This is a genomic window from Methylobacterium soli (genome assembly GCF_008806385.1).
Taxonomy (GTDB): domain Bacteria; phylum Pseudomonadota; class Alphaproteobacteria; order Rhizobiales; family Beijerinckiaceae; genus Methylobacterium; species Methylobacterium soli.
On sequence record NZ_VZZK01000026.1, the window covers coordinates 1 to 55,143 of the forward strand.

52 protein-coding genes (1 of these 52 only partly in view) are annotated in these 55,143 nt (G+C 72.9%); 25 read left to right on the plus strand and 27 right to left on the minus strand.

The window, feature by feature from the left end; genetic code table 11:
• The 8 genes from F6X53_RS21285 to tolB all read left to right on the plus strand — a co-directional run.
• On the plus strand, positions 1-361 hold a 361-nt coding region (locus F6X53_RS21285; RefSeq protein ID WP_280526049.1), incomplete at its 5' end, for a Holliday junction DNA helicase RuvB C-terminal domain-containing protein.
• A 52-nt stretch (positions 362-413) separates the two neighbouring features.
• The gene (locus tag F6X53_RS21290) at positions 414-692 is read left to right on the plus strand and encodes a ribbon-helix-helix domain-containing protein (protein WP_151002365.1); all 279 of its coding nucleotides are present in this window, start codon (positions 414-416) and stop codon (positions 690-692) included.
• Positions 689-1,018 carry a type II toxin-antitoxin system RelE/ParE family toxin gene (locus tag F6X53_RS21295; RefSeq protein ID WP_151002366.1) on the plus strand — a complete coding sequence of 110 codons (330 nt, stop codon included), beginning with the start codon at positions 689-691 and terminating at the stop codon, positions 1,016-1,018. Before F6X53_RS21290 ends, F6X53_RS21295 begins: the two co-directional genes overlap by 4 nt.
• A gap of 63 nt (positions 1,019-1,081) precedes the next feature.
• Entirely contained in the window at positions 1,082-1,537 is a 456-nt protein-coding gene (gene ybgC, locus F6X53_RS21300) for a tol-pal system-associated acyl-CoA thioesterase (protein WP_151002367.1), read from the plus strand.
• A gap of 158 nt (positions 1,538-1,695) precedes the next feature.
• Positions 1,696-2,418 (plus strand): protein TolQ, encoded by a 723-nt coding sequence (gene tolQ / locus F6X53_RS21305; protein ID WP_151002368.1) that lies wholly within the window; start codon positions 1,696-1,698, stop codon positions 2,416-2,418.
• A 45-nt stretch (positions 2,419-2,463) separates the two neighbouring features.
• The gene (locus tag F6X53_RS21310) at positions 2,464-2,910 is read left to right on the plus strand and encodes an ExbD/TolR family protein (protein ID WP_151002369.1); all 447 of its coding nucleotides are present in this window, start codon (positions 2,464-2,466) and stop codon (positions 2,908-2,910) included.
• A gap of 13 nt (positions 2,911-2,923) precedes the next feature.
• Complete coding sequence (gene tolA, locus F6X53_RS21315) at positions 2,924-4,261, plus strand: cell envelope integrity protein TolA (RefSeq protein ID WP_191970931.1); 1,338 nt, start codon at positions 2,924-2,926, stop codon at positions 4,259-4,261.
• 65 nt (positions 4,262-4,326) lie between these two features.
• On the plus strand, positions 4,327-5,658 hold the full coding sequence (gene tolB, locus F6X53_RS21320; RefSeq protein WP_151002371.1) for a Tol-Pal system beta propeller repeat protein TolB: 1,332 nt from the start codon (positions 4,327-4,329) through the stop codon (positions 5,656-5,658).
• 216 nt (positions 5,659-5,874) lie between these two features.
• On the opposite strand, the gene F6X53_RS21325 is transcribed toward tolB, so the two are convergent.
• Positions 5,875-7,107 carry an MFS transporter gene (locus tag F6X53_RS21325; protein ID WP_151002372.1) on the minus strand — a complete coding sequence of 411 codons (1,233 nt, stop codon included), beginning with the start codon at positions 7,105-7,107 and terminating at the stop codon, positions 5,875-5,877.
• A gap of 365 nt (positions 7,108-7,472) precedes the next feature.
• Between F6X53_RS21325 and F6X53_RS21330 the strand changes: the two genes are divergently transcribed.
• On the plus strand, positions 7,473-7,772 hold the full coding sequence (locus tag F6X53_RS21330) for a helix-turn-helix domain-containing protein (RefSeq protein ID WP_151002373.1): 300 nt from the start codon (positions 7,473-7,475) through the stop codon (positions 7,770-7,772).
• A 3-nt stretch (positions 7,773-7,775) separates the two neighbouring features.
• Here F6X53_RS21330 and F6X53_RS21335 read toward each other — a convergent pair whose 3' ends face one another.
• The 3 genes from F6X53_RS21335 to F6X53_RS21345 form a co-directional block, all read right to left on the minus strand.
• Entirely contained in the window at positions 7,776-9,947 is a 2,172-nt protein-coding gene (locus F6X53_RS21335; protein ID WP_151002374.1) for a protein-disulfide reductase DsbD family protein, read from the minus strand.
• Between the two features lie 142 nt (positions 9,948-10,089).
• Positions 10,090-11,907 (minus strand): aminopeptidase P family protein, encoded by a 1,818-nt coding sequence (locus F6X53_RS21340; RefSeq protein ID WP_151002375.1) that lies wholly within the window; start codon positions 11,905-11,907, stop codon positions 10,090-10,092.
• A gap of 60 nt (positions 11,908-11,967) precedes the next feature.
• On the minus strand, positions 11,968-12,897 hold the full coding sequence (locus F6X53_RS21345) for a 50S ribosomal protein L11 methyltransferase (RefSeq protein WP_151002376.1): 930 nt from the start codon (positions 12,895-12,897) through the stop codon (positions 11,968-11,970).
• Between the two features lie 339 nt (positions 12,898-13,236).
• Between F6X53_RS21345 and F6X53_RS33265 the strand changes: the two genes are divergently transcribed.
• The 4 genes from F6X53_RS33265 (at position 13,237) to modC (ending at position 16,135) form a co-directional block, all read left to right on the plus strand.
• A complete protein-coding gene (locus F6X53_RS33265; RefSeq protein WP_238296789.1) occupies positions 13,237-13,374 on the plus strand; it encodes a hypothetical protein in 138 nt (45 codons plus the stop codon).
• Positions 13,375-13,539: 165 nt separating this feature from the next.
• Positions 13,540-14,328 (plus strand): molybdate ABC transporter substrate-binding protein, encoded by a 789-nt coding sequence (gene modA, locus F6X53_RS21355; RefSeq protein ID WP_151002378.1) that lies wholly within the window; start codon positions 13,540-13,542, stop codon positions 14,326-14,328.
• Between the two features lie 5 nt (positions 14,329-14,333).
• Positions 14,334-15,023, plus strand: coding sequence for a molybdate ABC transporter permease subunit (modB, locus tag F6X53_RS21360; protein WP_151002379.1), 690 nt, complete (start codon positions 14,334-14,336; stop codon positions 15,021-15,023).
• Positions 15,020-16,135, plus strand: a complete 1,116-nt coding sequence (modC, locus tag F6X53_RS21365; RefSeq protein ID WP_238296788.1) for a molybdenum ABC transporter ATP-binding protein — start codon at positions 15,020-15,022, stop codon at positions 16,133-16,135. The genes modB and modC overlap by 4 nt, the downstream gene beginning before the upstream one ends.
• A 522-nt stretch (positions 16,136-16,657) precedes the next feature.
• Here modC and nudC read toward each other — a convergent pair.
• From nudC to F6X53_RS21395, 6 genes are all read right to left on the minus strand, one after another.
• A complete protein-coding gene (gene nudC / locus F6X53_RS21370) occupies positions 16,658-17,572 on the minus strand; it encodes an NAD(+) diphosphatase (RefSeq protein ID WP_151002381.1) in 915 nt (304 codons plus the stop codon).
• A gap of 3 nt (positions 17,573-17,575) precedes the next feature.
• A complete protein-coding gene (locus F6X53_RS21375; RefSeq protein ID WP_151002382.1) occupies positions 17,576-17,992 on the minus strand; it encodes an HIT domain-containing protein in 417 nt (138 codons plus the stop codon).
• 138 nt (positions 17,993-18,130) lie between these two features.
• Positions 18,131-18,745 carry a hypothetical protein gene (locus F6X53_RS21380; protein ID WP_151002383.1) on the minus strand — a complete coding sequence of 205 codons (615 nt, stop codon included), beginning with the start codon at positions 18,743-18,745 and terminating at the stop codon, positions 18,131-18,133.
• Positions 18,746-18,885: 140 nt separating this feature from the next.
• Positions 18,886-20,346: a methyl-accepting chemotaxis protein gene (locus F6X53_RS21385; RefSeq protein WP_151002384.1), complete on the minus strand. Its 1,461-nt coding sequence runs from the start codon at positions 20,344-20,346 to the stop codon at positions 18,886-18,888.
• Positions 20,347-20,530: 184 nt separating this feature from the next.
• Positions 20,531-21,394, minus strand: a complete 864-nt coding sequence (locus tag F6X53_RS21390; RefSeq protein ID WP_151002385.1) for a universal stress protein — start codon at positions 21,392-21,394, stop codon at positions 20,531-20,533.
• 58 nt (positions 21,395-21,452) lie between these two features.
• Positions 21,453-22,640: an acyltransferase family protein gene (locus F6X53_RS21395; protein WP_151002386.1), complete on the minus strand. Its 1,188-nt coding sequence runs from the start codon at positions 22,638-22,640 to the stop codon at positions 21,453-21,455.
• A 244-nt stretch (positions 22,641-22,884) separates the two neighbouring features.
• On the opposite strand from F6X53_RS21395, the gene F6X53_RS21400 reads away from it, so the two are divergent.
• Positions 22,885-23,589, plus strand: coding sequence for a DUF4142 domain-containing protein (locus tag F6X53_RS21400; protein WP_151002387.1), 705 nt, complete (start codon positions 22,885-22,887; stop codon positions 23,587-23,589).
• 119 nt (positions 23,590-23,708) lie between these two features.
• On the opposite strand, the gene F6X53_RS21405 is transcribed toward F6X53_RS21400, so the two are convergent.
• The 3 genes from F6X53_RS21405 to F6X53_RS33275 form a co-directional block, all read right to left on the minus strand.
• Positions 23,709-24,374 (minus strand): carbonic anhydrase, encoded by a 666-nt coding sequence (locus F6X53_RS21405; RefSeq protein ID WP_151002388.1) that lies wholly within the window; start codon positions 24,372-24,374, stop codon positions 23,709-23,711.
• A 77-nt stretch (positions 24,375-24,451) separates the two neighbouring features.
• Complete coding sequence (locus F6X53_RS33270) at positions 24,452-24,991, minus strand: NUDIX hydrolase (RefSeq protein WP_238296494.1); 540 nt, start codon at positions 24,989-24,991, stop codon at positions 24,452-24,454.
• A gap of 12 nt (positions 24,992-25,003) precedes the next feature.
• A complete protein-coding gene (locus F6X53_RS33275; RefSeq protein ID WP_238296488.1) occupies positions 25,004-25,741 on the minus strand; it encodes a DUF429 domain-containing protein in 738 nt (245 codons plus the stop codon).
• A 209-nt stretch (positions 25,742-25,950) separates the two neighbouring features.
• Between F6X53_RS33275 and F6X53_RS21415 the strand changes: the two genes are divergently transcribed.
• The 4 genes from F6X53_RS21415 to F6X53_RS21430 all read left to right on the plus strand — a co-directional run bounded on the left by F6X53_RS21415 (position 25,951) and on the right by F6X53_RS21430 (position 29,381).
• Positions 25,951-26,838: an HpcH/HpaI aldolase/citrate lyase family protein gene (locus F6X53_RS21415; protein WP_151002389.1), complete on the plus strand. Its 888-nt coding sequence runs from the start codon at positions 25,951-25,953 to the stop codon at positions 26,836-26,838.
• The gene (dut, locus tag F6X53_RS21420) at positions 26,835-27,386 is read left to right on the plus strand and encodes a dUTP diphosphatase (RefSeq protein ID WP_151002390.1); all 552 of its coding nucleotides are present in this window, start codon (positions 26,835-26,837) and stop codon (positions 27,384-27,386) included. Before F6X53_RS21415 ends, dut begins: the two co-directional genes overlap by 4 nt.
• A gap of 66 nt (positions 27,387-27,452) precedes the next feature.
• Positions 27,453-27,926, plus strand: coding sequence for an RrF2 family transcriptional regulator (locus F6X53_RS21425; RefSeq protein WP_151002391.1), 474 nt, complete (start codon positions 27,453-27,455; stop codon positions 27,924-27,926).
• Positions 27,927-28,205: 279 nt separating this feature from the next.
• Positions 28,206-29,381, plus strand: coding sequence for an HD-GYP domain-containing protein (locus F6X53_RS21430; RefSeq protein WP_151002392.1), 1,176 nt, complete (start codon positions 28,206-28,208; stop codon positions 29,379-29,381).
• An 18-nt stretch (positions 29,382-29,399) separates the two neighbouring features.
• Here F6X53_RS21430 and F6X53_RS21435 read toward each other — a convergent pair whose 3' ends face one another.
• Complete coding sequence (locus tag F6X53_RS21435; RefSeq protein ID WP_151002393.1) at positions 29,400-31,301, minus strand: glycoside hydrolase family 15 protein; 1,902 nt, start codon at positions 31,299-31,301, stop codon at positions 29,400-29,402.
• A gap of 404 nt (positions 31,302-31,705) precedes the next feature.
• Here F6X53_RS21435 and F6X53_RS21440 point away from each other — a divergent pair, with 404 nt between their 5' ends.
• Positions 31,706-33,001 carry an ammonium transporter gene (locus tag F6X53_RS21440; RefSeq protein WP_151002394.1) on the plus strand — a complete coding sequence of 432 codons (1,296 nt, stop codon included), beginning with the start codon at positions 31,706-31,708 and terminating at the stop codon, positions 32,999-33,001.
• Positions 33,002-33,080: 79 nt separating this feature from the next.
• Here the strand turns inward: F6X53_RS21440 and fabI are convergent, their stop codons facing one another.
• From fabI to fabA, 4 genes are all read right to left on the minus strand, one after another.
• Positions 33,081-33,911, minus strand: coding sequence for an enoyl-ACP reductase FabI (gene fabI / locus F6X53_RS21445; protein WP_151002395.1), 831 nt, complete (start codon positions 33,909-33,911; stop codon positions 33,081-33,083).
• A gap of 451 nt (positions 33,912-34,362) precedes the next feature.
• Positions 34,363-34,902 (minus strand): NMCC_0638 family (lipo)protein, encoded by a 540-nt coding sequence (locus F6X53_RS21450; RefSeq protein WP_151002396.1) that lies wholly within the window; start codon positions 34,900-34,902, stop codon positions 34,363-34,365.
• A 351-nt stretch (positions 34,903-35,253) separates the two neighbouring features.
• Positions 35,254-36,480 (minus strand): beta-ketoacyl-ACP synthase I, encoded by a 1,227-nt coding sequence (fabB, locus tag F6X53_RS21455; RefSeq protein WP_151002397.1) that lies wholly within the window; start codon positions 36,478-36,480, stop codon positions 35,254-35,256.
• A 135-nt stretch (positions 36,481-36,615) separates the two neighbouring features.
• Positions 36,616-37,155 (minus strand): 3-hydroxyacyl-[acyl-carrier-protein] dehydratase FabA, encoded by a 540-nt coding sequence (gene fabA, locus F6X53_RS21460; RefSeq protein WP_151002398.1) that lies wholly within the window; start codon positions 37,153-37,155, stop codon positions 36,616-36,618.
• A gap of 326 nt (positions 37,156-37,481) precedes the next feature.
• On the opposite strand from fabA, the gene F6X53_RS21465 reads away from it, so the two are divergent.
• On the plus strand, positions 37,482-38,204 hold the full coding sequence (locus F6X53_RS21465; RefSeq protein WP_373875992.1) for a YoaK family protein: 723 nt from the start codon (positions 37,482-37,484) through the stop codon (positions 38,202-38,204).
• 140 nt (positions 38,205-38,344) lie between these two features.
• A complete protein-coding gene (gene irr / locus F6X53_RS21470; RefSeq protein ID WP_151002400.1) occupies positions 38,345-38,857 on the plus strand; it encodes a Fur family transcriptional regulator Irr in 513 nt (170 codons plus the stop codon).
• 71 nt (positions 38,858-38,928) lie between these two features.
• Here irr and F6X53_RS21475 read toward each other — a convergent pair whose 3' ends face one another.
• Positions 38,929-39,501, minus strand: coding sequence for an SH3 domain-containing protein (locus F6X53_RS21475; RefSeq protein WP_151002401.1), 573 nt, complete (start codon positions 39,499-39,501; stop codon positions 38,929-38,931).
• 324 nt (positions 39,502-39,825) lie between these two features.
• On the opposite strand from F6X53_RS21475, the gene F6X53_RS21480 reads away from it, so the two are divergent.
• Entirely contained in the window at positions 39,826-40,830 is a 1,005-nt protein-coding gene (locus F6X53_RS21480; protein WP_151002402.1) for a 2-hydroxyacid dehydrogenase, read from the plus strand.
• 29 nt (positions 40,831-40,859) lie between these two features.
• Positions 40,860-41,336, plus strand: a complete 477-nt coding sequence (locus F6X53_RS21485) for a cupin domain-containing protein (protein ID WP_151002403.1) — start codon at positions 40,860-40,862, stop codon at positions 41,334-41,336.
• A 6-nt stretch (positions 41,337-41,342) separates the two neighbouring features.
• On the opposite strand, the gene F6X53_RS21490 is transcribed toward F6X53_RS21485, so the two are convergent.
• From F6X53_RS21490 to F6X53_RS21500, 3 genes are all read right to left on the minus strand, one after another.
• Positions 41,343-41,972: a cyclic nucleotide-binding domain-containing protein gene (locus F6X53_RS21490; protein ID WP_151002404.1), complete on the minus strand. Its 630-nt coding sequence runs from the start codon at positions 41,970-41,972 to the stop codon at positions 41,343-41,345.
• Between the two features lie 174 nt (positions 41,973-42,146).
• Complete coding sequence (locus F6X53_RS21495; protein WP_191970934.1) at positions 42,147-43,451, minus strand: flavin monoamine oxidase family protein; 1,305 nt, start codon at positions 43,449-43,451, stop codon at positions 42,147-42,149.
• Positions 43,448-44,452: a Kelch repeat-containing protein gene (locus tag F6X53_RS21500; RefSeq protein ID WP_151002405.1), complete on the minus strand. Its 1,005-nt coding sequence runs from the start codon at positions 44,450-44,452 to the stop codon at positions 43,448-43,450. The genes F6X53_RS21495 and F6X53_RS21500 overlap by 4 nt, the downstream gene beginning before the upstream one ends.
• Before the next feature lie 160 nt (positions 44,453-44,612).
• On the opposite strand from F6X53_RS21500, the gene F6X53_RS21505 reads away from it, so the two are divergent.
• On the plus strand, positions 44,613-45,335 hold the full coding sequence (locus F6X53_RS21505) for a sulfate transporter family protein (RefSeq protein WP_151002406.1): 723 nt from the start codon (positions 44,613-44,615) through the stop codon (positions 45,333-45,335).
• A 47-nt stretch (positions 45,336-45,382) separates the two neighbouring features.
• On the opposite strand, the gene F6X53_RS21510 is transcribed toward F6X53_RS21505, so the two are convergent.
• From F6X53_RS21510 to ptsP, 5 genes are all read right to left on the minus strand, one after another.
• On the minus strand, positions 45,383-46,546 hold the full coding sequence (locus F6X53_RS21510) for a complex I NDUFA9 subunit family protein (RefSeq protein ID WP_151002407.1): 1,164 nt from the start codon (positions 46,544-46,546) through the stop codon (positions 45,383-45,385).
• 450 nt (positions 46,547-46,996) lie between these two features.
• Complete coding sequence (locus tag F6X53_RS21515; protein ID WP_151002442.1) at positions 46,997-48,466, minus strand: carbohydrate porin; 1,470 nt, start codon at positions 48,464-48,466, stop codon at positions 46,997-46,999.
• A gap of 224 nt (positions 48,467-48,690) precedes the next feature.
• Positions 48,691-50,427, minus strand: a complete 1,737-nt coding sequence (locus F6X53_RS21520) for a fructose-specific PTS transporter subunit EIIC (protein WP_151002408.1) — start codon at positions 50,425-50,427, stop codon at positions 48,691-48,693.
• Between the two features lie 134 nt (positions 50,428-50,561).
• Entirely contained in the window at positions 50,562-51,515 is a 954-nt protein-coding gene (gene pfkB, locus F6X53_RS21525) for a 1-phosphofructokinase (protein WP_151002409.1), read from the minus strand.
• Positions 51,512-54,064, minus strand: coding sequence for a phosphoenolpyruvate--protein phosphotransferase (gene ptsP / locus F6X53_RS21530; protein ID WP_151002410.1), 2,553 nt, complete (start codon positions 54,062-54,064; stop codon positions 51,512-51,514). The genes pfkB and ptsP overlap by 4 nt, the downstream gene beginning before the upstream one ends.
• Before the next feature lie 163 nt (positions 54,065-54,227).
• Here ptsP and F6X53_RS21535 point away from each other — a divergent pair, with 163 nt between their 5' ends.
• Positions 54,228-55,143: the 5' portion of a LacI family DNA-binding transcriptional regulator gene (locus tag F6X53_RS21535; protein WP_151002411.1), read on the plus strand. The gene runs 92 nt beyond the window's last position; 916 of the gene's 1,008 nt are visible here — the first part of the coding sequence; its start codon is at positions 54,228-54,230; the stop codon falls past the right edge of the window.

Below are 55,143 nucleotides of genomic sequence, written 5' to 3' on the forward strand. Positions count from 1 at the left end.
CGTGGACGACGCGCCGGTGGTGACGCGGGCGATCGCCGACCGGGCGCTGCAGCTTCTCGACGTCGATCCGGTGGGTCTCGACGTGATGGACCGCAAGTACCTGAGCCTGATCGTGGGCTCGTTCGGGGGCGGGCCGGTGGGGATCGAGACGATCGCGGCGGCGCTCTCGGAGCCGCGCGACGCCATCGAGGACATCATCGAGCCCTATCTGATCCAGAAGGGCTTCGTGCAGCGCACGCCCCGCGGCCGCGTCCTCACCCCCCACGCCTTCCGGCACATGGGCCTGCCCGTGCACATGGGCCAGTCCGAGCCGCGGCGCGACCAGGGTCGGTTGTTCGCGGGCGATGAGGATGAGGGATAAGTCCGAGAGCGTTATGGTAGGCTGTGCCCGCAGCCACGTGCCGGAGCCCAGGATGTCCGCCAGCCGATCCTTCAGCGTGACCCTCACGGACGACCTGGCCGACCTCGTCCGCGAGAAGGTCGCGGCCGGCGAGTATGCCAGCGCCAGCGAGGTGATCAGCGACGGGCTTGCCGCTTTGCGCGACCGGGATCAGGCCGTCGAGGATTGGCTGACCGCGCGGGTCGGCCCCGCCTACGACCGGATGATGCGGGACCCGTCGGGCGCCATCGCGGCGGATGATCTGCGCCGCCTGCTGAGCGAGGGGAGCGCGAGCACCGAAGCCGGCAGATGACGTATCGCGTGCTTTTCAGCCCCGAGGCACGGGATGATCTCTTCGCCCTTCGACACTATATCGCCGGCGAGGCGGGGGTCGCCGTGGCCGCCGCCTTCACGGAAGCGATCGTGGCCTATTGCGAGAGCTTCGCGACCTTTCCCGAGCGTGGCCGTCGACGGGACGACATCCGTCCGGGTTTGCGCATCATCGGGTTCCGCCGCCGTGCCACCATCGCTTTCGCGCTGCGCGGCACGGACGTCCTCGTCCTCGGCGTGCTGTACGCCGGGCGCGACATCGAACGAGCCCTGCGTGATGAACGAGCCCCGCGTGACCATGACCCGTGACGCCGAACACGCCCATGCCGAGACGGTCCGCGCGATGCGGTCGCGCCTGCTCATGAGCGCTGCGTGATCGCGTTCGACTGGACCGGCGCCCACGCGCTGCCCGTGCGGGTCTATTACGAGGACACCGACTTCTCGGGCTTCGTCTACCACGCGAGCTACCTGCGCTTCATGGAGCGTGGCCGCACCGAGCTGCTGCGGGGGCTGGCCGGCGACCAATCCGACCTGCACCGGGACGCGGACGGGCTCGTCTTCGTGGTCCGCCGGATGGAGATCGACTATCTCAGGCCCGCCCGCATGGACGACGCCCTCACGGTGCTCACCGGCACCCGCGAATTGCGCGGAGCGTCCATGCACCTGACGCAGGTGGTGCGGCGCGGCGCGGAGGCGCTCGTGCGCGCCGAGGTGGTGGTGGCCTGCGTGCGCGAGGGCCGGGCGATCCGCCTGCCCGAGTCCCTGCGGCGCGCGCTTGCGCGTCCCGGCGCCGATCGCAACCAATCCTTAACCCTGCCGACCCCTTAACTCCTTCGATCAAGTTGGGACGCGGAGCCGTAAAGCTCGGCCCTTACTTTCGACAGATTCAACCGCGATTCCCCTTGATATCGCTCGTTGATCTGACTGGAGCGCGTGGACCGGCCCGCCGACGCGGTGCGGCTGCCCGGGGACTTGAGGATCTCGCCATGAACCCAGCCGATGCCATGCAGGCGGCGCAGGCGCCCGTCGCCGACATGACGCTGCTCGGCCTGTTCCTGCAGGCCCATTTCGTGGTCAAGCTCGTGATGCTGGGGCTGCTCGGCGCCTCGATCTGGTGCTGGTCGATCATCGTCGACAAGACGCTGCTGTTCCGCCGCACCAAGGCCGAGATGGACGCGTTCGAGGATGCGTTCTGGTCCGGCCGCTCGCTGGAGGAGCTCTACCGCTCCTTCAACGACCGCCCGGCCACGGGCCTCGCCGCCCTGTTCGTCGCGGCGATGCGCGAGTGGAAGCGCTCCTTCGAGGGCTCGGGCCGGCAGATTCAGTCGCTCAGCCAGCGCATCGACAAGGTGCTCGACGTCACCATCCAGCGCGAGGTCGAGCGCCTCGATTCGCGCCTCCTGTTCCTCGCCTCGATCGGCTCGGCCGGCCCCTATATCGGCCTGTTCGGCACGGTCTGGGGCATCATGACCGCCTTCACGTCGATCGCGGCCTCGAAGAACACCTCGCTGGCGGTCGTGGCGCCCGGCATCGCCGAGGCGCTGTTTGCCACCGCCATCGGGCTGTTCGCGGCCATTCCGGCGGTGCTCGCCTACAACAAGCTCCAGGCCACCGTGGCGAAGCAGCAATCGCGCCTCGAGGGCTTCGCCGACGAATTCTCCGCCATCCTCTCCCGCCAGATCGACGAGCGCCTCTCGGTCGCCGCCTGACGGCGCCCGCCGGGGTCTTGAACGCCAGACACGAGGACGAGACACATGGGCATGGCCCACGGAGCCGCGCAGGGCGGCAAGCGTCGCCGGCGCGGCCGGCGCAGCACCGGCGCCATCAACGAGATCAACATGACGCCGTTCATCGACGTCGTGCTGGTGCTGCTCATCGTCTTCATGGTGGCGGCCCCGATGATGACCGTCGGCGTGCCCCTCGACCTGCCGCAATCCAAGGCGAGCGCGCTCAATTCCGACTCGAAGCCGGTGACGCTCTCGATCCGCCAGAGCGGCCAGATCTTCCTGGGCGAGGATGAGCTCACCGACGACACCATCGTGCCCAAGCTCACCGAGACCGCCAAGGCCGGCTTCGACGAGCGCGTCTTCGTGCGCGGCGACAAGCGGGTCGATTACGGGCGGGTGGCCCAGGTGATGGCGATCGTGACCGGCGGCGGCTTCAAGAAGGTCGCCCTCGTCACCGAGCCCGATCAGAGATAGCGGATCCTTCGCCGTGGCGTTCTCCTTCGACCGCAGGGAACCGGGTGTCTGGATCTCCGCCGGCGTGCACGTCGCGGTGCTGGTGCTGGCCCTCGTCGGCATCTCGACCGAGGTGCTGCCCGAGGCGCAGGAGGGCGTGCCCGTCGAGGTGATCACCGAGAACCAGTTCTCCGAGATCACCAAGGGCGAGCGCAGCGCCGACAAGCCGATGCCGAACGCCGCGACCCGCGCCGACCGCAAGGCCGACACGGTCGAGGAGCGCGAGCCCGAGAACGCCAAGCGCGACGCGCCCGCCGCCCCGACCCGCACCGCCGACATGAAGCTCGCCAACGCCGACGAGATGCCGCTGCGGGCCAACGAGCCGGACCCCGCCGAGGAGGCCAGGGCGCGGGCGGCCGAGAAGGCCGAGCGCGAGAAGACCGAGGCCGCCAAGGCCGCCGCCGCCGCGAAGGCGGAGGCCAAGAAGGCGGAGGCCAAGGCTGAGGCTGCCAAGGCTGAGGCTACCAAGGCGGCGGCCGAGAAGGCCGAGGCCGCCAAGCGCGAGCAGCTCGACAAGCTGATCGAGAAGCAGGAGGCCGAAGCCGAGGCCGCCGAGGCGAAGGCCAAGGCTGAGGCTGCCGCCAAAGCGAAGGCCGAGGCGAAAGCCAAGGCTGAGGCGAAAGCCAAGGCCGACGCCAAGGCCGAGGCGGAGTCCAAGGCGAAGGCGGAGGCCGAAGCGAAGGCCAAGGCCGCCGAGGCCGAGCGCCAGAAGGAGCTCGCCGAGGCGAAGGCGGAGGCCGAGCGCGAGAAGGCGGAGGCCGCCGCCAAGGCCAAGGCTGAGGCCGCCGCCAAGGCGAAGGCCAAGGCGATGGCGGATGCCAAGGCCAAGGCGGATGCCGACGCTAAGGCGAAGAAGCAGGCCGAGCTCGCCGACAAGTTCAGCGCCGGCGACATCCGGCAGATGCTCGCCTCGAAGGCGCCCTCGCAATCGACCGGCGCCACCGGCCACGAGGTCCAGCGCACGGCCTCGCTGGGGGCGGCCACCGGCACGGCGCAGAAGCTGTCGCCGTCCTTGCGCGACGCGCTGGTCGGCATGTTGCAGCAGCAGATCGAGCGGTGCTACTCGGCGCCGCCGGGTGCCGCGCAGGGCGTCGTCCTGCCGATGCTCGACATCCGCCTGAACCAGAACGGCTCGCTCGCGGCCGAGCCGCGGATCATGCGGGGCGGATCGAGCAGCGTCGATCAGTCGATCGCGCAGGCGGCGCTGCGGGCGGTGCGGCGTTGTGCCCCCTACAAGATCCCGGCCCAGTACGCGCCCTATTACAACGACTGGAAAGCCATCAACGCGGAGTTCGAGTTCTCGGCGGCGTAGCGGCCGCTCCTCCGGGACATCCCGTCCCAGACAGCTCAGTCCTTCCCGGGAAATCAGCCACAGCCATGCCTCATCGCCCGTCCCCACGGCGCCGCACCGTCGCGACGCTGCTCGCCGCCCTCGCGCTCACCCTGTTTTCGGGCCTGAACCCGGCCCTGGCGCAGCTGCAGCTGCGCATCGGCGGCGGCGCCTTCCAGCCGATGCCGATCGCCGTGACGGATTTCTCGGGCGATGCGAGCCTCGGCAGCCTCGTCTCCAGCGTGGTGACGAACAACCTGCGCCGCTCCGGCTACTTCGCGCCCCTCGACAAGGCAAAGTTCCCCGAATCACCCGCCTTCGACGCGGCGCCGGGCTTCGAGAAATGGCGCGCGGCCGGGGTGCAGGGCCTCGTGACGGGCCGCGTCTCGCGCGATGGCGGGGGCCGGCTCAAGGTCGAGTTCCGCCTCTGGGACGTCACGTCGGGCCAGCAGATGACGGGCCAGCAATACGCCACCGACCCGGCCAATGCCCGCCGCACCGGCCACCTCGTCTCGGACGCGGTCTACACCAAGATCACCGGCCTCGGCCCCTGGTTCGACAGCCGCATCGCCTTCGTGGACGAGTCGGGCCCCAAGGAGAACCGGCGCAAGCGCCTGATGGTGATGGACCAGGACGGCGCCAATGTGCGGGCGCTGACCACGGGGGAGAATTCCATCGTGGCGCCGCGCTACTCGCCCGCCACCCAGGACATCGCCTTCATGGCGCAAGCCACCGGCCACCAGCCGCGCATCCAGGTGATCAACCTCGAGACCGGCGCGCGCCAGGCGGTGGGCAATTTCGATTCGATGAGCGCCAGCCCGCGCTTCTCGCCGGATGGGCGGCGCCTGGTCCTGAGCGTGCAGCAGGGCGGCAATGCCGACATCGTGACCATGGACCTCGCCTCCAAGGCGCAGCGCCCGATCACCAGCGGCATGGCCATCGACACCTCGCCGACCTACGCGCCGGACGGCGCGCAGATCGTGTTCGAATCCGATCGCGGCGGCTCGCAGCAGATCTACGTGATGGGCGCGGACGGCTCGAACCCGCACCGGATCTCCTTCGGGGAGGGCTCCGCCTCGCAGCCGGCCTGGTCGCCGCGCGGCGACCTCATCGCCTTCACGCGCCAGCGCAAGGGGGGCTTCGCCATCTGCGTGATGAAGCCCGACGGCTCGGGCGAGCGGGTGCTGACGGAGGGCTTCCACAACGAGGGCCCGACCTTCGCGCCGAACGGCCAGTACGTGCTGTTCTTCCGCGATCCGGGCGGCCAGGGCGGCGGCAAGCTCTACATGGTCGACATCACCGGCCGCGTCGAGCAGCCGGTGCCGACGCCCTCCTACGCCTCCGACCCGACCTGGTCGCCGCTCCTGTCGGGGAAGTAGGACCCCGCCGCCTCAGGGATGGCGGGGGCCGGGCCCCCGCCTCAGATCGGCTTGCGGCCCCGGACCCGCAGCCAATCGAGCACGGCCAGGACGAACCACGGTCCGACGATGATGACGAAGATCGACATTCCGGTGTCTCCTCGGATGGGCCGGCGCGGTCGGGCACGGCGGCGCTGATCCTGGATCAACCCGGGTCGGGCGCCTGCGTTCAGCCGGTCAGGCCTGCGTCAGGAGCCGGTCGCGGGCCTTGAGGGCCGGGAACAGGCGGCCCCACAGGAGGGCCACCAGCACGGTGGCGAGGCCCCCCGCCACCACCGCCGGCACGGCGCCGATCAGCGCCGCGAGGGTGCCGGATTCGAACTCGCCGAGCTCGTTCGAGGCGCCGATGAAGACCGTGTTGACGGCCGAGACCCGGCCCCGCATGGCGTCCGGGGTCTCGCCCTGCACGAAGGTCTGGCGCACGTAGACGCTGATCATGTCGGCGGCCCCGGTGACGAACAGGCAGGCCATGGAGAGCGCCAGCGAGCGCGACAGGCCGAACACCGCGATCGCCGCCCCGAACACCGCGACCGCCTGCAGCATCCGCAACCCGGCCTGCCGCTGCAGCGGCCGGTAGGCGAGCCAGATCGCCATCAGGACGGCGCCCGCCGCCGGCATGCTGCGCAGGGCCCCGAGGCCGAGGGGGCCCACATGCAAAACCTCGGCGGCGAAGATCGGCAGCAGCGCCGTGGCGCCCCCGAGCAGCACCGCCACGAGGTCGAGGCTGATGGCGCCGAGCACCACGGGCTGCGCCCAGATATAGGCGATGCCGGCCGAGAGCGTCGCCCAGCTCACGGGCGGGCGCTCGGTGACGGGGGCGGGGCGGAAGCGGATCGCCGCCACGAGGGCGCTGGCGAGCGCGAAGCTGAAGGCCGCGCCCCCGAACACCACCGCGGGCCCGAGCGCGTAGAGGAAGCCGCCCAAAGCCGGGCCGAGCACCGAGGCGCTCTGCCAGAGGGAGGCGTTCCAGGCGATGGCGGGGCCGAACAGGTCCCGGGGCACGAGCGTCGGCAGCAGGGCCTGGAGCGCCGGGTTGGCGAAGGCGCGGGCGGTGCCGACCGCGATTACCAGGGCGTAGATGGGCCAGACCGCCCCGGTGCCGAACTCCGCGACCGCGAACAGCGCGAGGCTCGCCGCCGCCTGCACCCCGAAGGCCAGGGCCGCGACGAGGCGCCGGTCATAGGTGTCGGCCACGTGGCCGGTGATCAGGGCGCAGAGCATCGCGGGCAGGAAGCTCGCGAGCCCGACGAGCCCGAGGGCGAGGGCCGAGCGGGTGAGATCGTAGACGAACCAGCCGATCGCCACCGCCTGCATCTGGTAGGCGAGGCCGGTGAGGAAGCGGGCAGCCCCGAACAGGCGGAAATCGCCGTTGCGGAAGACGATCCAGCCGGAGGTGGCGCGCGCGAGCATGGCAGGCGTGCTGAACGGCCGAGGTCGCCGCGTCAAGCGGCGCGGCGTTCCGGTCGAAAGCCGTTGCTGTGCCCTGGACGCATGTGCGTCATCGACCGAAATCGTGACTGTGCGGTCCCCGGGCCATACCATCGCCGGGACGTCGGATTTCCCTATTGATGCGGAGGCCGAGGAGATGTCTCCGGCGAGCCGGCGTGCCCCGACGAACCCGCGGGCGGTCCGGCCCGATGCCGGAGATTTGATCGTCGGTTCGGGCGGGATTCGGAAGGTCTGTCCCACAGGCCAGGGCAGGGGAGTGCGGCAATCGCGATCCGAGACGTAAGACACGGTCTGGGCAGCGCCCGACTCTGCGGAGCAACCGAACCATGGCGAGAGACATCTTCGAGCGGGCCCTGTCGGCCCTTCGCGAAGCCGAGGCCCATGCGAAGGGTGACGATCCGGCGGGCCTCGTCGTCCATGTCCCCGAGACCGTCGACGTCGCCGGTATCCGCAAGCGCACCGGCAAGGCGCAGCCGGCCTTCGCCGCGAGCATCGGCGTACCGGTCGCGACCTTGCGCCAGTGGGAGCACCGGCGGCGGCAGCCACAAGGCCCGGCGCGCGTCCTCCTGGCCCTGCTCGACCGGAATCCGCACCTCGTCGAGGAGACGCTCGGAGAGCCGTCCTGACGCCTAATCCCTGTTGGCGGCGGCCTCGGCGGCCGCGCTCCGTCCGTCCGTGACCGGCGCCAGCGGCTCCAGCGCCGACAGGACCGTGCCCTGGGTCAGGATCTGCGGCAGCACCACGGGCTCCGGGCCCGCGCCGTAGAGGAGGTAGAGCGGCACGCCGCTGCGGCCGTGGCGCTCGAGGAGGCGGGTGATCTCGGGGTTCTGGTTGGTCCAGTCCCCCTTGAGATAGGTGACGCCGCGCAGCTTCAGGGCGGCGCGCACGCCCTCGGTCGCCAGGGCGGTGCGCTCGTTGACCTGGCAGGTGATGCACCACGCCGCCGTCAGGTTGACGAAGACCGGGCGGCCTTCCGCCCGCAGGGCGTCGAGGCGGGCCTGCGTGAAGGGCTCGATCCCCTCCGCGCGCTGCGCCACCGTGCCCGCGGCCCGGTCGTGATCGAGCGTGAATGTGAGCCCGCCCACCGCCACCAGGGCGGCCCCCGCGAGGCCGCGGGCGAGGCGGCCCGTCAGGGTCGGGGCCTGGCGCCCGCGCTCCCAAATCCAGGCGGCGAAGCCCACCAGGACGAGGCCGATCAGAGCGGAGAACAGGCCCGCCGGCCCGACCTGCTGGGACAGGACCCAGACGAGCCACGCCACGGTGGCGTAGACCGGGAAGGCGAGGACGCCCTTGAGCGTCTCCATCCAGGCGCCGGGGCGCGGCAGGCGGCGCAGGGCCCCCGGGAACAGAGTGAGCAGGAGGAAGGGCAAGGCGAGGCCGAGGCCGAGGCTCGCGAAGATCGCGAGGGCGGCCGCCGCCGACTGGGTCAGGGCGAACCCCACCGCCGCCCCCATGAAGGGCGCGGTGCAGGGCGTCGCCACCACGGTGGCGAGCATTCCGGTGAAGAACGAGCCCTCGAGCCCGGCCCGGCGGCTCAGCCCGTCGCCGAGCCCGGCGAGGCCGGAGCCGAGATGGACCACCCCCGACAGGCTGAGGCCCATGCCGAAGAGCAGGTAGGCGAGGCCCGCCACCACGATGGGGGATTGCAGCTGGAAGCCCCAGCCGATGCCCGCGCCGCCGCTCTTCAGGGCGATCAGCAGCCCGGCGAGCCCGATGAAGGCCGCCAGCACCCCGGCCGTGTAGGCGAGGCCGTGCAGGCGCACCCGCCCCGGCCCCTCGCCCGAATGGCGCACGAGGCTCAGGACCTTGATCGACAGGACCGGGAAGACGCAGGGCATCAGGTTGAGGAGGAGACCGCCCAGGAAAGCGAGCCCGGCCGCGCCCCACAGGGTCAGGCTCTCGTCGGGCGTCGAGGCGGGTGTTTTGGCCGGCGCCGGCTCCGCGGCGGCCGGGATGCCGCCGGTCGCGACGGCGGGGGCCTGCCCGAGGGCGAAGGCCTGCCGCACCGGGCCGGCCTCGGTCTCCCGCTCGATCGCGAGGACGCCCGGCAGGTCGGCCGGGGGCGGATCGGCCGGGGTGGCGCGGGTCAGGGTCAGGCGCAGGCCCTGCGCGTCGACCGCGAGGTCCTGGGGCGCGGCGTTGTCGAGGATCGTCTCCGAATAGGGGAAGAAGGACGCCGTGCGGACCGCCCCGAGATCGGGCGCGTCGAGGCTGAGGACGAGCCGGTCGCCGGCGCTCGCGAGGCGCACGGGCCCCGGCGCCGGCTCGGGCAGGGCCGCCCGCGCCCGCGCGAACAGGGCCGCGTTGGCGGGGTCGGCCCCGGCGGCGGCGCCCGCCACCGGCAGGGTCAGGCGCAACTCGGCCGAGCCCGGCACGCATTCCTGCGCGCAGACGAGATAGGTGAGCTGGCCCGCCAGCCGCGCCGGCTCCGCCGGATCGAGGCTCGGCGGCGGCGTCATCGTGACGAGCAGGACGGCCTCGTCCGCGTAGCCGAAATTCATCAGGGTCGCGACTGGGATGCGCTCGGGCACCGGCCACTGGATCGGCCCGGCCGAGAACCCGGCGGGCAGGGTCCAGGTCACCTCCGGCGGCAGGCCGGAATCGCCCGGGTTGCGCCAGTAGACGTGCCAGCCGGGCTTCATCACGAGGCGCAGGGCCACGGTGAAGGGCTCGCCCCCCCGCAGGGCGGCGGGCTCGGCGATCAGGCTCGCGCGCACGAGATCGGCGGGCGCCTTCAGCCCCTGCGCCCCGGCGCCGGTGAGCCCGAGGAGAAGGATGAGGAGGGAGAGAAGCCGGATCATCGGGCCCTTACGCGCGCCGGGCGGGCGCGGTTACGCTGCTGGCGCAACCTTATGGCGTTTCCGGGCCGGGAGAAACCGCGGGGCCCGTGGAGCGCGGTCGCAGGGGGCTCCGCCGCCACGCATCCGGGGCGGCGTCCCGCCTTCAGCCGAGCGGCCGCGTCGCCCGCTCCAGCCACGCCCGCGTCCCGGCATCGAGATCCGGCCCGAGCACCTCGCGCAGATGCGCGTGGTAGGCGTCGAGCCAGGCGATCTCGCCCGCGTCGAGGAGGTCGGTCGCGATCAGGCGGCGGTCGTAGGGGGCGAGCGTCAGGGTCTCGAAGCCGAGCATCGGGCGCTCGCCGCCGGGGATCGGGCGGGGCTCGACCAGGATCAGGTTCTCGATCCGGATGCCGTAGGCGTTCGCCTTGTAGTAGCCCGGCTCGTTCGACAGGATCATGCCGGCCTTGAGCGCCACCGTGCCGGTCTTGGCGATGCGCTGCGGGCCCTCGTGGACCGACAGGAAGGCGCCGACGCCGTGGCCGGTGCCGTGGTCGAAATCGAGCCCCGCCTGCCACAGGGGCACGCGCGCGAGGGCGTCGATCTGCGCCCCCGTGGTGCCCTCGGGGAAGACCGCGCGGCCAATCGCCAGATGGCCCTTCAGCACGCGGGTGAAGCGGTCGCGCATCTCCGGGCTCGGCGCGCCGACCGCCACCGTGCGGGTGATGTCGGTGGTGCCGTCGGCGTATTGCGCCCCCGAATCGATCAGGAACAGCTCGCCCTCCCGCACGATCCGGTCGGTGGCCCGCGTCACCCGGTAATGCACGATGGCGCCGTTGGGGCCCGAGCCCGAGATCGTCGGGAAGGAGACGTCGCGCAGGAGCCCGCCCTCGGCCCGGAAATCCTCAAGCGCCTCGACGGCCGCGATCTCGCCGAGGTCGCCCCGCGCCGCCGCCGCGTCGAGCCAGGCGAGGAAGCGGGTCACCGCGAGCCCGTCGCGGTGATGGGCGGCGCGGGTGCCGGCGATCTCGGCGGCGTTCTTCACCGCCTTCATGGCGGTGATCGGGTCGGGGCCGACATCCGCGACGGCGCCCGCGCCCGCCACGATCTCCTTCAGGGCGGCGGCCCCGGTGGCGGCATCGAGGCGGATGCGGCCCCGCGCCTCGGCCCCGAGGCTCTCGGCGAACTCCGCGCGGGGCGCGACATCGGCCAGGGGCGCCAGGGCGGCGCGGGCCTCCGGCGTCAGCGCGGGCGAGGTGAGGAACAGGCGGGCGCGCCCCTCGCGGGGCAGGAGGGCGTAGCCCAGGGCCAGCGGCGTGTGGCCGATATCGGCGCCGCGCAGGTTGAAGGCCCAGGCGAGGTTGTGGGGATCCGAGATCACCAGCGCGTCGATGCCGGCCTCCGCGAGGGCGGCGCGGATCCGCCCGAGCTTGTGGGCCGCCTCCTCCCCGGAAAGGTCGAGCGGATGCGCCGCGACCGCGCCGGCGGGGGGCTTCGGCCGCCCGGCCCAGGCGGCGTCGACCGGGCTCGCGGCGACCGGGCGCAGGCTCGCCCCGGCCTTGGTGGCGGCCCGCTCCAGCCGGGCGACGCCGTCCGGCGTGTGCAGCCAGGGATCGTAGCCGAGCACGGCGCCGGGCTGCAGCGCCTCGGCGAGCCAGGCCTCGGGGGTCGTGGCCGCGATCGGCACGACCGCGAAGGTACCGGTATCGACCTGATCGGGGGCCTGGAGGGTGTAGCGCCCGTCGACGAAGAGGGCGGCCCGGTCCGTGAGCACGATCGCGGTGCCGGCCGATCCGGTGAAGCCGGTCAGCCAGGCGAGGCGCTCGGCCTGGGCCGGCACGTATTCCGATTGGTGCTCGTCGGCGCGTGGCACCACGAAGCCGTCGAGGCCCGCCTCGCGCAGGGCGGCCCGGAGCGCGGCGGCGCGCTCGGGGCCCTTGCGGTGGCTCGGATCGTCGAAGGTCTGGAAGCGGCGGCGCGTCATGGCGCAAGGGTTACGTCGGGCGCCCCGCGCCGGCAACCGGGCGGCCCGGGGCGCGCCTCCTCAGCGCGGGCGGGGCGCCGCGCCGCCGCGCCGGAGCACCAGCGTGGCCCAGCCCTCGATCACGCCCTTCTGCGCGAGGCGGAAGCCCTGGTGCCCGTAGGTGGAGAGGATGCCCGGGACGTCGCGCTCGATCAGGCCGGACAGGATCAGCGTGCCGCCCTCGGCCACCACCGCGGTGAGAGACGGGGCGAGGCGCTTCAGCGGGCGGGCCAGGATGTTGGCGAAGACCACCTCGAAATGGCGCGGGCGCCGGGCGAGGGCATGCTCGACGCCGGGGCCCTGGTAGAGGCGCAGATGCGGCCCGAGGCCGTTGAGACGGGCATTGGCGCGGGCGGTGACGACCGCCACGGGGTCGAGGTCCCCGGCGATCACGGGGGCTTGCGCGGGGGCGTGGAGGGCGCGCGCCGCCGCGAAGGCGAGGATGCCGGTGCCGGTGCCGACATCGAGCACCCGGGCCGGGCGGCCCCGCTTCAGCACGCCCGCCAGTGCCCGCAGGCAGCCGAGCGTGGTGCCGTGATGGCCGGTGCCGAAGGCGAGGGCCGCCTCGATCTCGATGGCGAGGTCGTTGGGGCGCACCTGCTCGCGGTCATGGGCGCCGTGGACCAGGAAGCGCCCGGCCCGGACCGGCTTCAGGCCCTCCAGGGAGGCCCGCACCCAATCCTGCTGGTCGATGGTCTGGAAGCTGGCATCGTCCGCCTGCGCGCCGACCACGGGGCGGATCAGCTCCCGGATCATGGTCTCGTCGGGGGCGTCGGCGAAGTAGGCCTCGAGGCGCCACGTCACCCCGTCCTCGGCCTCGAAGGCCGCGACCGCGGTCTCGGTCGGGTCGAACATCTCGCCGAGGAGATCCGTCATGGCGCGGGCCGAGCGCTCATCCGTGAGGAGGCGCAGCACGTGGGTCGGGCGATGGGGCGGGAGGCCTTCGAGCATGGCGCGCTCTACCACCCGCGGCGGTGCGCCGCCAGCACGGGCGCGACCGTCCCACAATCGCACAACGATGCGGCATAGTGATCGTTGGATAGGCACGAGCCCGGCTGGAACCGGGAGATCGGAGCCGCGTTCACGCTGGCTTCTCCCCCGTGGGGCTTCCCGCGGAGGTTGAGGGAAGCCCGGATGGCCCCGCGGGTGCGAAGGGTTTCGCGCGGTTGTCCGGCCGGCTCGCTCCTGTGGGTTCGTGTTGGCGTCATGACATCAAGCCGTTCCGGTCGTCGCGCTCCGGTCGTCCTCAGCCAGATATCGGCTTCCCGCCGCCGACAGGGGCGCGCGAGCGTGCTCGGTGCCGACGCGCTCGACGCGCCGCTGCCGGGGCCGCTCCTGATCCTGCTGAGCCGCCTGCATCGCGCCGAGGGCCCGCAGGAGGGCCGGCCGGCGGAGGCACCGCTCCGCGACGAGGGTCTCGCCCGCTAGCGACACGCGGTGAGCCGGCACTGCTGGACCCGCGCGGGCGCGCTCGCACCGGGAATCCCGTCGGATGACGGGAAACGGGCGCTTGTCCGCCCGGCCTGCCTCCCTATGATCCAGCCCGGATTCCGCCCAGGCCCGACGGCCCGGCGACGGCGCGAGGCTCGGCCCATGACGATGACGCGACGGTTCTGGCTCGCGGGCGCGCTCGCGCTCGGCCTCGGGGCGCCGGCGGCGCGCGCCGAGACGCCCGTCCTGATCTTCGCCGCCGCGAGCCTGAAGAACGCGGTGGACGAGGCCGCCGCGGCGTGGAGCCGCGAGACCGGGCACGGCGCCAAGGCCTCCTACGCGGCCTCGAACGCGCTCGCCAAGCAGATCGAGGCCGGCGCCCCGGCGGACCTGTTCATCTCCGCCGACCTCGCCTGGATGGATGCGGTCGAGAAGGCCGGCAGCCTCCGGCCCGGCAGCCGCAGCAACCTGCTGCGCAACAGCCTGGTTCTGGTGGCCCCGGCGGATTCGACGCGCCGTCTCGACTTGAAGCCCGGCCTCGACTTGGCGGCGGCGCTCGGCGGCGGGCGCCTGGCGGTCGGCAATGTCGAGGCGGTGCCGGCCGGCAAGTACGGCAAGGCCGCCCTTCAGGCGCTCGGCGCCTGGGACGGGGTCAAGGACCGGCTCGCCCAGGCCGAGAACGTGCGCGCGGCGCTCCTCCTCGTGGCGCGGGGCGAGGCGCCGCTCGGCATCGTCTACGCCACCGACGCGGCCTCGGACCCGAGCGTGCGGGTGGTGGCGACCTTCCCGCCCGACAGCCACCCGCCGATCGTCTACCCGGTCGCGCTGCTCAAGGATTCGCAGAATCCCGAGGCCGGCGCCTTCCTGGCCTACTTGAAGAGCCCGGCCGCCCGGCCCTTCTTCGAGCACCAGGGCTTCACGGTGCTGGGCGGGGCGGGCGAGAAGTTCTGAGCGCCTTGCTCGACCTCACCCCCGACGAGTGGACCGCCGTCGCCCTGAGCCTCCGGGTGGCGGGCGTCGCCATGCTGGCGAGCCTGCTCCCCGGCCTCGCGGTGGCCTGGCTCCTGGCGCGGCGGGACTTTCCGGGGCGCGCGCTCCTCGACGGGCTGGTGCACCTGCCGCTGATCCTGCCGCCGGTGGTGACCGGCTACCTCCTGCTCCTCGCCTTCGGGCGCAAGGGCCTCCTCGGCGGCTGGCTCGCGGAGATCGGCATCGTCTTCGCGTTCCGCTGGACCGGGGCGGCGCTCGCCTGCGCGGTGATGGGGTTTCCCCTGATGGTGCGGGCCATGCGCCTCTCGATCGAGGCGGTGGACCGAGGGCTGGAACAGGCCGCCGCCACCCTCGGGGCGCCCCCGCTCGCGGTCTTCCTCACGGTGACGCTGCCCCTCAGCCTGCCCGGCATCCTGGCCGGCGCGGTGCTGGCCTTCGCCAAGGCGATGGGGGAATTCGGCGCCACCATCACCTTCGTGTCGAACATCCCGGGCGAGACCCAGACCCTGCCCTCCGCCATCTACACCCTGACGCAGGTCCCGGGCGGGGAGGGCGGGGCTCTGCGCCTGACGCTGATCTCGGTGGTGCTCTCGATGGGGGCGCTCCTGGCCTCCGAATGGCTCGCGCGCCGCGTCGGCCGCCGGCTCGCCGCGTGAGCGGCCCGGCCCCGACCCTCTCGGTGGCGCTCGCCCGGTGCCTCGGCGCCTTCTCCCTCGACGTCGCCTTCACGGCCGGGCCGGGGCTCACCGCCCTGTTCGGCCGCTCGGGCTCGGGCAAGACCAGCGTCATCGGCCTGCTGGCGGGCCTCGGCCGGCCCGATCGCGGCCGCATCGCCCTCGGCGACGAGGTCCTGCTCGACACGGCGCGCGGCATCGACGTGCCGGCGCACCGGCGCCGCATCGCCACGGTGTTCCAAGAGGCGCGGCTGCTGCCCCATCTCAGCGTCCGGGCCAATCTCGGCTATGGCCGCTTCTTCGCGCGCCGCCATCCGGGCCCCGCGGCCGACCTCGCGCAGGTGGTGGAGATGCTCGGCATCGGGCACCTCCTGGCGCGCCGGCCGGCGGGCCTGTCGGGGGGCGAGCGCCAGCGCGTCGCCATCGGACGGGCGCTCCTGGCCAGGCCCCGCCTCCTCCTGATGGACGAGCCCCTGGCGGCCCTCGACGAGGCCCGCAAGGCCGAGATCCTGCCCTATATCGAGCGCCTGCGCGACGAGGCCGGGGTGCCGATCGTCTATGTCAGCCACGCGGTGGCGGAGGTGGCGCGGCTGGCCGGCACCGTGGTGGTGCTGGAGGAGGGCCGCGTCGCCGCCTCCGGACCCGCCGACGCGGTGCTGCGCCGGGCCGACCGGCTCCCCGCCCATGCGGGGGAGGCCGGCGCGATCCTCGACCTGACGGTCGCCGCGCAGGACCCGGATGGCGGCCTGACGCGCCTCTCCGGTCCCGCCGGGACCCTCGTGGTGCCCCATCTCGCGCGGCCCGTCGGCGCCCGGGTGCGGGTGCGGGTTCCGGCCCGGGACGTGCTCGTGGCGACGCGCGCCCCCGTGGGCCTCAGTGCCCGCAACGTTCTGCCGGGCCGCATCCTCGCCCTCGACGCGCGCGGCGCCGCCGTGATGGTCGAGATCGCCTGCAACGGCGTGGCGCTCGCCGCCCACCTCACCGGAGCCTCGGTCCGCGACCTCGGCCTCGCCCCGGGTCTCCCCGTCTACGCCATCATCAAGAGCGTCGCCTTCGACCCAACGGAGGTGGGCACCCGGGCGGTGGAGATCTGACGGAGCTGAACCCGGGACCCGCCACCGTCGGCGGCGCGCCTCATCGCCCCGGTTCGGGCGTGGTCGAATTTGCGATCGCGGAACGGTGGGGGACTTTTCCGGAGAGGGCGCACCCCTCACCCCAACCCTCTCCCGCACGGGAGAGGGGGCCCGTCGCGTCATCAGGGCCGGTTTCGACACCCCTTCCCGCGGCGCTGCCGATCGCGCGCGCGCCACCTCTCCCGTCCGGGAGAGGTCGAGTCGGCGCGAGCCGACCGGGTGAGGGGGAGACTTTTCCGGACAACGCGCACCCCTCACCCCAACCCTCTCCCGGACGGGAGAGGGGGCTTGTCGCGCCGTCAGGGCTGGTACTGACACCCCTTCCCGCATCGCTGCCGATCGCGCGCGCCCCACCTCTCCCGTCCGGGAGAGGTCGAGTCGGCGCGAGCCGGCCGGGTGAGGGATGCGGCCTTTCCGGACAGCGCGCATCCAACCCTCTCCCGGACGGGAGAGGGGGCCGTCGCGCCGACCTGCCCCCGTGCCTCACACGCGCCGGTCGAGGAAGGCGCGCATCAGGGTGTGGGCGATGGCCATGGCGGGGGGGACGCCGTAGCCCTCCGGGTGGGTGCCGGCCATCATGGCGGCGAGCTCGTCGCGGGGGAACCAGCGGGCATCGGCGAGCTCGACCGGGTCGATCGTGATGGCCTCGCTCTCGGCCTCGGCGATGCAGCCGATCATCAGCGAGGACGGGAAGGGCCAGGGCTGCGAGGCGTGGTAGGCCACCGCGCCGATGCGGATGCCGGTCTCCTCGAAGCTCTCGCGGCGCACCGCCGCCTCGATGGTCTCGCCGGGCTCGAGAAAGCCCGCGAGGCAGGAATACATCCCCTCCCGGAAGCGCGGCGAGCGGCCCAGCAGGCAGGCATCGCCCCGGCGGATCAGCATGATCACCACCGGGTCGGTGCGGGGGAAATGGTGCGCCTCGCAGGTCGGGCATTCCCGCCGGAAGCCGCCGGCCCGCAGGCGCGTGGCGGTGCCGCAATTGGCGCAGAAGCCGTGGCGGGCATGCCAGGCCAGCAGCGACTTGGCGGTGGCGAGCAGCCCGAGCTCGTGGGCCGCCACGGCGCCCTCGGCCGCGATCGCGCGCAGGTCGAGGGTGCGGAAGGCCGCATCCGCCTCGAAACCGTCCGCGGCCTCCGGGGGAATCGCGGCGGCGAAGACGGGCGCGCCGTCGAGGCGCCCGAGGAACAGCGTGAAGGCGCGCTCCGGCGCCCGCGCGGCCGCCGCCCCGTCGAGGACGGCGCTGCCCGGTTGGGCCAGCACGACCCGGTCGCCCGCGAGCAGCACGAAGCGCGCGCCAGCGGTCTCGGGGCTGGGCACCGCGGATTCGTCCTGCTCGGCCGAGTGCCGCTGGAGCCGGCTCTGGGCGTAGCCGAGCGCCGCGAGAGGATCCTGCGCCATGCCTCAGGCTGCCGCGAACAGGGCGGCGGCGCGCTCGACGAACTGCGCGCGGGCATGGGCCGGGTAGGGCCGGCGCTCGCCGTGGCCCCAGACCGGGCCGGGCCAGGCCGGATCGGAGCGGAAGCGCCCGACCACGTGGACATGGAGCTGCGCCACCACGTTGCCGAGCGCCGCGACATTGACCTTGTCGGGCCGCGACAACGCCTGCATCACCCCGGCGGCGATCCGGATCTCGTCCCAGAGATCGGCCGCGTCGGTCGCGCCGAGATCGGTGATCTCGCTGGCGCCCGCGCGCCGCGGCACCAGGATCAGCCAGGGGAAGCGGGCGTCGTCCATCAGGAGGACACAGGAGAGCGCGAGGTCGCCCACCAGGACGGTGTCGGCGGCGAGGCGCGGGTCGAGGGCGAAGTCTGGCTGCATCGCGCCAGCATGTAGCGCGCTTTCGCCACCCGTGGAGCCCCAGCCCGGTCGCGAGACCGCGATGCGGTTCCGGCGACGTGGAGGCGCGATCCCGGCCGGGGGCCGCGCGTCGCGCCGGATCCCCGATGCGCGGCCGCGCTAGAAGGCCGGGACGGCCCCCCGGCGGCCGACGACGACGAGGTCGGCCTCGAGGTCTCCCTTCCGGCCCGGATGGGCCTGCGCCACCGTCTCGGCCCCCTCGACGAGGAGCGCCTTCTCGCCCGGCACCGCCTGGGTGACGCGCGCATCCGCCGGGACCCGGACGCTGCGCGTGCCGCCCTCGAAGCGGAGCGTGACCATGCGCGCGTCCTCCCCCGAGAGGCCGTCGACCCAGCCCGTCGTCAGCGTCTCGGCGCCCTTCTCCGCCCAGGGGCGGTGCCCGGCGAGGTAGCCCCGCAGCGAGGGCGCGTAGAGGGTCACCTCCCGGGCCGTCAGGCCGCCCCCGGAGGCCGGGACCGTGAGGGCGCCGAGATAGCTCTCGGGCTTGATGTCGCGGACCTTGGCATCCGTCACGGAGAGGAGCGTCGTGCGGCGCGAGAGCCGCATCGTCACGGCGGCGCCGGCTTGGCTGCGCAGCGTCAGGAGGTCGTCGTCGCGGCTCACGATGGTGCCGCTGTAGCGGGTCTCGGCCGGCTCGGCCGCGGCGGCCGTGACGAGGAGGCTCAGGACGGCGAGGGCGGGCGCTGCCCGCCGGGTCAGGGTGGCGAGGATCACGCGTCAGGTCTCCGGGGGGGGGCTCCGAGGGGCCGACACGAAGCCGGGCCGTGCGGCAACCGGGCTCGGGCGCCCGAGGTTCCGCCCCCGTCCGTCGCGCCCCGGTCCGTCGCGCCCTTGTCCGTCGCCTCCCTGCCCGCTCACCCGGCCTTGAGGAACTCCTCGATGCTGCCGTGCAGCTGCGTGGCGCGCTGGGCGAGGTTGAGGGCCACGCCCTTGACCGCCTCGGCGAGGTTGCCGGTCTCGTGCGCGGCCGCGGAGACCCCGCCGATATTGTCGGTCATCTCGACCGTGGAGGCCGCCTGCTCCTCGACCGCGGTGGCGATCGCCGCGGTCAGCCGGGACAGCTCCTCGACCGCGCCGGTGATGGTCCGGATGGTGTCGACGGCCCGTCCGGTGGCGTTCTGGATGGCCAGGACCTGCTGGGTGATGTCGTCGGTGGCCTTGGCGGTCTGCGCGGCCAGGATCTTGACCTCGCTCGCCACCACGGCGAAGCCCCGCCCCGCCTCGCCGGCCCGCGCCGCCTCGATGGTGGCGTTGAGCGCCAGCAGGTTGGTCTGGTCGGCGATGGACTTGATCATCCCGACCAAGTTCTCGACCTGGCCGGCATTCTCCGAGAGCGTCCGCATGGTGGCGTCCGTCGTGCCCGCCTGGGCGGCGATCTGCTGGGCCCGCTCGGAGACGCGCCCGACCCGCTCGGAGATCTCCTGGATCGCGCGGGTCATCTGCTCGGAGCCCGCCGCCACCGAGGCCGCGCGCTCCCGCGCCCCGCCGGCCGAGCGGGTCAGCCCCTCGGCCGAGTCCCGCATCTCCTGGGCGGCGGCGTTAACGATCTCGACCACCTGCGAGACCTCCGAGGCCATCTGGACCTGCCCGGTGACGATCGACCAGGTGAGCATCGGCCCGATATAGCTGTCGTCGGGTCCGGTGATGGCCGAGACCTGCAGCTCCAGGACCTCCGAGCCGAGCCGGATCCTGGTCCGGTGCGGCAGGCGGCTCGGATCGGCCAGCATCGAGCGCTGGTACTTCAGGGTCTGGTGGAAGACGTCGAAGGAGGTGCCCAGCATGTCGGCGATCTTGATCGGCAGGTGCTGCTCGATCGGCGCCAGGGTCGTGCGGGAGGTGGTGTTGAGATAGTTGATGCGGAAATCGTTCTCCGGGTCGGCCGTCATCACGGCCACCGGCATCCGGTCGATCATGCTGATGAGGCGGTTCGACGCGATCGTCTTGGCGGTGATGTCGGTGGCGAACTTGATCACGCCCTTCGGATGGCCCTTGGGGTCGAGGAGCGGCTTGTAGATCGCCTCCAGCCAGATCGGCGCGCCCTTCTTGTTCCGCCTCAGGAACTCGCCGGCCTGCGGCTCGCCCCGGCGCAGCCCGGACCAGAACGCCGCGTAGGCGCCGGAGGCGGCCTCGTTCGGCTCGACGAAGATCCGGTGATGGCGTCCCTGGATCTCGTCGAGGCCGTAGCCCATGGTCTTCAGGAAATTCGCGTTGGCGGTCAGGATCGTGCCGTCGAGCGCGAACTCGATGACCGCGAAGGAGCTGTCGAAGGCCTGAAGCCTGGCCAGGATGTCGTGAGGGATGGATCTGGAGAACATCGGCGCCCTCGGCGGTGCAGACGACGAGGTATAGGACCCGCCCCGCTAAGGCTCCGCTAAGCTTAAACCCGGCGTGACTGGGCACTTCTCTGCCGTTTCGCGCTTTCCGGTTCCTCCGCCCGATCCGCGCGGACCCGTTTCCTGCCAGCGCCAGGCCGGGTCCCGCCGCCGGGGCGGCGCGCCCTCAATGCGCCATCAGCAGCGGCAGGTCGGCATGGGCCAGGAGGTGGCTCGTCGGGCCGCCGAAGATCATCTGGCGCAGGCGGCTCTGGGTGTAGGCGCCCTTGATCAGGAGGTCGCAGCCGAAGTCCTTGGCCTCGGACAGGAAGGTCTCGCCGGGGGTGCGCCGGCCCGCCGGCAGCGCCCGCCAATCCGCCTCGACGCCCTCGCAGGCGAGCGAGCGGGCGAGGTCCTCGGCGCTCGGGCCCGGCACGGTGCCGCCCTCGACGCTGACGACGCGGACGCGCTGGGCCGCGTGCAGGAACGGCATCGCGAAGGCGACCGCCCGGGCCGTCTCGGTGGAGCCGTTCCAGGCGATGAGGACCGCCTCGCCGAGGCTCGCCGGCGCGGTTGGCGGAGCGAGGAGGATGGGGCGCCCGCCCTCGAACAGGGCGGTCTCGAAGGTGGTCATCCGGGGCGAGCCGTCGTCGGAGCCGGGGCGCCCGACCACGGTCGCGGAGAACAGCCGGGCATACTGGCCCAGGAAGGCGTCGCCCGCCGGCACGTCCTGGCGCCAGCGATAGCGGGGGCCGGCCGCCGCCACGTTCTCGGGCAGGCAAACCCCGTCGCGGGCATGGCGCGGGATGGCGGCGCCCTCCATGGCGGCGACGAAGCGGGTGCCCGCCTCCTCGGCCTCGACGCGGTCGGCCTCCTCGTCGCGCAGCCACGTCATGCCGCCCACCATGTCGACGGGGACGTATTCGGCGAGCGCGGGACGCAGGGAGACGCCCTCGATCAGGCTGCCGAAGCGGCGCGCCGTCAGCATCGCTGTCTCGAACACGGAGGGGAGCGCATCGTGGAGCGCGACCGGTACGAGCAGGGTCTTCATCGCCTCACCTCACCAACATTCCGCAACCGCCCCGCAGGCCGTCTCGTTCGGCCGGAGGCTAGTGCCGTTTGGGCCGGCGGGGAACTCGCTGTGCGCCCGCGCTCACACGGTTTTTCGCGCCCCCCCCGATGCGCCGGTCCCCCGGATCGAGGCGTGCGCGCGCCCACGCGGTCAGCGGGCGCTCCACCAGCCGGTGGACCAGGAGGGCCGCCGGCACCGTCAGGGCGAGCATCAGGGCAAGGCTCCCCCAGGGACCGAGGACCGGCCCGAGGCCGAGGCGCAGGAGCGCCTCCCTGACCCCGCGCAGCACGAAGGGATGCGTGAGGTAGAGGGCGTAGGAGGCGTCCCCGACGGCGGCGGCCCAGCGCAGCGGCGCGGAGACCCGTGCCCCCGCCGGCTCGTCCCGCGCGGCCTGCATCGTCCGTCCCGCCGCGCGCGGCCGGCCGAGGGCGGCGGCAGCCACCAGGAGGGAGGCCGGCACCCCGTAGGCGAGGGGGCGCAGGAAGCCCGTGGCCTCGCCGAGGAGCGGGTCGGCGAGGGCGAGGCCCGCCACCCCCGTGAGCGCGAGGCCGAGGCGGACCGGCCCCGCGAGCCGCACCCCTTCCCCGCGGGCGAGGCCGAGGGCGGCCCCGAGCGCGAATTCGAGGATGATCGGATTCGTCCAGAAGGCGAGGGGCAGCGCCAGGTCGGGCGCGAGGGCGTTCACCAGGGCGAGGAGGCCGAGGGCGGCCAGGATCCACGCCACCGCCCCGCGCCGCCGCCAGCCGAGGCCGAGGGCGAAGAGGGCGTAGAAGAACATCTCGCAATTGAGCGTCCAGCCGAGGGTGTAGAGGGGCTGCGGCGTCCCGTCCGGCCGCAGGGCCGGCCAGAACAGGAACGAGGCCGCGACGTAGAAGGGCTCCAGCAGGTCGGCGCTCCCCGCCCCGAGCATCCCCGGCGCCGCGAGGGCGAGCCCGAGATAGAGGGCGGTGACGAGCCAGTAGAGCGGCACCACCCGGGCGACGCGGTGGGCGAGGAAATATGTCCGCGCCCCCGGCTGGCCGTAGAGGGGGGCGGCCGCGTGCACGATGATGAAGCCCGAGATCACGAAGAACACGTCGACGCCCGCCGCCCAGGGCAGGAGCGTGCTCGGGACGAAGGCCTGGCCGGTCCGGGCCGCGAGCAGGCCGGCCTCGTTCTGGGCGTGGTGGGTCGCCACCAGCAGGGCGGCCGCCGCCCGCAGGATCTGGACCAGGATGAGCTTCACGCCGCAGGTCCCGTTAGGGCGCGACAGGGCTCGCCAGGCTTGGGACGCGCGCGCAGCAAGGTCAAGCTTGCGTTCGGTCCGGTCGCATCCAAGGAAATAAGCCCCAAATTCTCTAGGAACAAAGCCAGGCTCGCCCCGTTGACGGCCAGAAGTGCTTTCCGAGGCACCGACTGATCATGGTCTGACTGATCACAGGTCGTCCGAGCCGGAACTGTACGTCGACAACCATTCATTGAGGTTCGATATGTTTAAGAAATACGCCGCCATGTCCGCACTCCTGGTCGCCGTCTCCACCCCGGCGATGGCCCAGGGCATGGGCGATTTCCGCCTCCAGGCGATGCAGGCCAACGCCTTCGAGATCCAGTCGAGCCAGATCGCGCTGTCGAAGTCCCGCAACCCCGCGATCCGCAACTACGCCCAGCACGCGATCCGCGACCACCGCGCCGCCAACGTGGCTCTGGCCGGCGGCGAGCGCGACTACGTGGCGGCCAATGGCGGCCCGGTCGGCGGCCTGATCGGCGCGCCCCTCGCGGTGGCGGGCGGCGCGGTCGGCGCGGCCACGGGCGCGGCGGCCGGTGTCGTCGGCGGCACCCTCTCGGGCGGCCCGGTCGGCGGCCTCGAGGGCCTCGGCTCGGGCGCGCAGCGCGGCGCGGCGGCCGGTGCCGGCCTCGCCCGGGGCGATGTCGACGCCACGGCAGGCACCACCATCGTGCAGCCGAACCCGGAGCAGCAGGCGATGCTCGCCGAGCTCGCCCAGACGCCCCCCGGCGCGCGCTTCGACCGCGTCTACACCCAGCAGCAGCTGGCGGCCCACCAGATGACCCTCGGCATGACGCAGGCCTACGCCGCGTCGGGCCCGAACCCGGCCCTGCGCAACTACGCCCAGCAGGCCCTGCCGGTGCTGCAGGAGCATTACGCGATGGCCCAGCGCCTGCCCGGCGCCCGCTGAGCGGCCGGAATCGATCCAGGGCCGCCACGGCCCTATCCAGGGCCGCCGGGGAATTTCCTCCGGCGAGCCCCGACCGGACACGGCGGGCCTCGGGCCCGCCGTTTTCGTGCGCGGCGCGCTCAGGTGCAGCGGATCAGCGCGGACGGGCTGAGGCTCTGGCCGGCGCCGTCCGTGATCGTGGCGAAATCCCCCGTCTCGGGGTTGCGCACCAGGAGCTCGCCCGAGGCCACGCCGAAATGGGCGCCGTGCAGGCGCAGCGTGCCCGCCTCCACGCGCTCGCGCACGAACGGGAAGGTCAGCAGGTTCTCGATGCTCTGGCTCACCATCGCGTGCTCCATGCGGGTGAGGTAGTCGGGGGCCGAGGAATCGCCGGCCTTCTCCTCGGCGGGCTTCACCAGCGAGACCCATTTGCCGATGAAGTTGCCCGACGAGAGCGGCTTCGCCTTGTTGGCGAAGGCCTTGATGCCGCCGCAGGTGGCATGGCCCAGCACCACGATGTGCTTCACCTCCAGCGCCTGAACGGCGAATTCGAGCGCCGCCGAGGTGCCGTGATACTCGCCGCCGGTCTCGTAGGGGGGCACGATGTTGGCGACGTTGCGGATCACGAACAGCTCGCCCGGGCCGACGTCGAAGATCACCTCCGGCGAGACGCGGCTGTCGCAGCAGCCGATCACGAGCACGTCCGGGTCCTGGGTCTTGGCGAGCTGGGCATAGCGCCGGCTCTCGTTGGGGAATCGATTCTCCAGGAAGGCGCGGTAGCCTTCGGTCAGCTTTTCGGGAAACATGCGGTCAATCTCCGGCCGTCGGTTCGGGTGTCAACGTAACGGCGTTGTCACTCCCATGTCCCGGCGCGGAGGCGGACTCAAGCGCCGCGCCACGACAACGTGACCGGGGCCTCCGGGATATCCCCGGAGACGAGGCGCCGCGCGAGCCCGGCAAGCCCCGCCGGCTCGATACGCGCGCCGCTCGCCTCCAGCTCGGCCAGGCTCCACCAGCGGGTGCCGAGCACCGGGTTGTCCTCGGTCTCGGCGAGGCGGCCGGTGTCGATGCGGTCGTCGGGCAGCCGCACCAGGAAATAGCGCTCGCGGGCATCCCGCGGGGTCTTGAACAGGTGGAAGGGCCCGTCGCAGCGCCCGACTTCGGGGCCGATCTCGGCCTCGGCCACGCCGATCTCCTCCGACAATTCGCGGCGGCAGGCCTCCCTGTGGGTCTCGCCGGCCTCCAGCCCGCCGCCGGGCATGAACCAGAAGGTCCGGTCCTCCGGCCGCGCCGGATCGATCGGGCGCACCGCCTCGTAGGCGATGAGCAGGAGCCGGTCGGCCGGATCGAAGACCAGGGCGCGGGCGATGTGGCGCAGGGGCGGCGCGCTCGGGGTCGGGTTGGGGTTGGGCCGTTCGCTCATGCGCGAGACCTATCACGCCCGGGCGGCGGGCGCCCAGATCACGACGGGCAGGCCGTGGCCGTCCCACTCCGGCGGATCGGGGAGCGGCACGGCGCGTCCGAGCAGGATGTCGCGGGCGACGACGAGGCCCGCCAGCGCATCGAGATGGTCGTCGGCCCCCGCGCCGCGCGGGCGGGCCAGGACCAGGGCCTCCGGCAGGCCGGCCGCGAGAAGCAGCGCCCGCCGCTCCGCGAGGCCCCGCGCGCGCTCCGGCCCCTTCTTCCGCGCCAGCGGGGCGCCGCCGTTGAGGCCCCGGAAGGCGATCTCGGGATGCACCTCGTGAAGGCGGGCCGCGAGCGCCGGCCGGGCGCGCAGCAGCGTGTCCACGGCGCGCACGGAGCCCAGGATGTTCCAGCACTGGATCGAGGGCGCGAAGGGCGGGTCGCTGTTCTCCCGGCACAGGCGCTTGGCCTGCGCATAATCCGGCGCGTAGACGGCCGCGCGCGGCGGCACCGGGAAGACGCTGGCGCGCCCCGACGCGCCCAGGACCGCGCGGGCGGCCCGGTCGGCGCCGCGCCCGCCGCCGCTCACCCGGTCGGGCAGGCCGATCGGCACGTCGATGCCGACGCAGAGCGGCGCCTCCGGCCCGTCGAGGCAGGCGGCCACGTCCGCGAACAGCCCGGTGCGGAAGCGGCCCGGATCGTCGAGGTCCAGGAGGGCGCCCGCCCAGGCGCCGCGGCAGCCGTCGAGCCCCGCGATCCAGCGCGCCATCCCGTCCCCGCCGCCTCCGATGTTCGCCCGCGATCCGCCCTGCGATTCCGGCCCGCGATTCCGACCTGCGATTCTGGCCCCGTCCTTGTCTCGCTGGTGCCGGGACGGTATCGGCGTTTGCGCCGGCCGGCTATGCGGCACCCGAGTTTTCCCGGGCACCCGGGTTTCCGGGCCCGGCAATCACCCGGCACGAGGAGGGGTCTTTCCACATGACCGAGATTCGCCCCCGTCGCAGCGTCCTCTCGATGCCGGGCTCGAACCCGCGCGTGCTGGAGAAGGCGCAGGGCCTGCCCGCCGACGTCGTGATGATCGACCTCGAGGACGCGGTGGCGCCCGAGGCCAAGGCAACGGCCCGCGAGGCCGTCGTGGCCGCCGTGCAGGCGGGGGCGTTCGGGCGCCGCGAGGTGGTGGTGCGGGTCAACGCCCTCGACACGCCCTGGGGGGAGGCGGACCTCGCCGCCGTCGCGGCCGCCGCGCCCGACGCCATCCTGGTGCCGAAGGTGCACGGGCCGGATGCCCTGGTGACGGTGGGCGCGCGCCTGCGCCGGCTCGGGGCTTCGGCCCGCACCCGCGTCTGGGCGATGATCGAGCATCCCCTGGCCATCCTGGAGATCGGCGCCATCGCGAGCGCGGCGCGGGACGTCGACACCCGCCTGTCCTGCCTCGTTCTCGGCCCCAACGACCTCGCCAAGGCGAGCCGCGTGCGCCTCGGCGTGCCGGGCCGCCCGGCCCTGATGCCCTGGCTGATGAGCGCGGTCGCGGCCGCCCGCGCCTACGAGATCGACATCATCGACGGCATCTACAACGCCTTCCGGGACGAAGCGGGCTTCCGGGCCGAGTGCGCGCAGGGCCGCGATTGCGGCTTCGACGGCAAGATGCTGATCCATCCGAGCCAGATCCCGGAGGCCAACGCGGCCTTCGGCCCGACCGAGGCCGAGATCGCCGAGGCCCGCGGGATCATCGCGGCCTTCGCGGCGCCCGAGAACCAGGGCCGCGGCGCGATCGCGTTCGAGGGCCGCATGGTCGAGCGGCTCCATGCCGAGGAGGCGCGCCGCGTCCTCGGCATGGCGGACGCCATCCTCGCGCGCCACGCATGAGCGCCGCGCCCCTCGACGTCGCCGTCCGGCTCCTCGACGACCGCCTGCCGGGCTGGGGCTTCCCGCGCTGGGGCTCGGCGGCCGCGGCCGGCCTCGACCTGCATGCCTGCCTGGACGCCCCCCTGGACCTGGCGCCGCAGGGGCCCCCGGCCCTGATCCCGGCCGGCCTGGCGGTGCTGATCGGCGACCCGGATTGGTGCGGCTTCGTCTTCGCCCGCTCCGGCCTCGGCCACCGGGAGGGGCTGGTTCTGGGCAACGGCACCGGCGTGATCGACGCCGATTACGAGGGGCCGCTCCTGATCTCGGCCTGGAACCGAAACCCGGCCCCCGGACCCGCCATCACGATCGCGCCCGGCGACCGGATCGCCCAGCTCGTCTTCACCCGGGTGACCCGGCCGCGCCTGCGGATCGTGGAGGCGGCGGGCCAAATGTCCCGCGAAGGCGAAGAATCCCGCGAAGGCGAAGAATCCCGCGACGGCCAACCATCCCGCGAAGGCGCCCGCTCCGGCAGAGGCCAGGGCGGCTTCGGGTCGAGCGGGCGGCGTTGAGCATCCGGTCGCGGGCGGGGGCGGACCGGCGCGCATTCCGCCGCCGAACCGCGTAGCATTCCGCCCATGCGCCCCGTTCCCCCGTCCCCGCCGGCCATTCCCGTTCCCGCCGGGCGGCTGCGCCTCGCCGCCGCGGCCGTGGTGGACATCGCGCTCCATGCGCGGCCCCAGCCCGTGAACGCCCGGATGCTCGCCGACCGCCACGGCCTGCCGCCGCGTCATCTTGAGACAGTGCTGCAGGCCCTCGTCCGGCACGGCCTGCTCAAGGGCGTGCGCGGCCCCCGCGGCGGCTACGAGCTCGCCCGCGAGCGCCGCCGCATCAGCCTCGGCGACATCGCCCGCGCGGCGGCCGGGGAGGAGGGGCCGGCTGACGGCGCGCCCTCAGTGCTGATCGCCACCCTGGTGGAGCCCACGATCCAGGCGGCGCACGCGGCCTTCCTGGCCGCCCTCGACGCCGTCACGATCGAGGAGCTGTGCCGCCGGGCCGAGAGCCTGCAGGCGGTCCGGCCCGAGCCGCCGCCGCCGCATTTCGACATCTGATTCCGGTCCCGGCCGATCCGTCCGGGGCCCGGGCCCGCCGCGCCGCGGGGCACTGACGCGCGGCCAAGATGCTGCGCCCTCAAGCGATTCCTCGGATGACCGGACCCGGTGGGAGCGCGCCGGCCCCGGGCATCTCTGGCTCAAATCGTCCAATGTCCCGAGCGATTCCGCAAATTTAGCTCGTTTCGGTGCGGCTCGGAGCCGTGTCGGAAAGGCGTGATTTCAACCTCGCTTAACGCGTGCTCAGCATACTTCACCCTGAAGCAAGAGTTGGATCGCATGGGCGCAGATCTCGAATTCTCCGAGCGAGCGGATCACGGCCGGGATCTTGGCCAGGATTCCGGCCAGGATTCCGGCCAGGAACACGGCCAGGATCTCGGCCAGGATCTCGGGCCGCGTGACGCGGCCGGCGCGTGCGAGCCCGAGCCGGCCCTGATCGCGGTCCTGGCCGCCTCGGCGCCGCCGCAGCTGCTGCCCGCCCTGCGGGCCCTCGGCCACGAGATCCAGCTCTTCGGCCCCGAGGAGATCGGGGAACTCGCGGGCTGGCCGGTGGCGCTCATGGTGGTGGACCAGGACAGCCTCGGCGGGCCGGAGATCGTCCGGACCCTGCGCCGCCTCGACGGGCATGCCCGCACGCCGATCCTCCTCGTCGCCTCGGGCGAGGCCGGCGCGATCCGCCGCGCCGCCGCCGCCCTCGCGGTGACGGAGGTGCTGGTCCGGCCCCTCGACCCCATCGAGCTGCAGATGCGCGTGCGCGCCCTGGTCGAGCTGTCGCTCGCCCGGCGCGAGGCCGAGCGGGCGACCCGGACCATGTCCCGCCACGTGGCGGGCGTGGTGGCCGAATCGGAGGCGCGCGAGCGCGAGATCATCCAGCGCCTGATGCTCGCGGCCGAGTTCCGCGACGACGATGCGGGCGACCACCTCACCCGGGTGGCGGGCTGCACCATCGCGATCGCGGAGGGGCTCGGCCTCTCCGAGCGCGAGGCCAACGACATCGCGCTGGCCTCGACCATGCACGATATCGGCAAGATCGGCATTCCGGACAGCATCCTGCTCAAGGCCGGGCCGCTGACCTCGGAGGAGCGGGCGGAGATGCAGCGCCACGCCGAGCGCGGCCACCGGATGCTGCAGAACAGCCCCTCGCGCCTGCTTCAGCTCGCCTCGGAGATCGCCCTGACCCATCACGAGCGCTGGGACGGCGCGGGCTACCCGCAGGGGCTGTCGGGCAGCGCGATCCCGCTCTCCGGCCGCATCGTCGCGGTGGCGGACGTGTTCGACGCGCTGATCTCGGAGCGGGTCTACAAGGCGGCCTGGCCGCTGGAGAAGGCCCGGGCCTACTTGGTCCAGCATCGCGGCAGCCATTTCGACCCAGCCTGCGTCGACGCCTTCCTGTCCCGCTGGGAGGACATCATCGGGCTGCTGCAGGACCGGCCCGCCACCCCGAAGGCGGCCTGAGCGGCGCCTCCGGGCCGGTCACTCGGCAGCCTGGGATTCCTCAGACTTCGATCCCTCAGCCTCGGACGTCTCGCCCCGCGCCTCGGATTGCCCGACGGCCCCGAAGGTCGCGATGCAGCGCTCCAGGCGGATCGCCGCGTTGATCAGCGCCATGTGGGTGAAGCCCTGGGGCGTGTTGCCGAGCTGCTCGCCCGTCCTCGGGTCGATCTCCTCGGCGAACAGCCCGAGATCGTTGCCCCGCGTGATCAGGCGCTCGAAGATCGCGGTCGCCTCGCCCGTATGGCCCGCGAGCGCGAGGCAGCCGACCCGCCAGAAGGCGCAGGGCGTGAAGGTGCCCTCCTGGCCCTCCAGCCCGTCCTCCATCCGGTAGCGGTAGAGCAGGTCGCCCGCGCCGAGCTCCCGCTCGATGGCGCGCAGCGTCGCGAGCATGCGCGGATCCTGCGGGTCGATCGCCCCAAACAGAACCACCCGCAGCACCGCCGCGTCGAGGTCGTCGCTCTCGTAGGTGCCCGCGAAGGCCTGCTTCCCGGGATTCCAGGCCCGCTCCAGATACTCGGCGCGGATCTCGCCGGCGGCCTTCTCCCAGGCGGCGATCCGCTCGGGCGCCACGCCCCCGATCTTGCGGGCGATGCGGGCGGCATTGTCGAGGGCGACCCAGAGCATCGCCTTGGTGTGGGTCTGCTGGCGCCGCTCGGTCCGGAACTCCCAGATGCCGTGGTCGGGCGCGTCGCGGCAGGCGATGGCGCGGGCGGTCAGGTTCTCCAGCACCTCGGGCAGGCGGTCGTTGACCTTCTCGGGCGGATCGTAATCCACCGCCTCGAGGAAGGCGCAGAGGGCCCGGAGCAGCTCGCCGTAGATGTCGTGCTGGTCCTGGTTGGCGGCGGCGTTGCCGATCAGGACGGGCCCGACCCTGCGCCAGCCCGAGAGGTGCGTCAGCGCCTCCTCCTCGGGCATCGCCCCCGTGATGGCGTAGAGCAGGCGGGTGTCGCGGCCGAAGCTGCCATCGGCCTCCCGCAGGAAGCGCAGGAACTCGGAGGCTTCGCGCACGTAGCCGAGCATCACGAAGGCCGTCACCGTGAAGCTCGCATCCCGCATCCAGGTGAATCGGTAATCGTAGTTGCGGTTGCCCGGCACCGCCTCGGGCAGGCCCGCGCTGGCGGCGGCCACGATCGCGCCGCTCGGCGCGTAGGTGAGGAGCTTGAGGCAGAGGGCCGAGCGCAGGACCGCCTCGCGGTAGGGGCCGTCATAGGTGCAGCGGGCGCTCCAGCGCTCCCAATAGGCCGCCGTGCGCTCCAGGCAGCCTTGCGCGCCGGACAAATCCTCGATCGCGGCGGCCTGCCCGTCCTCCCCATGGGTGAGGATCAGGTAGGCGGTCTCGCCCGCCTGCAGGGTGAAGGCGGTCTCCGCCGCGTCGCCCTCGAGCCGCGGCGGGTGCGAGGCGCTGACCCGCAGGCGCTGGTCGCCGGCCTCGAACAGGACCGTGCCGCCCTGGATCACCGGCGTGCAGGGGCGGCGGGCGTAGTCGAAGGTCGGGCGGGTGCGAAATCGCCCCGCCACGCTGCCCGCCTCGCAGGTGACGAGGCGGATCAGCCGGCTCTCGCCCTCGCTGTCCGGCCCCTCCGCGGGCTCGGCTGCCGGCGGGTTCACCGGCATCAGGTCGGTGAGGCGGGCCCGCCCCGTGCGGGTGGTGACGGTCGTCTCCAGGATGTTGGTGCCCGGCCTATAGCGCCGCTCGGAGCCCGTCGGGTTCTCCCAGGCGAGGCTGCAGGCGCCCCCGCGCACCGTGTCGAGGAGGCGCAGGAACAGGGCCGGCGAATCGTGGCGCGGCCAGCACAGCCAGTCGATCGAGCCGTCCCGGGCGATCAGGGCATTGGCGTGGGTGTCGCCGATGATGGCGTAGTCGCTGATGGGCTTGGACAAGACGGCTCGCTGGGCGGCTGGCGCGGGGGAGGGCGGGTCTTGCGCCGGGATCGCCACGAGGTAGCGCCAGCGGGTTTGGGATCGATGCGCCTCGACAATCTGCCACACGGAGCCGTCGGCCGCCCCGCGAGCCGGGCGGGCGCTCTGGCGCGTGCATGGGCAGGTTCCGCCCTCAGAGATGCATCGGCGCCACACAAAGCGGCAGGTTGATTGCATGCTAGGCAGGCAAGACCCGATCACGGCCCTGGTTATCACGGGTCTATGATCCCACTGACCGAGGAAACCTGATCGACGCGTGCCGCCCGGCCCCGGATCTGCACGCGAGATCAGCAAAGACTGCCCAATAAGACGGCACAATGCCGACCGGAACCGCACGTCGCGCCCGCCCCGAAAGGCTTTTCCGCATGTTGTCCCTTCTCCGACGCGGGCTTCCCGGCCTCGCGCTGCTCCTCCTGTCGGCCGATCCGAGCTTCGCGGCCGGCGGCAGCGTCGATAGCGGGCAGGTGGCCTGGCTCCTCACCGCCTCCGCGCTGGTCCTGTTCATGACGTTGCCCGGCCTCGGGATGTTCTATGGCGGCCTCGTCCAGGCCCGGAACGTCCTCTCGGTCCTGATGCAGTGCTTCGCGATCTGCTGCATCGCCTCCGTGCTCTGGGCGATCTGCGGCTACAGCCTCGCCTTCGACGGGGACGGGGCCCTGATCGGCACCCTCAACAAGGCCTTCCTGGCCCATCTCGACGCGGTGCGGGCGCCGACCCTGCTCCCCGAGAGCGTCTTCGCGCTCTACCAGATGACCTTCGCGGTGATCACGCCCGCGCTCATCATCGGCGCCTTCCCGGAGCGGGTGGCCTTCCCGTTCGTCGCCCTGTTCTCGGCCCTGTGGCTGATGCTCGTCTACGTGCCGGCGGCGCACTGGATCTGGGGCGGCGGCTGGCTCGCCGGCCTCGGCACGCTGGATTTCGCGGGCGGCATCGTGGTCCACACCACCGCCGGGATCTCGGCGCTGGTGCTGGCCGTGATGGTGGGCAAGCGCCGCGGCTTCCCGGCGACGCTCGCCCCGCCCCACAGCCCCGGCATGACCATGGTGGGGGCCGGCATGCTCTGGGTCGGCTGGTTCGGCTTCAACGGCGGCAGCGCCCTCTCGGCGGACGGCAGCGCCGCCAACGCCATCCTGGCGACCCATCTCTCGGCGGCGGCCGGCGCCATCGCCTGGACGGCGGCCGAGTGGGTCAAGATCCGCAAGCCCACCTCGATCGGGCTCGTCACCGGCTGCGTCGCGGGGCTCGCCACCATCACGCCGGCGGCGGGCTTCGTCTCCCCGGCTGCCGCCCTCGCCATCGGCACGACGGGCGGCCTCGTCTGCTTCTTCGTCACGCTCTTCGTGAAGCAGCGGCTCCTGATCGACGATTCCCTCGACGTCTTCGCGGTCCACGGCGTCGGCGGCATGCTGGGCTCGATGCTGCTCGCCGTCTTCGCCCTGCCGGAACTCGGCGGCAGCGGACTCGGCGCGGGCGGCAGCCTCCTGCGCCAGCTCGGCGTGCAGGCGCTCGCCATCGCGGTGGTGGCCCTGTGGTCGGGCCTCGTCACCTTCGGGCTCACCCGCATGCTCGGCGCCGTCACCCCGCTGCGGGTCGACGCGGAGGCGGAATACGAGGGCCTCGACCTCGCGAGCCACGGCGAGCGGGCCTACGAGTACACCTGAGGCGTCGGAGGCCCGCGCCGCCATACGGGCGCCGTGCCCCGGATGGCGGCGCGGGTCCCGGGGGCCGCGCGGACCGGCCTCAGGCGTCGCCGACGACGCCCGCCGCGTCCTGGGCCTGGAGCACGTCGGGGCGGGGCATCGAGATGATGTTGAAGCCCGAATCGACGAAATGGATCTCGCCCGTGACCCCGCCCGAGAGGTCGGAGAGCAGGTAGAGGGCCGAGCCGCCGACATCCTGCATGCTCACCGTGCGCCGCAGCGGCGCGTGCGCCTTCTGATGGTTGAACATCAGGCGGGCATCCGCGATGCCGGCACCCGCCAGCGTCCGCATCGGGCCGGCCGAGAGGGCGTTGACCCGGATGCCGTCGGGGCCGAGATCGGCCGCGAGGTAGCGCACCGAGGCTTCGAGGGCGGCCTTGGCCACCCCCATCACGTTGTAGTTCGGCATCACCCGGGTCGAGCCGCCATAGGTCAGCGTCAGGAGCGAGCCGCCGCTCCTCATCCGCTTGGCCGCCCGCTGGGCGATCTCCGTGAAGGAGAAGCACGAGATCGTCAGGGTGCGCGAGAAGTTCTCGCGGGTGGTGACGTCGACGTAGCGGCCCTTGAGCTGCGCCTTGTCGGAGAACCCGATGGCGTGGACCACGAAGTCGAGCTCGCCGCCGAAGCGCGCATCGAGGCCCGCGAAGGTCGCGTCCACCGAGGCCAGATCCTCGACGTCGCAGGGCAGCACGATGTCCGAGCCGAGCTTGGCGGCGAGCGGCCCGACGCGCCGGCCGAGCGCCTCGCCCTGATAGGTGAAGGCGAGCTGCGCGCCGTGGTCGTGGAGAGTCTTGGCGATGCCCCAGGCGATCGAGTGGTCGTTGGCCACCCCCATGATCAGGCCACGCTTGCCCGTCATCAATCCCGTCATGCGGCTCCGCCTCGATTGCTGCCCATCCCCGCATGCAAGCGGGGTCGATGGGGGGCAGAGGCTTAGCGCGGGGGTCGCGCCGATGTCCAATCGCGGGCGGCGCTCAGCCCTTGGTGGGTCGCGCGCCCTTGCGCCGTAGCGATTGCCGCTGCGGCGGAGAGGGTTCTAGAGCCGCGCCCGATCGCGTTGCAACGGGCTGGAAAATCGGCAGCCCCAGTCCGGTTCGGCGCGACGGACCCCCTCTCCCGTGCGGGAGAGGGTTGGGGTGAGGGATGAGCGCCTTCAGGATGGAGCATGCGGTCGTATCGCCGACTGGGCGCCGATCGGGCGCACCTCGTTCTGAAAGGTCTCGACCCTCACCCTGTCCCTCTCCCGCACGGGAGAGGGGATCCGCGCCCGCTTCGGCACGGGCGCGGCCGACGGTCCCGTCGCAACGCGATCGGGAACAGCTCTAGGGCGCCGCGGGCGAAAGGGTGGCGGCGGCCTGGATGGGGGCCGCCGGCTGGTTGTTCGTGCTGATCACGAGGCGATACGCCCGGTCCCCGATGGTCAGGCGATCGACCACGCTTCGCCCCTCCGGCTTCTGCTCGTCGGACACCTGCGTTGCCTGCACGGACAGGCCTTTGAAGAACGAATGAAGCTGGGGGACGATGTCGGCATTGCTGCCTTCGCCCATGAAGGCCGTGCAGGTGCCGTTATCCTCGGAGACCAGCGCCAGGCGCGTGACCTTGTTCGAGGCGTCGAAGCCGACGCCCTTGCGCTCGCGAAGGAAGATTGCCTTGCCGGCTTCGTTCAATTCCGGGACGCCCCGCTTGCCGAGGAAGTCCCGCAGGGCCTCCGGCCGCCCCGCGAACTGGACGCAGGTCTGCGTGAAGAGCCCGATCATCTGAGCCGCGGCGGGAGACGCGTTGCCGGGCGCTTGCGCTGAAGCGGGCTGCGCGAAGGCGGCTGCGGCTGCAACCATCGTGGCCAGGAGGGGCGGATGTCGCATGGGTGTTTGTCCTACGGGAGGCAGACGCCGTCCCTGGCCGGCGGCCGGGGCGCGCCAAGAGGGCAGCGCCAAAAGAAAAGCCCTGCCGCGCGGCAGGGCTCGGGACCTGACGAACCGGGAGGGTCAGAAGTACCCTTCGGTCTCCGCCTTCGCGTCGTCGATCAGGGCCTGCTTCGCGTAGATGCCGGCGATCCCCGCGAGGGTGAAGCCGCCGAGGATCCCGAAGACGAGCCAGAGCATCTGCGTGCTTTCCCTACCGTGTAACCGGAAAAACGCAGTGACGAAAATTCGGTTCCGCCCCCGGCCGGAACCCGGCGGGGCGAAACCGTTTCTTCACGCCTCGCCGGAGGCTCAGGCGTCGACGTGCTTGAGGACCAGGGTCGCGTTGGTGCCGCCAAAGCCGAAGGAGTTCGACAGGACGTGGCCGAGCTGCACGTTGTCCCGGCGCGCGCGCAGGATCGGCATGTCGGCGAAGGCCGGGTCGAGCTCGTCGATATGGGCGCTCTCGCAGATGAAGCCGTTCTGCATCATCAGGAGCGCGTAGATCGCCTCCTGCACGCCGGTGGCGCCGAGCGAGTGGCCGGTGAGCGACTTCGTGGCCGAGATCGGCGGGCAGGATTCGCCCCGGCCGAAGACCTCGCGGATCGCCTCGATCTCCTTGTCGTCGCCGACCGGCGTCGAGGTGGCGTGCGGGTTGATGTAGTCGATGCGCGCGCCCTTCAGGCCCGCGAGCGCCTGGCGCATGCAGCGCACCGCGCCCTCGCCGGACGGCGCCACCATGTCGTGGCCGTCCGAGGTGGCGCCGTAGCCCGCGATCTCGCCGTAGATCCGGGCGCCGCGGGCGCGGGCATGTTCCAGTTCCTCGAGCACCAGCACGCCGGCGCCGCCCGCGATGACGAAGCCGTCGCGGTTGGCGTCATAGGCGCGGGAGGCCCGGGCGGGGGTGTCGTTGTACTTCGACGACATGGCGCCCATGGCGTCGAACAGGACCGAGAGCGTCCAGTCGAGGTCTTCGCAGCCGCCCGCGAAGATGATGTCCTGGCGCCCGCCCTGGATCACCTCGGCGGCGTTGCCGATGCAGTGGTTCGAGGTCGCGCAGGCGGACGAGATCGAGTAGTTCACGCCCTTGATCTTGAACCAGGTCGCGAGCGTCGCGGAGGCCGTCGAGGACATGGCCTTGGGCACCGCGAAGGGGCCGACGCGCTTCGGGCCCTTCTCGCGGGCGATGGCGGCGGATTCGACGATCACCCGGGTCGAGGGACCGCCCGAGCCCATTATGATGCCGGTGCGGTCGTTCGAGACGTCGCCCTCCTCGAGCCCCGCATCGCGGATCGCCTGATCCATGGCGACGTGGTTCCAGGCGGTGCCGCCGCCGTGGAAGCGCATGGCGCGCCGGTCGACCACGCCCTCCGGGTCGAGGCTCGGTGCGCCCTCGACCTGGCTGCGGAAGCCGTGCTCGGCGTAGGAGGCCGAGCGGACGATGCCGGACCTCGCTTCCCGCAGCGAGGCCAGCACCTCCTGGGTGTTGTTGCCGATGGATGAGACGATGCCCATCCCGGTGATCACGACACGGCGCATGGAAACCTGTCTTCTCCGCCGCGACGCTTGCCCGCGCGTCGCGCTCCGGTCACGTAGGTCGGCGCGGGCACAATCTCAACCGGCGCCGGGGCAGGGGCCCTGTGCCCGCGGGCGGGCGTTCGACCCCGCACGCTCTCAGGACTGGAACAGCGCGACGCGCAGGTCCTGGGCCTCGTAGATGCGCTTGCCGTCGGCCTCGACCGTGCCGTCGGCGATGCCGAGGACGAGCTTGCCCTGCCGCACGCGCTTCAGGTCGACATTGTAGACGACTTTGCTGACGCTGGGCAGCACCTGATCGGTGAACTTCACCTCGCCGACGCCGAGCGCCCGGCCGCGGCCCGGGGCGCCGAGCCAGCCGAGATGGAAGCCGACGAGCTGCCAGAGGGCATCGAGGCCGAGGCAGCCCGGCATCACCGGATCGCCCTTGAAGTGGCAGCCGAAGAACCAGAGGTCCGGCCGGATGTCGAATTCGGCCCGGACATGGCCCTTGCCGTGGGCGCCGCCCTCCGTCCCGATCGAGGTGATGCGGTCGAACATCAGCATCGGGGGGAGCGGCAGCTGCGCGTTGCCGGCGCCGAACAGCTCGCCGCGCCCGCAGGCCAGCAGGTCCTCGTAGCTGAAGCTCGATGCCCGGGCGGGCGTTTGCGGGGCGGTCTGGTCGGAGTCGGAGGGCATGAAGGCGGGCTGATCCTCGGCTTGGGGAGCGTGCCGCGCGGGGTCGCCGATGGGCTGGCCGCACCGCGCGGGGAAAAATCGCGGCCTCGTTAGCACAAGGGGGATGCGCCATCAAAGCCGGGGCCCGCGGGGGCCCGGGGCCGGGGCGGGCGCGCCGCCGTTCCGGCCGGCACGATTCCCTTTCAAATTGCATTTCCGATTTTCGAATTGCATGCCTAGCGCCGAGCCGGGGCCGGGGCGCCGCCGGCGAATGATCGAAGGCCCCGCGGGAGTCCCAGGCCCTGACTGCGCAACCCCAACTCCCCGCCGGCCCGGCGCAGGCCCAAATCCCTGCCGGCTCGGCGCAGGCCTCCGCCACGGGGTTTCGGGCCCAGCGGGACCTCGCCACCGGGATCGGCCTCGGCTTCGTCGCGGGTTTCGTCGACGCGGCGGGCTTCGTCGCCCTGTTCGGGCTGTTCACCTCGCACGTCACCGGCAACTTCGTGCTGATCGGGGCCGAGCTCGTCTCGACCTCGGGGGGCGTCCTGGCCAAGCTCCTGGCCCTGCCGGCCTTCGTGCTCGCGGTGGCGGCCACCCGCCTGATCGCCCTGGCGCTGGAGCGGCGGGGCATCGGGCCTCTGCGCTGGCTCCTTGGCCTGCAGGCGCTGCTCCTGGGGCTGTTCTGCGGCGTCGGCCTCGCCCTGGCGCCCCTGCACGCGGCGGACGGGCTCGACGCCATCACGGTCGGCATGCTCGGGGTTGCCGCGATGGGGGTCCAGAACGCCATCGCGCGGCTCTCCCTGGCGCATCTGGCCGCCACCACGGTGATGACCGTGAACGTGACGCAAGCCGTGATCGACGCGGTCGATCTCCTGCGCCTCGGAAGCCGAGCGGGCGGCCCGGCGGCCGCCGCGCGGGGGCGGCTCGGGCGCATGCTGCCGGCGGTGGCGGCCTTCGCGCTCGGCGCCATCGCGGGCGCCTTCGGGGTGGCGGCCCTGTCCTTCGGCTGCCTCGTCCTGCCGATCGCGGTGCTGGCCGGGCTGATCCCGCTCGCCGACCCGGAGCGGTGAGCGGACGGGGCCGCGTGCGGCGCGGGTCTCCTCCCGGGCGGGCGCAAGGCCCACCGGCACGGCCTGGGTTGCGGTGCGGCGGCGCGTCCAATATACTACGACCCAAATTCCCATCCGTTCGCGAGCGTTCAGTCCCGCCGATGTCAGATCTGGTGCCCCTGCAGGCCGTCCTCAACGCGCGGTCCTCCTCCCTCCCGGGCGAGGCCGCCGGGGCTGCCGGCCGCCGCGGCTGTCCCCTCTCGGACCTGCGGGATCGCCTGCGCCGCGCGGGCCTGCGCCCGACGCGCCAGCGCCTCTCCCTCGGCTGGCTCCTGTTCGGCCGCGGCGACCGCCACCTGACGGCGGAAATGCTCTACGACGAGGCCATGCGCGCCAAGGTGCCGGTCTCCCTGGCCACCGTCTACAACACCCTGCACCAGTTCACGGAAGCCGGCCTTCTGCGCCAGCTCGCCCTCGACGGGTCCAAGGCCTATTTCGACACGAACCCGAGCGAGCACCACCACTTCTACCTCGAGGACGAGGGCCAGGTGCTGGACATGCCCGATTGCGGCATCACCGTCGATTCGCTGCCCGAGGCGCCTCCCGGCATGGAGATCGCCGGCGTCGAGGTGATCGTGCGCCTGCGCCGCCGCAGCGGCAGCCGCCAGAGCTGATCCGGGCGCGGGATCTCGGGTCGCGCCTGGCGCGACCCGGTCTCGACCGAGTCTCGACCGGGCTTGGGCCCTCAATCCACCTTCTCGTTCGGATAGACGCCCCAGAGGCGGTCCTGGCGGATATAGCCGTCGACGTCGCCGCGCTTGGCCGGCAGCGCCACGACGAGCCGGCACCAGCTGCCGGTGCAGCTCTTCACGCTGCCGATGACGCCGGCCTGGAGCCGGGCCTCGTCCTCCGCGCCCTCGTCGGCGCGGGCGCGCAGCGGGATCGGGGCGGCCTTGTCGGCCCCTTTCGGGGCGATCACGATGGCGGTGCGCCGCCCCGACAGGAGCGAGTGCAGCACCCAGCCCTCCGTCCCTTCCGAATCCCGGATCCGGCGCCAGGTCTCGAACTCCGCCACGATCTCGACGGGCAGGCCCGCGCGCTGGAACACCCAGAGCGTGCGGTGGTCCTTCGACGGACCCTCGCGCAGGTTCACCCGGTCCGTCTTGAGGCTGGCGTAGCGCGGCAGGGGCAGCTTGGTGACGGGGCCGAGCGCGACGTCCGGGGATCCGGCCGCGGGCGCGGCCCGGGCCGGGGCACCGGAGGCCGACAGAACTGCGAGCGCGGCGACACCGACCACGAGACCTGCCGTCCAGCGCATCGAAGCCCTCCTCATCCCGCCCTCGGTGTCGTCGTCGGCAGTGGTTCCGCGCGGCGCGGCCATCCGCGCCGGCCCGTCCCGAACCGTCGGTCCTGAATCCCGCCGAGCCCGAAACCCACATTGTGTTCCGTCCCCTCTCTGGTAGAGAGGCCGGAGGCCCATTCTCGGATGGGCGCCACGCCGCCCGGACTTGTCTGGCCGAAGGTGGTTAACGGAGCCTGAACCCGACCCGCCGCCCGGCTCGCCGGCCGACGGAACCGGGCGGGCCCGGGATGCGTCGACGCCGGACGCGCGAAGCTTTGGGTCGTCGGCGGGGGAGGGGTCATGTCGTCGTTGAAGCGCAAGCCGCTCGTTGTGGTGACGCGGCGCCTGCCGGACGTGGTCGAGACGCGCATGCGCGAGCTCTTCGACACGCGGCTCAACCACGACGACAAGCCGCTCTCGCAGGAGGCCCTGGCCACGGCCCTGCGCGAGGCCGACGTGCTGGTGCCCACCGTCACCGACGAGATCGATTCCGGGCTCCTGGCCCAGGCCGGCCCGAACCTGCGGTTGATCGCGAATTTCGGCAACGGCGTCGACCACATCGATGTCGGGGTGGCGCTGGAGCGCGGCATCACGGTCACCAACACGCCGGGCGTGCTGACCGAGGACACCGCCGACATGACCATGGCGCTGATCCTCGCGGTCGCCCGCCGGGTCACCGAGGGGGCCCGCATCATCCCGGACGACGATTGGAGCACGGGCTGGTCGCCGACCTGGATGCTCGGCCGCCGCATCACCGGCAAGCGCCTCGGCATCGTCGGGATGGGCCGGATCGGGCAGGCGCTCGCCCGCCGCGCCAAGGCCTTCGGCCTGCAGATCCACTATCACAACCGCCGCCGGGTGCCGGCCCCGATCGAGAACAACCTCGACGCGACCTACTGGGAATCCCTCGACCAGATGCTGGCGCGGGTCGACATCGTGTCGGTCAATTGCCCGCACACCCCCGCCACCTACCACCTGCTCTCGGCCCGGCGCCTCAAGCTCCTGAAGCCCGAGGCGATCGTGGTGAACACCGCCCGCGGCGAGGTGATCGACGAGAACGCCCTCGCGCGCCTGATCGAGGCCGGCGAGATCTCGGCGGCCGGCCTCGACGTGTTCGAGCAGGAGCCGGCGGTGAGCCCCCGCCTCGTCAAGCTCGCCCGCAACGGCAAGGTCGTGCTCCTGCCCCATATGGGCTCGGCCACCTTCGAGAGCCGCGTCGACATGGGCGAGAAGGTCATCATCAACATCAAGACCTTCATGGATGGCCACCGCCCGCCCGACCGGATCCTGCCGAGCATGCTCTGAGGCGGGACCCGGCGCAGGAGGAACACCCGATGCCCCCTGAATCCGAGACATCCTTACCCAAGACATCCCTGCCCGAGGCATCGCCGCCCGAGACTCCCGCGCCCCTCGCCCACGCCGTCTTCGACGTCGCGGCGGCGGTCGCGGGCCTGCCCGAGACCTCGGACACGATGGTGGCCGACCATCGCTTCACGGAGGACCCGGCCGCGAGCGCGCGGGTGTTCCGGGTCTACCGGCCGACGCCGCCCCACACCCATGCGAGCTGCGACGAGTATCTCTACGTCCTGTCCGGCCGCTGCCGCATGCGCTTCGCCGACGAGGCGCCGGTGGAGGTCGGGCCCGGCAAGCTCGTGGTGTTCAAACGCGGGGTCGTCCACTCGGTGCCGGAGATCCTGGAGGAGCCGGTGGTGTTCCTCTCGGTCGACACGCCCCGGCGCGAGCCGCGCGACATCCGCTTCGTCCGCGAGGGCACCGGCACGCCCGACAGCTTCATGCGGCAGGAGCCGTAGGCGCCCTCAGAGCACCTCGGTCCCGGCCGGCACCCGATCGGGCGCGGATTTCAGCGCGCCCTGGAACAGGCGCTCGCTCGTGAGCTTCAGGAAGTAGAAGCCGAATTCCGGGTTCTGGTAGTAGAGCTGCTTCACCTCCGAATAGGCGATGCAGCGGGCGCTGCCGTCCGTCACGCAGACGAGGGAGCCGGTGCGCAGGTTCCCGGGCGAGAGCATGCCGAGCTCGCCCACGATGGCGCCGGGCCCGACCGCGATCCCGTGCTCCGGGATGCGGAACAGCCCGCTCTCCACGTAGAACAGCTCGTTGGCGGGCTCGCCCTGGCGAAACAGGGTCTCGCCGGCCCGGAAGCGCCGGCCCTGGCCGAAGGGCTTGAGCCAGTCGAAGGAGAGGTCGCCGCCCGCCGCCCGCTCCACGTCGCGCACGAGGCGCACCATCTGGTAGAGCCGGAAGGCGTTGAACGGGATCTGGATCGCCTCGGTCAGCACCACCGGCATGCTGCCGATCAGGATCCCGTAGGTGATCACCGCGAGGCTCGCCATCAGGGCGACGATCCGCAGGGGGATCATGGTGCTCATCGCCGAGGCCGCGACGGTCAGCACCGTGCCGAGATAGCCGATCGCCTCGATTCCGTTCATGCCGGGCTCCTCCCGGCGCGCTCCCAAGGGCCGGTTCCGCCACGCAGCCGTGGCATCCTGGGCCTTGCGCCGCAAGGCCGAAGCCCCGCGCCGCAGGGCCGGACCCTTGCGCCGCAGGGCCGAAGCCCCGCGCCGCAGGGCCGAAGCCCGGCGCCGCAGGGCCAGCACCGCGCGTTAGAGCGCGTCCGCCGCCGCGTCGGCCGCCCGCATGCCCTCCTGGTAGGCGCCCCCGGCGGTGCCCCATTGCAGGCGCGACAGGGCCTCGCCCGCGAACCGGATCCGCCCGCAGACGGAATCCTGCAGGGCTTGGCGCGCCCCGGCATGACCCGGCGGCACCACCGCCCAGGAGCCCCGCGACCAGGGATCGTGGCGCCAGGCGCTCACGGCCGGGATCGCGAGGTCGTGCAGGCGCGCGAAGCCGAAATGCTCCGCCAGCACCGCCCGGACGTGGCGGCGCGCCGCGTCCGCGCCGCCGAGCCCGGCATCGATCGCCGCCGCCGAGGGCGCGTCGAGCTCGAAATAATGGAAGGGCGTGCCGTCGAGCCGCGCCAGCAGGCCGGGGGGGCGGTGGCGCCCGCCGACGATGCTGGCGAGGCGGTCGGCCCCCCGGAAGGGGCTCGACGGCCAGTGCAGAACCGCGTGCTCGTAGATCCCGGTGTGGAAGCCGTCGATCGCCGCGCGGATCCCGGGCGGCAGGGCCGGGGTGAAGGCGAGGCTTTCCCGCAGCACCATCATGGGCACCGTCACGATCACGCTCCGGGCGCCGAGGGTGAGCCCCGACGCGGTCTCGACGCGCACCCTGGCGTCCGACCAGTCGATCCGGGTGACGGGGCTGTCGAGGGCGATCGGCAGGGTGTCGGCGAGGCGCGCCAGGTAGGCGCCGTAGCCCCCCGCGATGAAAAAGTTGTCGCCGTATTCCATGCTGGGGAAATCGTGCAGCGAGACCTCGGACAGGGGCAGGCCCGAGACCAGGCCGTGGACCAGGGCCACCCGCGCGCCCCAGGGGCCGAGGCTCGGCGGCAGGGCGCTGGCGGCCGGCCGGTCCGGCCCCGCCTCCGCTGCCCCGCGGCCGATGTCGCGGTCGGCCCGCGCGAAGGCCCGGGCGGAGGCCGCGGCCTCGTCCGGGCGCCCGGGCCGGCGCCCGACCCAGACATGGCTCTCCTGCGGCGCCCGCCGCAGGGGCTCGCGGCGGGCCTGGCCGAGACGCACCAGGGGATTGATCGGCCCCGCATGCAGCCAATGCGCCCCGAGATCGACCGCGTGCCCGCGCAGCAGCGTGGTGACGGCCCGGCCGCCGACCCGGTCGCGCGCCTCCAGCACCGCCACGCGCCGGCCCCGCTCGATCAGCCGCCGCGCCGCCGCGATCCCGGCCGCGCCCGCCCCGATCACGATGATTTCCGGGTCGGCGGGAAGCGGGCTGAGGCGGGGCCGGTGGCTCGGGGGGAAATGCGCGTGCGTGGGCGGGTGCGGCACTGTCATCGATCGGCCTTGTCGGGGGTCCGTCCGGGGGGCGTGCCCATCTCATCGGCCGGCGTCAGCACCTCGACGGTGCCGGATCTGTCGCCGCCGGGGCGCGGGCTGCCGACCAGGGTGTAGATGCGGCCCGCGAAGCTCACGGCCCCGAAGCCGTGGCGGGCCGTGGGGAGGCGCGCGAGCGCCCGCCAGACATCGCGGTCGGGATCGAAGGCCTCGACCGCGTCGAAGGTCTTCTCCCGCGATTCGCCGCCGATCACGTAGACCTCCCGGCCGAGCACCGCCGAGGCGCTGCCGCTCCGGGCCGTGGGAAGCGGCGCCGCCTCGCTCCAGCGGTCGGTGCCCGGATCGTAGACCTGCGTCGCCGTGAGGTTCTGGCCGGGATCGCCGTCGCGGCGCCCGCCCGCCGCGACGATCCGGCCGCCGATCGCCTGCACGGCGAGGTGGTCGCGGGGCGTCGGCAGGGGCGCGGCCGTGCTCCAGCGGTCGGTGGCGGGGTCGTAGACCGCGTGGGCCGGCGTGTTGCCCCGCCCCGAGAGGCTGCCGCCGACCACGTGGATCCGGTCGCCCAGGCGCGCCGCGCCGCCCGCCGCCTGCGGGCCCGGCATGGCCGTGCGGGGTGTCCAGGAATCGGTCTTCGGGTCGTAGGCGAAGACGTTGGCGACGGCGTTCCAGCCGTTGATGTAGCCGCCGAAGACGTAGATCTTGCCGCCCATGCCGGCCGCCATGGCGTGGTGCACCGGGTAGGGGAAGGCCGCGCCCTTGCGCCAGGAATCCCCGGCGAGGTCGTAGATCAGGATCTCGGTGGCGCCGTTGTAATCGCCGATCACGTAGGCCCGGCCGTCGATCTCCGCCACCGCGACCTCCGAGCGCTCGGCCGGCGCGGTGGTGCCGCCGGCCCAAGGCCCCACCTCGTCGGCCCCCACTTCGTGGGCCCCCACCTCGTGGGCGCGGGCCGGGCCCGAGAGGGCCGCGAGGACGAGGGCGAGGAGGGCGGTCCGGCGCATGGCGGGCGATCCATCGAGGCGAGCCGTCCGGGACGGCAGACGGGGCTTGAACGCGGGGGCGCGGCAAAAGTGCGGGCCGGGCCCGCGCCGCAGATCGGGCTTGCGCAACCGGGCCGGCCTCATCTTTAAACCCAGCCTGGCATCACCGGAGAGGATCGTCATGCTCATCCAAGCGGCGTTCGCCGCCCTGCGGCAGGTCTTCTCGCCGCCCCTGCGCGCCATTCTGTGGAAGTCCCTGGCGCTCACCGTCGGGCTCTTGGTGCTGATCTGGTTCGGGCTGACGCGGCTGATCCAGTGGTTCCAGACGAGCCACCACATCTCGGCGGATTACCCCTTCCTCGACACGCTGGCGTATTTCCTGGCCGGCGCCGGACTGTTCGTGGCGCTCGCCTACCTGATGCCGGCGGTCTCGATCCTGGTGGCGAGCTTCTTCCTCGACGACGCGGCCGAGATCGTCGAGCGCACGGATTTCCCCGGGGAGCCGACCGGCCGGCCGCTGCCCTTCGGGCCCGCCATGTTCTACGCGCTGCGCTTTGCCGGCCTCGCGCTCCTCGTCAATCTCGCGGCGCTGATCCTGTTCTTCGTGCCGGTCGTGGGCGTCGTGGCCTTCTTCGCGGCCAATGCCTACCTGCTCAGCCGGGAATATTTCGAGATGGCGGCCGCCCGGTTCCGGCCGCTTCCGGAGGCCTCGGCCATGCGCCGGCATTACGGGGCGACCACGATCGCGGCCGGCTGCCTGCTCGCCGGCCTGATGGTGGTACCGGTGGTGAACCTGCTGACGCCGCTCTTCGGCATCGCCCTGATGGTGCATGTGCACAAGCGCCTGAGCCGGCGCAGCGCCCTGCCGGCGCCGGCCCCCGTCGAGCGGATCCGCCGGGGCTGAGCCGCTCGACGTCGCGAACGGCTCTTCCCACCGTGCGGTGACGCGCCCTAGCCCCGGGTGCCCCAGCGGGTACCCATCTGGCTCGGCTTGGCCGCGTTCGGCCCGATGGCGGGGCCGCTGGCGCGGGCCGGGCGATGCTGGGAGCCGGGATCGAGGGGGTCGTGCGCGAGGGTGTCGGGCACCTCGGCCTCGGCCTCCGTGCCGCGCCCGGTGGCGAATTGCCCGGCCTTGCGGAAGCGCCAGAGATAGCCCGGCACCACCGCCTCGGCGGCCGTGGGCAGGATGCCGAGCGCCTCGATCGTGCGGCCCTCGGCCTTGGCGGCCTCCGAGACCACGTTGTCGGTCTGCAGCAGGGTGACCTGATCGCGGGTCAGCTTCAGCTCGTTGGGCAGGAGGCCGAGGGTCAGGGTGTTGGCGATCTCCATGATCCGGGCCTGGATCCGGGCGGCCGGGAGCGGCAGGGCCACCACCATGCGGCGGCGCTGCACCGTCTCCAGCATGTAGCGGACGAGGTGTTCGAGGGTCGCGACCTCGGGGCCGCCGAGCTCGTAGACCTTGCCGGCCGGGACCTTGCCCTCGACCGCGCGGGCGATGGCCTCGGCGACGTCGCCGACGAAGACGGGCTGGAAGCGCGTCCCGGCCCCCGCGAGCGGCAGCACCGGCAGGGCGCGGGCCAGGCTCGCGAAGCGGTTGAAGAAGCTGTCGCCGGTGCCGAAGATCAGCGACGGCCGGAACACGATGGCGTCCGGGCAGGCCGCGAGGACCTGCGCCTCGCCCTCCGCCTTGCTGCGCGCATAGGCCGAGGGCGAGGCCGGATCGGCGCCGATGGCCGAGACCTGGATCATCGCGGCGCCCTGTGCTGCGGCCTGCCGGGCGATCTCGCCGGCCCCGTCCGCCTGCAGGCGGGCGAAGCGCTGCGCGCCGGCCTCCTGCAGGATGCCCACGAGGTTGATCACCACGCTCGATCCCTCGACCGCGCGCGCCACCGAATCCGGGTAGCGCAGGTTCGCCTGCACGGCCACGATCTGCCCGACCTTGCCCAGCGGCTGCAGGAACAGGGCGAGATCGGGCCGCCGCACCGCGACGCGGATGCGGTAGCCGCGCTTGGCCAGCGCCCGCACCACGTGGCGGCCGAGGAAGCCCGAGCCGCCGAAGATGGTGACGAGCTGCGAGGCGGGGCGGGTCAGGGGCAGGGTGTCGAAGCCGGTCATCGCCTGTTCTCGATACGCGTCCGACCGTGCGCGCGAACGCCCGGTCCTGTCGAGGGGCTGTTTAGACCAATTTCAGCCGATGGGGAGCCGCAAGCTTGCGGGAAAAGCGACGGCGGGGCCGAACTGTGCGGCCGAGACCTGCGCGGGCGGCGCGGCGCGCTCTCGCGTTCGGGAGAGGGTTGGGGTGAGCGTTATCCGGAAAGGTCGCACCCCTCACCCGGTCGGCTCACGCCGACTCGACCTCTCCCGGACGGGAGAGGTGAGGCGCTTGGCCGTCCGCTCCACGCCGTTGGTTCAAGAGCCGGCGGCCTCGGGATGACGCGGCGGGTGTCAGAACCAGCCCGGATGGCGCGACGCGCCCCCTCTCCCGTGCGGGAGAGGGTTGGGGTGAGGGGTGCGCGTTGTCCGGAAAGGCCGCAACCCTCTCCCGGACGGGAGAGGTGGGGCGCGTCAGAGGCTGCCCGGTCCTCGGGCGAGTCCCGCCAGGGTGAACAGGTCCACCGAGAGCTTGGCGCCGACCACGAAGGCGTCCGGGATGTTGCGGGTGCGGTAGGGGAAGCGGGTCTGGTCGGGGTTGATGATGTATTGCAGGTTCGGCGTCAGGCGGATCGCCGGGGTGACCTGGATGCCGTAATTGAGCTCCATCATGACCTGCTGGCTCGGGATCGGCCGGACGAGGCCGAGGGAGGCCTGGGCCAGGATGATGTTGCTCAGCGCCAGCGGGCTGAACTTCTGCGTGTTGATGACGAAGCCCACCGTGTCGTAGGGGCGGCCCGCGAAGGTGCCGGTCTGGAGCGCGCCGATCTCCAGGAAGTAATCCTCGACGAGGCGGCCCGAGGTGCCCGCCATGGCGACGCCGAAGAGCGTCAGCCCCTGGGGCCCGCTCGGGTCGGGGCGCCAGACCATTTGGTCGAAGCGGGCGTAGATCCCGGAGCGCCCGAAGCGGGTGAGCGAATTGAGCCCGGTCAGAACCGCGGCGCGGCCGGTGATGTCGCGCACGGGGTCGGTGTAGTGGGAGGCGTCGACCCGGCCGCCGATCCCGTAATTGCGCGGCAGCGGATCGTTGGCGAAGGTGGTGGAATAGCCGAGCTCGAACGACACGATGGCGCCGGTGGCGCCCTTCGTCGAGAAGTCGAGGCCGTTGTCGCCGGGCTGCTGGTGCAGCGGGTTCACCTCGTAGGCGCCGACATGGAAGAACACCGTGTCGGTGAGCCAGGCCTTGGCGTGGCCGCCCCAGCTCGAGACCGGCCAGAAGGTGAAGTTCGAGGTCTTGAAGACGAAGGTCGGGTTTCCGCAGGCCGAATTCGTCTGGAAGTTGCAGTAGATCGGCGAGTTCAGGAAGGCGATGTTGGCCACCAGCCGGCCGACCTCGATGTCGAGGCGGTCGTCGAACAATTTCTGCTGGTAGCTGAACAGGGTCAGCCGCGTGGTCTGACCGCCGCCATAGATCTCCTGCACCGAGGTGTTGTTGCCGATGAAATCGTTCGACAGGCTGCGCCCGTGGCGGTTCGTCACCGCGATGTGGAGCGAGGCCCCGTCGATCCCGGCGAGCCGCTTCAGGTCGGCGTCGAGGCCGAAGAACAGCTGCCCCGCCCAGGCCGAGCCCTGCCGGATGCCGCCGACCGGGTTGATGGCGCCCTGGCCGGTGTAGGTGAGGAGCAGGCTGATCCCGTTGCCGATGTCGAAGGTGCCGGCCGGCAGGGTCGCGGGCGTCGCGCTCTGGCCGAGGGTGTCGGCGGCGGCGGCCGCGCTGTCGACCCCGGCAAAGCCCGGCCCGCTCTCGGGCGGCGGCGGGGGGCGGGCGAGTCCTGGGCCCGGGCGCTGCGCCGGCGCCGCGAGGCCCTCGGCCAGGCCGGGGGCTCCCTGCGCCCAGGCTCCGCCCGTGCCCGGAGCGCCGAGATCCAACACGGCCAGACCCATCACGGCCAGACCCATCCTGGCCACCACCCGCGCGGCCGAGGCCCTCCATCCCGCTCTCATAATCGTCCCCCATTTGAATTCAGAATGATTGATTGACGTGCCCCGGTCTTCGCCGGGTTCAAGTTTATCAATACAGATCAGAAAAATGTTCAGTCTGCCGGCCGATGATCTTGATTCGACAAGACTAGGCGCGGCGGCGCGACCTTGTCCGTGGCCGAGACGCCTCAGGCCGCCCGTTTCTTGAGGAGCCCCACCAGCAGGGCGGTCACGACGGTGCCGGCCACGAGGGCGATCAGCGCGCCGGTCACGTTCGTCACGGCGTTCGGGATCGGCAGCACGAACAGGCCGCCATGGGGCACCTTCAGCTCGACGCCGAGGCTGAGCGCGATGGCGCCCGCGATGGCCGAGCCCGCCACCAGGGAGGGGATCACCCGCAGCGGGTCCGCCGCCGCGAAGGGGATCGCGCCCTCGGTGATGAAGGCGGCGCCGAGGACGGCCGCCGCGCCGCCGGCCTCGCGCTCGGCCTCGGTGAAGCGGTTGGCGAAGAGCCGGGTGGCGAGCGCCAGGCCGAGCGGCGGCGTCATGCCGCCGATCATCACGGCGGCCATCGGGGCGGTGACGCCCGAGGCGATCAGAGCGGCCGCGGAGGCGTAGGCCGCCTTGTTGATCGGCCCGCCCATATCGACCGCCATCATGCCGCCGAGGACGAGGCCGAGCACCAGCGCGCTCGCGCCCTGCATGCCCTTGAGCCAGCCCGTCAGCGCCGCCAGGATCGCCGCCACCGGCACGCCGACGACGTAGACCATCAGGAGGCCGGTCACGAGGGTGGCGAGCAGCGGCAGGATCAGGACCGGCTTCAGGCCCTCGAGGTTCTTGTGCAGCCGGATATGCCGGTTGAGGAAGGCCACCGTGTAGCCGGCAATGAAACCGGCCGCGATGCCGCCCAGGAAGCCGGCCTGGAGGTTGGCCGCCAGCATGCCGCCGATCATGCCGGGCGCGATGCCGGGCCGGTCGGCGATGGAATAGGCGATGTAGCCGGCCAGCGCCGGCACGATCAGCGCGAAGGCCCCCTTGGCGCCGATCTCGCCGAGCGCGTAGCCGAGGGTGCCGGCATGGCCGGGCGCCATGGCGTCGATGCCCCCGAACGCGAAGGCGAGGGCGATCAGCAGCCCGCCCGCCACCACGAAGGGCAGCATGAAGGAGACGCCGGTCATCAGGTGCTTGTAGGCGCCGGCCTTCCGCTCGGCCGCCGGCCGCGTCGGCCCGCTCGCCCGGGGCTCCGCCTCGGCAGCCGCCTGCAGGCTCGCCTCCAACAACGCCGTGGCGATCAGGCCCCGGCCGTCGCGGATCGCCGCCTTGGTGGTGGCGGCGTAGACCCGTTTGCCGGCAAAGCGCCTCCGATCGACCCCGGTATCGGCCGCGATCAGGACGAGGTCGGCCTCCGCGATCTCGGCCTGCGTGAGCGCGTCGCGGGCGCCGACCGATCCCTGCGTCTCGACCCGCACGGCATGGCCGAGCGCCTTGGCGGCGCCCTGGATGCCCTCGGCCGCCATGAAGGTGTGGGCGATGCCGGTGGGGCAGGAGGTGATGGCGACGATCCGGATGGCCCGCGTCGCCCCGGTCACGCCAGCTGCCGCGGCCGGGTCCTGGATCGGCGCCGCGCCGCCGAGCGCCCGGTCGATCACCGCGTTGACGTCGGTCAGCACGTCCTCGATCGCGACCTTCGCCCGGCGCAGCGCCCCGAACCGGCCCTCGCCGAGATCGCCCGAGCCGACGAGCAGCACCGCCTCGGCGTCGCGGATCGCGGATTCGGGCAGCGGGTTACCGCTCGTGCCGGGGCCGCGCAACTCCAGCGCGATCGGCTGGTCGCGCCGCCGCGCCGCCTTGCGCAGGGCCTCGACGGCGAGCACCGCATGGGTCGAGAGGTCTGCGCCTCCCACCACCGCCAGCAGCTGTGCCATGGTTTCCTCCTCGGGATCATCCGTGTGCGGGTTCGTCGTGTGGCCCGGGGGCGCTCGCGCCGGGGCCGCGTCCCGGCGTGTCGGAGCGCTCCGTCGCGGAAGCGCCCGGGGTCAGGTCGCGGGGCGAAGCGGCGTCAGGGCGCCAGGGCCGCGACCCGCATCGTCTCGGCGAGCGCCCGCACGGTGTCGCGCGGGGGCAGGTTGGCGCCGGGCTTGGTGAGCTTGCCGGCCGCGAAGGCGAGGGCGAGGCGCGCCGTCTCGGGGAGCGGCGCGCCGGCATGGAGCCCCGCCACGAGGCCGGCCACGAGGGCATCGCCCGCCCCGACCGTGCTGGCGACCCGCATGGCGGGGGGGATCGCGTGCAGCACCTCCTCGGCGCTGACGAACAGCGCCCCCTCGGCGCCGAGCGAGACCACCACGAGGGCGATGCCGCGGGCCTGCAGCGCGCGGGCGGCCGCGGTCACCTCGGGCAGCGTCGGCAGGGGATGGCCCGCCCAATCCTCCAGCTCCTGCCGGTTCGGCTTGATCGCGTAGGGCAGGGATTCGGGCGCCGCCGCGAGGGCGACGGCGAGGGCGGGTCCCGAGGCATCCAGCACCACGCGGGCGCCGCGCGGCTTCAGGTCGGTGCCGAGGCGCGCATAGGCATCCGGCGAGAGGCCGCGCGGCAGGCTCCCGGCCAGCACCACGAGGCTGCCCGGCGCCGTCAGCTCGGCCAGCACCGCCCGCACCGCGTCGAAGGTGCCGGGGCTGATGGCGAGGCCCGGCAGGTTCACGTCGGTGGTGTCGCCGCGCGTCTCGTCGAGCAGCTTGAGGTTGGTGCGGGTCTCGCCCGGGATCCAGACGAAGCGGTCGTCGATGCCCTTGGCCAGGAGCAGCTGCTCGAACGGGACGGCGTTGTCCTGGCCGAGGATGCCGGTGGCGCGCACCGGCACGCCCCAATCGGCGAGGCAGCAGGCGACGTTGACGCCCTTGCCGCCGGCATCGTTGCGCACGGCCGAGGCCCGGTGCACCGCCCCCGGCGTGAGCTGCGCCAGGGTGACGGTCTGGTCGATCGCCGGGTTGAGGGTGAGGGTGACGACGGCGCTCACGACGCGTCTCCCCCGATTCCGGCGTCGAGGGCGCGGACGGCGGCCGCGTCCTCCTGGGCGCAGGCCCGGGCGGCGAGCACCTTCAGCTCCGCCATCTCGGAGGCCCGCAGCCGCGCCTTGACGCCGGGCAGGTCGCGGGGCGTCATCGAGAGCTCGTGCACGCCGAGCCCGGCGAGCAGGCTCGCCCCGAAGGGGTCGCCCGCGATGCCGCCGCAGACGCCGACGAAGCGCCTGTGCCGGGCCGCGCCCTCGCAGGTCATGTGGATCAGCCGCAGCACGGCCGGGTGCAGGGAATCGGCCTCCGGGGCGAGCTCGGTGTTCTGGCGGTCGATGGCCAGCGCGTATTGCGTCAGGTCGTTGGTGCCGATCGAGAAGAAGTCGCAGTGGCGCGCCAGGATGTCGGCCTGGATCGCGGCGGCCGGCACCTCGATCATGATGCCGAGGGGCACCGGCGGCGCGCCGATCTCGGCCCGGATGCGCTCGCAGGCCGCGCGCAGGCGCAGCACCTCGGGCACCGAGGTGATCATCGGCATCATGATGGCGAGCGGCGCGTCCTTGCCGATGGGCGCGTCCGCCGCCACGCAATCGCGGGCGGCGCGGTAGAGGGCGCGCAACTGCGGCTCCATCAGGTCGGGCCGGCGCAGGAGCAGGCGGGTGCCGCGCACGCCGAGGAACGGGTTCTCCTCCTTCGGCAGGTGCAGGTGGCCGACCTGCTTGTCGCCGCCGATATCGAGGGTGCGCACGATCAGGGGGCGGCCCTCGAGGGCGCGCAGCATGGCGCGGTAGGTCTCGAACTGGTCGTCCTCGCTCGGCGTGTCGCCGCGCTCCAGGAACAGGAACTCGGTGCGCATCAGGCCGACGCCTTCCGCGGCCTGGTCGAGGGCGAAGGGCACCTGCTCGGGGTTGTTGACGTTGGCGCCGATCGCGATGGCGTGGCCGTCGCGGGTGCGGGCGGGCAGCGCCCGCTCGCGGGCCTCCTCCTCCGCCTGCTCCCGCTGGCGGGCGCGCCACGCGGTCGCGGCGGCGATGTCGGCCGCGCTCGGGTCGAGGTAGAGGCGCCCGGTGGTGCCGTCCAGGATCGCGGTGGCGTGGTTCTGCAGGCCCAGGAGCCCGGCACCGCCCGCCACCAGAGCGGGGATGCCGAGCGTGCGCGCCAGGATCGCCGTGTGGGAGGTCGGCCCGCCCTGCGCGGTGGCGAGCCCGATCACCCGGGCCGGGTCGAGATTGGCCGTGTCGGAGGGGGCGAGATCGGGGGCGATGAGGATGCAGGGCGCCTCGGGCAGGTCGTGCCCGCTCTTGAGCGACGGGTCGATCTGCGCCAGCACCCGGCGGCCGACATCGCGCAGGTCCGCCGCGCGCCCGGCCAGAACCGGGTTGCCGAGCGCCGAGAGCTGGCCGGCCAGGCGCTCCACCGCCTGGTTCCAGGCATAGGCGACGCCGTGGCCCTCCACCATGAGCTGGCAGGCCAGCGTGATCAGGTCGGTGTCGGCGATGAGCTCGCCCTGCGCCCGGAAGATGCCCGCATCGGCCCGGCCGAGGCGGCGCTCGGTGTCGTCGGCGAGCGCCCGGAGCTGGTCGCCGGTGGCCGCGAGCGCCGCGTGCAGGCGGTCGCCGCCGGAGGTCAGGGGCTCCGGCTCGTCCGGCACCGTGAGCTCGGTCGCGGCCAGCACGTGGATGGGCCCGATGGCGATGCCCGGGCTCGCGCCGATGCCGGGCAGGATGCGCGGCGCGTCGGCGGGGTTCCAGCCGGCCACGGGGGCGCTGGCCCTGGCGGCCGCCTCGGCGGCGCGCTGGGCCGCCGCCTTCTCGCCGGCGCTCAGGGACGTCACCGCCGCGCAGATCCGGGCGAGCGCCCCGGCCTCGTCGTCGCCCTCGGTGGAGATCACGACCGCGTCGCCGCAATGCAGGCCGAGCTGCAGCAGGGTGATCAGGTTCTTGGCATCCGCCACCTGCGCGCCGTGACGGACCTGGATGCGGGCCGGGCAGGCCCGCGCCGTCTCGACCCAGTGGGCCGCCGGACGGGCGTGCAGCCCCGTCGGGTAATCCACCGTCCAGTCGAAGCGCTGGCGCAGGTCGCTCGCCGGGCCGGACGGGCTCGGAGCGCCCACATCCTCGCCGAGCGCCTCGGCGATGTCCTCGGCCCGCGTCGTGGTGCGCAGGCGCTCGAGCCGGGCCTCGTCCTGGATCAGGCGGGTCAGGCGGCGCAGCACCGTGATGTGGGTGTCGGACTGGGCCGCGATGGCGACCACGAGATGCGCCACCTGCCCGTCATGCCAGAGGATGCCCTCGGGGACCTGCAGCACCGCCAGCCCGCTCTCGCGGACGAGGTGGCGGTCGTCGACCATGCCGTGGGGAATGACGACGCCGTGGCCCAGATAGGTGTTCGCCACCGCCTCGCGCCGCAGCATGCTGTCGGCATAGGCCGGGTCGATGCAGCCGGCCGCGATCAGGAGCTGCGCCGCCTCGCGGATGGCAGCATCCTTGTCCTGCGGCGCGGTGGCGGTGCGGACGAGGAGGCGGGGCGTCAGGGGCGGTGTCGGTGCGAGCATGGCGTGCTCCTCCCGGCTTCGGTGGATTCGTTGTTGCGGTCACTGAAAACGTTTTCAGTGTTTCTGTCAATCGATCGGCACGGTCACGCATTCGTGAGCCCTTGCCGCGCTGCGGCGCGCATGGCACAACTCGTCGTATGAGCTTGCAAACGTTTCCCGTATCATGAGTGTCGGCATCCGCGACGTGGCCCGGGCGGCGGGCGTCTCGACCGCGACGGTGTCGCGCGCCCTCGGGCGTGGGCCGGTGAGCGACGCGTTGCGCGAGCAGGTGGAGGCGGCGGTGCGCGCCACCGGCTACCGGCCGAACCTCTCGGCCCGGCGCCTGCGCTCGCAATCGACGCAGACGATCGGCCTGATCGTGGCCGATATCCGCAACCCGTTCTTCACCGCGGTGAGCCGCGCGGTGGAGGATGCGGCCTACCAGGCCGGGATGCGGGTGATCCTGTGCAACACCGACGAGGACGCGACCCGCGAGGCGATGTACCTGCGGCTGATGCAGGAGGAGCGCGTCACCGGCGTGATCTTCGCGCCGACGCGGGCGAGCGCGCAGGGCCTGCGCGCGGCCGACATCGATTTCCCGGTGGTGTTCATCGACCGGGCCGGCCCCCCCGGCGCCCATGACAGCGTCGTCCTCGACAACGCGGCGGCGGCCTCCGCCCTCGTCGACCATCTGGTCGAGGAGGGCTTCCGGCGGATCGGCGGCCTGTTCGGCTCGACGAGTTCCACCGCGCAGGAGCGCCGGGCCGGCTACGAGGCCGCGATGGCCCGCCACGGCCTCGCGCCCGCGGCCCGGGCGGTGCTGCCGAACGCGGCCGCCGCCGAGGCCGAGGCAGGGCGCTGGCTCGCCGAGGCCGGGCGGCCCGAGGCCCTGATCCTCTCGAACGGCCTGATCCTGATGGGGGCGCTCCGCGCCGCCCGCGCGCACGCCCTGCCGGTGCCCGGGGCGCTGGCGCTCGCGGGCTTCGACAACGAGCCCTGGACCGACCTCGTCGATCCCGGCCTCACGGTGATCGAGCAGCCCGTGGCCGAGATCGGCGCGCAGGCCATGACCCTGCTGTTCGACCGCCTCAAGGCCCCCG

Coding starts and splice junctions, on each gene's coding strand:
- F6X53_RS21290 (WP_151002365.1), top strand. CDS start 414: ATGTCCGCCAGCCGATCCTTCAGCGTGACCCTCACGGACGACCTGGCC.
- F6X53_RS21295 (WP_151002366.1), top strand. CDS start 689: ATGACGTATCGCGTGCTTTTCAGCCCCGAGGCACGGGATGATCTCTTC.
- tolQ (WP_151002368.1), top strand. CDS start 1,696: ATGAACCCAGCCGATGCCATGCAGGCGGCGCAGGCGCCCGTCGCCGAC.
- F6X53_RS21310 (WP_151002369.1), top strand. CDS start 2,464: ATGGGCATGGCCCACGGAGCCGCGCAGGGCGGCAAGCGTCGCCGGCGC.
- tolB (WP_151002371.1), top strand. CDS start 4,327: ATGCCTCATCGCCCGTCCCCACGGCGCCGCACCGTCGCGACGCTGCTC.
- F6X53_RS21325 (WP_151002372.1), bottom strand. CDS start 7,107: ATGCTCGCGCGCGCCACCTCCGGCTGGATCGTCTTCCGCAACGGCGAT.
- F6X53_RS21330 (WP_151002373.1), top strand. CDS start 7,473: ATGGCGAGAGACATCTTCGAGCGGGCCCTGTCGGCCCTTCGCGAAGCC.
- F6X53_RS21335 (WP_151002374.1), bottom strand. CDS start 9,947: ATGATCCGGCTTCTCTCCCTCCTCATCCTTCTCCTCGGGCTCACCGGC.
- F6X53_RS21340 (WP_151002375.1), bottom strand. CDS start 11,907: ATGACGCGCCGCCGCTTCCAGACCTTCGACGATCCGAGCCACCGCAAG.
- F6X53_RS21345 (WP_151002376.1), bottom strand. CDS start 12,897: ATGCTCGAAGGCCTCCCGCCCCATCGCCCGACCCACGTGCTGCGCCTC.
- modA (WP_151002378.1), top strand. CDS start 13,540: ATGACGATGACGCGACGGTTCTGGCTCGCGGGCGCGCTCGCGCTCGGC.
- nudC (WP_151002381.1), bottom strand. CDS start 17,572: ATGGCGCAGGATCCTCTCGCGGCGCTCGGCTACGCCCAGAGCCGGCTC.
- F6X53_RS21375 (WP_151002382.1), bottom strand. CDS start 17,992: ATGCAGCCAGACTTCGCCCTCGACCCGCGCCTCGCCGCCGACACCGTC.
- F6X53_RS21385 (WP_151002384.1), bottom strand. CDS start 20,346: ATGTTCTCCAGATCCATCCCTCACGACATCCTGGCCAGGCTTCAGGCC.
- F6X53_RS21390 (WP_151002385.1), bottom strand. CDS start 21,394: ATGAAGACCCTGCTCGTACCGGTCGCGCTCCACGATGCGCTCCCCTCC.
- F6X53_RS21400 (WP_151002387.1), top strand. CDS start 22,885: ATGTTTAAGAAATACGCCGCCATGTCCGCACTCCTGGTCGCCGTCTCC.
- F6X53_RS21405 (WP_151002388.1), bottom strand. CDS start 24,374: ATGTTTCCCGAAAAGCTGACCGAAGGCTACCGCGCCTTCCTGGAGAAT.
- F6X53_RS33270 (WP_238296494.1), bottom strand. CDS start 24,991: ATGAGCGAACGGCCCAACCCCAACCCGACCCCGAGCGCGCCGCCCCTG.
- F6X53_RS33275 (WP_238296488.1), bottom strand. CDS start 25,741: ATGGCGCGCTGGATCGCGGGGCTCGACGGCTGCCGCGGCGCCTGGGCG.
- F6X53_RS21415 (WP_151002389.1), top strand. CDS start 25,951: ATGACCGAGATTCGCCCCCGTCGCAGCGTCCTCTCGATGCCGGGCTCG.
- dut (WP_151002390.1), top strand. CDS start 26,835: ATGAGCGCCGCGCCCCTCGACGTCGCCGTCCGGCTCCTCGACGACCGC.
- F6X53_RS21425 (WP_151002391.1), top strand. CDS start 27,453: ATGCGCCCCGTTCCCCCGTCCCCGCCGGCCATTCCCGTTCCCGCCGGG.
- F6X53_RS21430 (WP_151002392.1), top strand. CDS start 28,206: ATGGGCGCAGATCTCGAATTCTCCGAGCGAGCGGATCACGGCCGGGAT.
- F6X53_RS21440 (WP_151002394.1), top strand. CDS start 31,706: ATGTTGTCCCTTCTCCGACGCGGGCTTCCCGGCCTCGCGCTGCTCCTC.
- fabI (WP_151002395.1), bottom strand. CDS start 33,911: ATGACGGGATTGATGACGGGCAAGCGTGGCCTGATCATGGGGGTGGCC.
- F6X53_RS21450 (WP_151002396.1), bottom strand. CDS start 34,902: ATGCGACATCCGCCCCTCCTGGCCACGATGGTTGCAGCCGCAGCCGCC.
- fabB (WP_151002397.1), bottom strand. CDS start 36,480: ATGCGCCGTGTCGTGATCACCGGGATGGGCATCGTCTCATCCATCGGC.
- fabA (WP_151002398.1), bottom strand. CDS start 37,155: ATGCCCTCCGACTCCGACCAGACCGCCCCGCAAACGCCCGCCCGGGCA.
- irr (WP_151002400.1), top strand. CDS start 38,345: ATGTCAGATCTGGTGCCCCTGCAGGCCGTCCTCAACGCGCGGTCCTCC.
- F6X53_RS21475 (WP_151002401.1), bottom strand. CDS start 39,501: ATGCGCTGGACGGCAGGTCTCGTGGTCGGTGTCGCCGCGCTCGCAGTT.
- F6X53_RS21480 (WP_151002402.1), top strand. CDS start 39,826: ATGTCGTCGTTGAAGCGCAAGCCGCTCGTTGTGGTGACGCGGCGCCTG.
- F6X53_RS21485 (WP_151002403.1), top strand. CDS start 40,860: ATGCCCCCTGAATCCGAGACATCCTTACCCAAGACATCCCTGCCCGAG.
- F6X53_RS21490 (WP_151002404.1), bottom strand. CDS start 41,972: ATGAACGGAATCGAGGCGATCGGCTATCTCGGCACGGTGCTGACCGTC.
- F6X53_RS21495 (WP_191970934.1), bottom strand. CDS start 43,451: ATGACAGTGCCGCACCCGCCCACGCACGCGCATTTCCCCCCGAGCCAC.
- F6X53_RS21500 (WP_151002405.1), bottom strand. CDS start 44,452: ATGCGCCGGACCGCCCTCCTCGCCCTCGTCCTCGCGGCCCTCTCGGGC.
- F6X53_RS21505 (WP_151002406.1), top strand. CDS start 44,613: ATGCTCATCCAAGCGGCGTTCGCCGCCCTGCGGCAGGTCTTCTCGCCG.
- F6X53_RS21510 (WP_151002407.1), bottom strand. CDS start 46,546: ATGACCGGCTTCGACACCCTGCCCCTGACCCGCCCCGCCTCGCAGCTC.
- F6X53_RS21515 (WP_151002442.1), bottom strand. CDS start 48,466: ATGGGTCTGGCCGTGTTGGATCTCGGCGCTCCGGGCACGGGCGGAGCC.
- F6X53_RS21520 (WP_151002408.1), bottom strand. CDS start 50,427: ATGGCACAGCTGCTGGCGGTGGTGGGAGGCGCAGACCTCTCGACCCAT.
- ptsP (WP_151002410.1), bottom strand. CDS start 54,064: ATGCTCGCACCGACACCGCCCCTGACGCCCCGCCTCCTCGTCCGCACC.